Here is a 56,878-nt window from a genome sequence, read left to right on the forward strand (position 1 = left end):
TTCGTCGGTGGTGCGCACCACCACAGGAATAACCAGCAGCGCCAAGGTGAGCGCACCGGCCAGCGCGGAGAAGCCCACCTGGTGGTTGGTCATGGCGCTGACCGGGAGGATGAACGCGGTATAAACGAACAGACCCAGCACGATCGACGGCGCCGACAGCAGAATGTCGTTGATGAAGCGTACGACGGTGCCCAGCTTGGTGTGGCGGGCGAACTCAGCCAACCATACCCCAGCCATCAGGCCGATCGGCGTGCCGATGGCCAAGGCAATCAGCGACATCAGCGCGCTGCCGTAGAATGCGTTGGCCAAGCCACCCGGGCTCCCCGGCGAAGGGGTCATCTGCGTGAAGAGTGCGGTGCCCAGTGCACTGAACCCGTTGATCAGGGTAGTGGCGAGAATCCACACCAGCCATCCCAAGCCAAACAGTGTAGCGCTGCAGCTCAATACCATCGCCAGCTTGTTTTTGAAGCTGCGCATCCGGTAGAGGTTTTCGTTGGCAGAACTCACAGGCCCTCCTTGCGCGACAGGCGCATCAGCATCAGGCGGGCACAAGCCAGCACGATGAAAGTGACGACGAACAACAGGAAGCCCAGGCCTATCAGCGACGAGCGGTGCAGGTCGGTGTAGGCCTCGCTGAACTCGTTGGCGATCACCGAAGCGATGGAGCTGCTGGGCATCAGTAGCGAGGCGGACAGCTGATGCGCGTTGCCCAGCACGAAGGTCACCGCCATGGTTTCACCCAGCGCCCGGCCCAGCCCCAGGAAAATCCCCCTACCACCGCCGTGCGGGTGTAAGGCAGCACGATGTCCCACACCACTTCCCAGGTGGTGCCACCCAAGGCGTAGGCGGATTCCTTCAATGCCACCGGAACGGTACGGAACACTTCGTTCATCACGGAGGTAATGAATGGGATGATCATGATTGCCAACACGATGCCGGCGGTCAGCGTACCGATGCCCAGCGGCGGGCCCTGGAACAGCGCCCCGATGCCGGGAATGGCACCCAGGTTATCGTTGATCCAGGGGCTAAGGTGTTCGGCCATGAACGGGGCGAACACGAACAGCCCCCACATGCCGTAAATGATCGAAGGGATCCCCGCCAACAGCTCGATGGCAGAAGCGATCGGCATGCGCAGCCATGGCGGCGCAACTTCGGTCAGAAAGATCGCGATGCCGAAGCTCACCGGGACGGCGATCAGCAGCGCGAGGAAAGAAGTCACCAGGGTTCCATAAACAGGCACCACGGCGCCGAACTTGCCGGCGACGGCATCCCAGTCGGTGGTGGTCAGGAAATCCAGGCCAAAGGTTCGAAAAGCTTCACTGCCGCCCCACAGGGTCGAACCGGCGATGCAGGCCAACAGGAACAGCACCAGCATGGCGGCGCCGCGCACGGTGCGACGGAACCATAAATCGTGGCGTTGATCTTTGGCCGCGCGGGCTTCGCTTTCGCTTTGGCGGTCGGCGGTCATGTTGGTCAGCACTTGAGAATTGTCGGTCATCGGTAGGGCCACTCATGGCAAATCCCCCAGCCCGCGTGATGCCGGCTGAGGGATGGCTTCAGGTTGCGGTTACTTGGCGAACTCGGACTGCCAGTAGCCTTCGATGCGTTTCACCAAGCCGTCCGGCAGTGCTACGTAATCCAGCTCAGCCGCCTGGGCCTGGCCTTTGTCCAGGCTCCACTTGAAGAAGTCGAAAGCAGCCTTGCTCTGCTCGGCGTTTTTCGGCTGCTTGTACATGATCACCCAAGTAGTGGCGGCGATCGGCCAGGCGTTGTCACCCGGGGCATTGACCATCAGCAGGTTGAAGTCCTTGGCATTGGCCCAGTCAGCGGTATCGGCAGCGGCCTGGAAGGTTTTCATGTCAGGCGACACGAACTTGCCGGCAGCGTTCTTCAGCTGGGTGTGAGCCATGTTGTTGGTCTTGGCGTAGGCGTATTCCACGTAGCCGATGGAGCCTTTGATCTGCTTCACATAAGCCGCGACGCCCTCGTTGCCCTTGCCGCCCACGCCCACCGGCCACTGCACCGTGCTGCCCGCGCCGGCTTTCCACTCTGGGCTGGCCTTTTGCAGGTAGTTGGTGAAGTTGAAGGAAGTGCCCGAACCGTCCGAACGGTGTACCACGGTGATCTTGTCACCTGGCAGGTTCACGCCGCTGTTCAGCGCCGCGATGGCCGGGTCGTTCCAGGTGGTGATAGTGCCCTGGAAGATCTTGGCCAGGGTTTCGCCGTCCAGCTTCAGCTTGCCAGGTTCGATGCCTGCAACGTTGATGACCGGCACGATGCCGCCGATCACGACAGGGAACTGGCCCAGGCCACCGGCCTTCAGGTCGTCAGCGCTGAGCGGAGCGTCGGAGGCGCCGAAATCAACGGTTGCTGCCTTGATCTGCGCGATGCCACCGCCCGAACCGATCGACTGGTAGTTGATACGGTTGCCGCTGTTCTTTTGGTATTCCTGGCTCCACTTGGAAAGTACGGGGAACACGAAGCTCGAACCCGCGCCGGTAACGTCGGTCGCATGGGCAACACCAGAAAGGCACAGCGAAGCCAGCAAAATCGATAGGCGATTTTTGGTCAGCAGTTTCACGGCAACACCTCAGTTTGGCTCCATGGATTCATTCCATGGAAGTTTGCCGTGCTGATTTAATGCTTTGAATGTGACCTTTTGATGACAGTCTGTTTAAAACATGGCACTAGGACATTGCCCAGCCACAAAGGCATGGCCGGGCAAAATGGGCAGGGTCAGCGGATGCCGTCCTGGCGCAGGGCAGCAGGGGTGTAGTCGGACGAATTAGCGGTGTATTCAAAGTTGTAAGCGCGTTTTTCCTCGTTTTTCATACCCAGCGCCAGGTACCGGCCACTCTGCAGGTCGTAGAGGGTTTCGAGCGTGGTCCATGGCACTTGATAGTTGTAGTAAGTCTGCGCGTGGGCTTCTGCCACCCGCCACAACTGGCCACGGCCGTCATAGTGGTCGATCACCGCGGCCTGCCAGGTGTCTTCATCGAAATAGAAGTCGCGCTTGGCGTAAATATGCCGCTGCCCCTGCTTGAGGGTGGCTACCACGTGCCACACCCTGCGCAACTCGTAGCGGGTAAGGTCCTGGTTGATATGGCCGGGCTTGATGATGTCGGCGTACTTCAGCGAGGGCGAATCCAGCTTGTAGCTGTTCACCGGTATGTACATCTCCTGCTTGCCCACGAGCTTCCAGTCATAGCGGTCGGGCGCGCCGTTGAACATGTCCAGGTTGTCGGAGGTACGCATGCCGTCCGCCGCGGTGCCCGGGCCGTCGTAGGCCACCTGGGGCGCCTTGCGTACCCGGCGTTGGCCGGCGTTGTAGATCCACGCCTCGCGCGGCTCCTTGATCTGGTCCAGGGGCTCGTGCACCAGCAGCACCGTACCGGCAAGGCGCGCGGGCGCGGTCACGGCCTGCTTGAAGTAGAACAGGATGTTGCCGGGGTTGTTGGGGTCAAAGTCCTTCATCCGGTCCCGGAACACGAAGGAATCCTGGAAGTACACCAGGCTGTAGTCGCCGTTCTGCTGCGGTGTGGCCTGGGTGATGGTGCGGCTTACAGCCCCGCCGCGGTAGCGGGTAATGTGGTTCCACACTACTTCCAGCCCGCTTTGCGGGACCGGGAACGGAATGGCGGTCTTGAAGTTTTCCAGGCCATTGCCGTCGCTCACCAGTTTGGTCTGGATGGCGTTGTCCTTGATGGCAGCAAATACCGCGTCCGGCACGGTGGCGTTGCGGTGGCCCGGGTATACCGGCAAGCGGTACGTATCCGGGTAGCGCTTAATCATGGCCACCTGGCCGGGCGCGAGTTTGCTGGCGTATTTATCCACGTTCTTGCTGTCGATCACGAACAGCGGCTTTTCACTGCCGTAAGGGTCAGCCAGGAAACCTTTGGCGTCCACCGCGCCGGCATTTTTCGGCATCGCCGCCCAGGCCGGAATGGACCCGTCTGCGTTTGCGGCCTTCTCTGCCCCCATGGGCGTCAATGTTGTGCCCAGCTTCGCCGCCTCGGCGGGCGATACCGCCGCCCAGCCATGGCTGGCCCCTAGCAGCAGCCCGATTGCCGACCCCCAAACCACGTTCTTGATGTTGTTCATATGTGTAGTGTCCCGGTCAGAAATTCACGCCGAAGCTCATGGCCACGAAGTCACGGTCATCCACGGTGGTGTACTTGCCGTCGAAGAAGTTGGTGTAGTACAGGCTGGCCGTGTAGGTGTTGAGGTAGTCGGCGTCCAGGCCAACGCTGATTGCCTTGCGCCCTTCCTCGAAGTTGCCACCCGGGCCGGGCGAGTAACCATCCACGTCATGAGACCAGGCCAGGCTAGGCCTGAGGTTTACCCCGGCAATGGCATTGTTGAAGTCCCAGATGGCCCGCATGCGGTAGCCCCAGGAATCGGTGGTGGTAAAGCCGTCGTTCTCGCAATAGCGGCTCACGTTGTTCTGCGCGGCGCCCGCGAGGGTGCCGGCATTGAGCGTTTGGCACTGCCCGTTGGGCAGCGGCCCAGGGCCATAGCTGGGGTCCCGGCCATAGCGCAACTTGGAGGTGCTTTCCAGGCCGCCTACATGGGTCCAACCCACCTCCCCTACCACCGTGAGCCGGTCAGCCCACATCACCTGGTCGAAGAAATGAGTGAAGGTGGTCTGGAACTGGGTGATTTCCTTGCGCCGGTAACCGGGCTGGTCGGTGCCTGGCGAGCCCTGTACCTGCGAAACGTTGGGGTTGAGCGGGGATAGCCCCGAGTAGAGGATGTCGGTGGTGTTGATCTGCACCGGCGCGTTGGGCCGGTAGCTGAGTTCGCCGCTCCAGGTAGTGCCGGTGGGCAGCGTGGTAGAGAAGCTCAGGCCATAGAGGTGGATGTCCTCGGGGTACTCCACGTAATAGCTGCCGTTGCCTGCTACCACCACGGGTAGCAGCGTGGATGCCAGTGCTCGGGCGGTGGCCACGGGAATACCAGAGCTTGCCAACGAACTCACCAGGTTGGTAGCGCTGTAGGCGCTGGCCGACCCGCCGCGGCCGCTGAAGACCGGCAAGCGGCTGTGGTAGTTCATGTAATACGCGCCGAATTCGGTATCCAGCGGTTCAAAGTTGTAATGCATCGCCAGCCCGAACTGGCCGCTGTCGCGCGCATCACGGTCGGGGTCCCGGCTTACCACTACGCCCTCATTGCTGAAGGTCACGCCCTGCCTGCCCAGGCTGCTCAGTACGGCCGAACGGGCTGCGGCTGGCAGGCCTGCGCCGGCCAGCGCGCCGTTGAGCGCGTTGCTGGTGCGCAATACCGCCAGGTTGTTGCTGCAACCGTCGGCAATTACGTCAGGCTGGGAGAAGAACGTGCCGCAGTTGTCGACCACGGTCTGGTCCCACTCCAGCTGATAGAAGCCCTCGGCGGACAGATTGTCGGTAAGGTTTTGCGACAGGTAGAACATGTTGACCGGGATCAGGCCTTCCTTGATTTCGGAACCCGGCCGGCGGAAGGCGGACACATCCACCGGGTTGATGCTGTTGATGGAGTTGCCGATGAAGGTACTCTCGCCCCAGTTCACGACCTGCTTGCCGAAGCGCACGCTGCCTGGCAAGTCGCCAATGCTGTAATTGTGGTAGATGAACGCATCCAGCAACTGGGCCCCGGAGGACTTCGCCCCCTCCTTGCGGCCCGAATCGCTGATGTCCTTGAAGCGCCGATCCTCGTCTTTCAGCTCGAAGTCGTACCAGTACTTGCCACGCAGGAACACCCCGGTGTCGCCGTACTTGAGTTCCAGGTCGTGGACGCCCTTGAATATCTTCGAGAAGGTTTCGCCGCGCTTGAAGTTCAGGTGGCCGTCGTCCGAAGTTTGCGACAGGCCGTGGCCGCCGTTATTCACGCCGATGAGGTTCTTGTTCGGGCTGGCCGTGGACCAGCTCGAGCCGATGGACAGCGACGAATCGAACTGACCTTCGATTTCACCAATGTTGAAACTTACCGCAAGCACCGGGGTGGCGAAGGTAGAGGCCAGGCTGACCGCCAGTGGCAGCCTGCCCCTTTGCCAGAGGGAACGGATCGGGTTCATCGACACTACTCCATATACATTCTTGTTATTGGGAGCGGCCAGACGCGTGAGCGCTGGCGGCCGTGCGAACGGCACACGGCCTCAAAGCCGGGCAGCAGCGACCGGTTAATCGAATCGCGGGGGCATGGCCCGAAGTCGACTATAGCCAGCCCAGCGAGGGTGCTCTTGCGGTGATGTATCACAATATTTACCAGTGATGGCGAAATGGGTCACAACCGGCGCATCACGCAGCCTGCGGCGGCGCTTCCAAGAATGGCGCAAACGGTGCAATACGCAAGCCCGCCTGTGTGCGAAAGCGCTCTGCGGCGGGCATTGGAGAGGTGATAGCTAGAGCGGGATAATAGCCACGGCGCCGTCCTGCTGCCATTGCTTGATGTCGGCGCGGATACGCTTCTTGTCGAGTTTGCCGACGCTGGTCTTGGGAATTTCCGCGACCACTGCCATGTGCCCGGGAATCGCCCATTTGTTGATATGCCCTTGGGCGACGAACGGCAATAGGTGGCCTTTCAGGTCAGCCGCCAGGCCGGTCCCGTCCCGTGGCTGCTCAGCCCTTGCTACAAGAAGAGCAAAGGGGCGTTCCCCCCATTGCGCATCCGGCATGCCCACCACCGCCACCTCTCGCACCTCTGGGTGCAGGGCAATGAGCGCTTCGAGCTCCAGGGAAGAAATCCACTCGCCACCGGTCTTGATCACGTCCTTGATGCGGTCGCGGATATCAATGATGCCGTGATGGTCCAGCGTGGCAACGTCGCCGGTGTGCAGCCAGCCGCCTTCCCATAGCTCCCCGCCGCGCTCGGGCTCATTCAGGTAGCCCATGCTCAGCCAGGGCGCCCGGAGTACCAGTTCGCCCTGACTTTCGCCGTCGGCCGGCAGAAACGCGCCTTCGCTGTCTACCACCGCCGCTTCGACCAAGGGCACAGGTACACCCGCCTTTAGCCGGAAGTTGGCTCGCGCATCGTCGTCGGCGGCCATCAGTTCCTGGTCGAAATAGGCACAGGAAATCATCGGGCAGGTTTCGGACATGCCGTAGGCAGCGGTCAGCTGAATGCCCCGGGCCAATGCGGCGTCATACAGCGCGCGGTTCAGTGCGCTGCCGCCGATGATGATGCGCCAACCGGCAAAATCCTTGTCCCGGCCACGCTCGCAGTTGAGCAACATCTGCAGGATGGTGGGCACACAATGGGAAAAGGTCACTTTTTCCGTTTCCCACAGCCGCACCAGCATGTCCGGCTCATACCGCCCCGGGTACACCTGCTTGATGCCGAGCATGGTCGCAACGTAGGGCACGCCCCAGGCGTGCACATGGAACATCGGAGTGATCGGCATGTACACATCATCCGTACCCATCAGCCGCACACAATCCACGCTGCCCAGCAAGGTGGACATCGACAGCGTGTGCAGTACCAACTGGCGGTGGGTGAAGTACACACCCTTGGGGTTACCCGTTGTACCGGTGGTGTAGAAGGTGGTGGCGACCGAGTTTTCGTCGAAATCGGGGAAGTCATACACAGGGCTGGCCGCGGCGAGCAGTGTCTCGTATTCGCCCAGCGATGCGGGGAGCTCCGGCTGCTGTTCCGGAGTGTCGGTCAGCAGCACGGTATGCGCAACGGTAGTCAACTGCCCCACCAGGGCTTGATATAGCGGCGCGAAGTCCGCGTTCACCAGCACGTAGCGATCCTCGGCATGGTTCATGGTGTAGAGGATCTGTTCGGGTGACAGCCTTACGTTGATGGTATGCACCACGGCGCCGATCATGGGAATGGCAAACATGCACTCCAGGTAGCGATGGCTGTCCCAATCCATCACGGCCACGGTATCGCCGGGCTTTACGCCCGCGTTCGTGAGCACATTGGCCAGCCGCGCGATGCGCTCGTTCAAGGTTTTGTAGCTGTAGCGCAGCTGGTCGCGGTACACGATTTCTCGAGCTTGTTCGTAGCGGCTGCCCGACATCAACAAGCGCTTGATCAGCAAGGGGAACGCGTAGGCGCCTGAAGCGGGGGGAATGATCCGGGTCTGCATCATCGGGTTCCTTCTTGGCAAGCGGAGTGGCCAGCAAGAAGCCTAGCAGCATGCTCGCGGCCTGCCGGTTCGCTTTGCGGAACCGGTGCCGCGAAGGGGCTCACTTCATTTGAGTGAAGGCAATCTTTACTCCCAGGGCGATCAGCACCGCGCCCATGGCCCGGTCGAACCAGTGACCGATGCGGGCGAAGCCGGCGCGCACCCGGTCGTTGCTGAACAACCGGGCAACCAGGCAGAACCACACGGCCGTTGCGATTGCCAGGTAAACCCCGTAGCCAGCCTGCACAAGCAGGGGCGTATGGGGATTGATCACGACCGTGAACAGCGACAGGAAGAACAGCGTGGCCTTCGGGTTCAGGCCGTTGGTCATGAAACCGGCCACATAGGCATCCCGCGGCGAACGAACTTGCCGCTCTCTGTGCAGGTCATTGGGGCCTTCGCTGCCCGGCTTGGCCCGCAGCGCCTTGAAGCCGATGTACAGCAGGTAGGCCGCGGCCAGCCATTTCAGCACATTGAACAGCATGATCGACTGCGAAACGATCAACCCGATACCCAGCAACGAATACCCCACGTGCAGGAAGATCGCCGAGCCCACCCCCAGGGCTGTCCAGGTGCCCGCACGCCGACCATGGGTAACGCTTTCACGCACCACCACGGCGAAGTCCGGGCCGGGGCTCGCCACCGCCAACAGGTGAATTGCCGCCACCGCCAGAAACTCACTCCAATACATATCCAACCTCTAAAAGATGTAACAAACCGGTACAGCAGGTACCTTACCCCTTCGAATGCTACCCCGACAGATACAGTTGACCGCGAACAAGAGGGCCACATGACCACATCCCGCCGCGCCGTTTTTCTGGATTACAGCTCACTGGACCTGGGCGACCTGGACGCAACGCCCCTGCGCGAAGCCTTCGAGAGCCTGGAATTGCATGAGCGCACCGCCCCGGCTGACGTGGCCGGGCGGTTGGCGCTGGCGGAAGTGGCCATTACCAACAAGGTTGTGATCGACGCGGAGGTGATAGCCCGATGCCCGAATCTGAAGCTGATCCTGGTATCAGCCACCGGCACCAACAACGTGGACCTGGCCGCTGCGGCCCAGCGGGGTATCACAGTGTGCAACTGCCAAGGCTACGGCACACCCTCGGTGGCCCAGCACACGATCATGCTCCTGCTCGCCCTGGCCACTCGGCTTGCGGATTACCAGCGGGCCGTGGCCGAAGGGCGCTGGCAGCGCTCGCCGCAGTTTTGCCTGCTGGATTATCCGATCATGGAGCTGGAGGGCAAAACCCTGGGTTTGCTGGGCCACGGCGAGCTGGGCAGTGCCGTAGCGCGCCTTGCGCAGGCGTTCGGCATGCGCGTGCTGCTCGGGCAGTTGCCAGGCCGCCCCACGCAGCCTGGCCGGTTGCCACTGGAGGACCTGCTGCCCCAGGTGGATGCACTCACCCTGCACTGCCCGCTCACGGAACACACCCATAACCTGATCGGCGCGCCGCAGCTTGCCCTGCTCAAGCGTGGTGCGCTGCTGGTGAACACCGCACGCGGGGGCATCGTGAACGAGCAAGCACTGGTCGAAGCATTACGCAGCGGCCACCTGGGCGGTGCTGCCACTGACGTGCTCACGGTAGAGCCGCCGGCGCAGGGCAACCCGTTGCTGGCACAGGACATCCCACGGTTGATCGTCACACCTCATTGCGCCTGGGGCAGCCGTGAGGCCCGCCAGCGGATCATCGGGCAGATGAGCGAAAATGCACGCGGTTACTTTGCCGGCCAACCCTTGCGGGTAGTCGGCTGAACCGGCGGGTCTGGTAAACTCCGCGTTTTTTGCCAGGAGTTCGCCATGGACCCGCGCAGTGAAGTGTTGCTTCGCCAGGCCCATCTGTTCGAGGGCCGGTTGTTGTTGGCCGGTTTGCCTGCCGATGGGCTGTTAGGTGAATTGCCGAACGCTTGTGGCTGGAGCTGGAACGCCGCCGACCACACCATTCTGGCATCGCGCCACAGTGACCGGATGAGCTTCGGCGTGGCCCCGCCCGACGGTAACTTCGAGGCAGCCGTGCTGTTCTTGCCCAAGGCCCGGGACCTGGCCGCTTACGCCCTCGACGCGCTGGCCAACGGGCTGCACGGCCGTAGCCTGTTCCTGGTGGGCGAGAAACGCGGCGGTATCGAAGGTGCCGCACGGCAGCTGAGCACATATGGCCGGGCCCGCAAACTGGACAGCGCCCGCCATTGCCAGCTGTGGCAGGTGGATATCGAGCACGCGCCCGCCAAGCCAGACCTGCACAGCCTAGGCCAACGCTTCAGCCTGGACGTGGAAGGCGCGCTCCCACTGGAAGTGATCAGCCTGCCCGGGGTGTTCAGCCATGGCCGGCTGGACCGCGGCACACGCCTGCTGCTTGGCCATCTGGAGGGGCTCAAGCCCGCCCATCTGCTGGACTTCGGGTGTGGCGCAGGCGTACTCGGCGCCGTGCTCAAGCGCCGCTACCCACAGGCGGCGGTCACGCTGCTGGACGTGGACGCCTTTGCCATCGAGAGCGCCCGCCTGACCCTGGCCGCCAATGGCCTTGAGGGGCAACTGATTTGCGCAAACGGTATCGACGCCGCCCCGTCCGGGCTGAGCGCGATCATCAGCAACCCGCCCTTCCATACCGGTGTGCACACCGACTACCGCGCCAGTGAGGCCTTGTTGCAACGCGCCGTGCAGCATTTGCTTCCAGGCGGGGAAATCCGGCTTGTGGCCAACAGCTTCCTGCGTTACCAACCGTTGATCGAGGCACACCTGCGCGAATGCACGGTGTTGGCTGAAGGCGACGGGTTCAAGGTTTACCGCGCGATACGGTGATTCCGCGCTTGCGCTTGCTGGCCAGCGTAGGCAGAATCCGCTCCGTCCTAGGGGAGTAGTCTCCGCGAGCTCAGCTCACAGGCATGCGTCAACATACTTGGCCCTCAGGCCATGGCGCTGCGACCCCCGTGCCCACCTGCGGCACCGGCCGGTTTGACAAGACCTATGACACGTTCACCTCACCCGGGGCGGGAAGGTAGTACGTGTCATAGCCGTGTTGACCCGCCCCTGTAGGAAGCCTGATGCTCGAATCCCTGCTTGTCCCCACCGGTGTAGTGGCACTCGCCGAAATCGGTGACAAGACCCAACTGCTGGCGCTTATCCTCGCCGCACGTTTCCGCAAACCCTGGCCAATCATCGCCGGTATCGTTGCTGCCACCCTTGCCAACCATGCCGCCGCCGGTGCAGTGGGTGCCCTGGTCAGCAGTTACCTTTCCGAAACCATGCTGCACTGGATTCTCGCGGCCAGCTTCACGGCCACGGCGCTCTGGACGCTGGTTCCCGACAAGATCGATGACGAGGAAACCCGCACAGGCAAGGCCCATGGGGCATTCGTGACCACCCTTATCGCGTTCTTCATCGCGGAAATCGGCGACAAGACCCAAGTGGCCACGGTGATGCTGGCCGCCCAGTACCCTCATTTGCTGCTGGTTATCGTGGGCACCACCCTGGGCATGCTGGCGGCGAACGTGCCGGTGGTACTGGCGGGCAACTTCGCCGCCGACAAGCTGCCGCTTACTCTGATTCGCCGCCTGGCGGCGCTGTCGTTCTTCGTGCTGGCGGCCTTCGCTGTGTACGAGGCCATGAAGGTAAGTGGCTGGGTGGGCTAAGCCGCCCTGCCACCTACTGGGCTTAGCCCTTCTTCGCTGCCTGGTACAGCGGCTGTACCTTGGGGATGGCCGCTTCCAGGGCCGCGATACGGTTGGCGCTGGAGGGGTGAGTGCTGGTGAATTCCGGCGGTGCGCTCCCCGCCTCGGCCGCGGTCATCTTCTTCCATAGCGAAATGGACGCGTTTGGATCGAAGCCTGCCCTGGCGGCCAGTTCGAGGCCCAGCAGGTCCGCTTCGTTTTCATTGGCGCGGCTGTTGGGCAAGGTGAGGCTGTATTGCACCACGGTGTCGGCCAGGGCCAGGCTGTCCTGGCCCAGCCCCAGCAAGGCGCCCGCGCCGGTCCTGGCCATTTCGATCCCGTACGCCTTGGACATGGCTTCGCGGCCATGCTCGCGAAGGGCGTGGGCGATTTCATGGCCCATCACTGCGGCCAGCTCATCATCGGTAAGCTTCAGCGTGTCGATGATGCCGGTGTATACGATGATCTTGCCGCCCGGGCCACAGTTGGCGTTCAGCTCGTCGCTTTTGATCACGTTCACTTCCCAGCTCCACTGGGCCGAATCCGGGCGCAGCTTGGGCGCCTGGGCGATCAACCGGTCGGCGATGGCCTGCACCCGCTTCGCTTCGGCGCTGCCCTTTTCCAATACCCCTTTGCTGGACGCTTCGCTCAGGGTTTGCTGATACGACTGGGCGTACATCTGGTTGACCTGCGCCGTGGACAGCATGCTGAACATGTACTGCTTGCGCTCTACACCCACGGCATCGCCGCTGGTGGTATTGACGGCCTGGCAGGCGGTGAGCAACAGGCTGCAGCTCAAGGCCAAGGTGGCTAGTGGCTTGCCGTATGGCTTGCCGATCGGATGGCGCATCGAAGGCTCCCCTGTGATTGTCGCAGGCGAGCAATGCTATCAGCTATGTATCAACCCTGACATGATCAAGCGGGCGTAAGGCATTCAGGTGCATTGAGCGCGGGGTCGTTCACCAGGTTGGCCAATGGCCGCTCCATCAGGGCTGCGGGCGGCTGGGCCAATAGCGAGTGAAGCAGCGGCAGGGGCGTATCAAGATCGAGCCAGGCGGCCTGGCCCGCGGCGTCAAGGATCAGCGGCCTGCGCTGGTTGGCGGCCGCCTGAGTCACGATGGCCATGCTCAGCCATACCTGTTCCTGCACCGGGAAGGCTTCCCAGATGGCTGCGAAATACAGGAACGACCCCTGCGCGGGTGTAAGCCAGTAGGGCCGCTTGCGCACATCGCCGCGCCACTCGTAAAAGCCGTTGGCGGGGATCAGGCAACGGCGTGCCGCGAAGGCCTCACGAAACATCGGCTGTTCGGTGAGCGTTTCCGCCCGGGCATGATTAGGCGTACGGGACATGTCGGTCAGCCATGGCGGCGTAAGGCCCCAGCGTGCAGTGGCAAGCTCTCGACCGGCTTCGCCCTGGCGCTCGATCAGCACCCGCTGGCCAGGCGATATATTCCACTGCGCCCTTTGTTCCGAAGGAAAACCTGGCAACGCGGCAAAGGCCGAGCCCCAACGAAACAACGCATAACGACCACACATGGATAACTCCGGCTCAGCACAACAAACTACCCGGGTAACTGTCCGGCTCTTCAGCCGGTAGCACGAGGGCTGCATTGTACGCACCGATCAGCGCTCGTGCCTGCTCGGCCTGCCGGTCCTCGACCAACAGTGCCAACAGCCCGAGGGCGGGTAATTCACCTACACCCCCCACCAGATGGCGGCCGCTCAGATAGGCGTCTATACCCTCACTGGCGAGCATGCTCAACAGCATCTCCGCCTCCAGCAGGCTTTCGGGTTCGTAGATCCGCCGCATCATTCATTCTCGCCGCGTACTTCGAGCGACCAGTCCACGCCGTCGGTGTAAACGCTGAAGTTCAGCGGCCGGCAGCATACGGGGCAGTCCTCGATATAGTGTTGGTCGCCACCGGACAGGTCGAGCACGGCTTCCACCGGCTCCCCGCAGCATGGGCATTGATAACGCTCGGTTTCCAGCATCGGGCCACCTCTGCAAGTTATGCGTATAATGCTGCGTCTGTTTATAACCCTAGCCGTTTCCAACAAGAGAGCATATGGGCGAATTCGATACCATCCGGCCCTACGATGATTCCGAGGTAAAGGCCGTTCTCAAACGCCTGCTGGCGGACCCGGCCTTTCTCGACATCCTTACCCGTTTTCGCTTCCCGCGCTTCGCGGGGTCGCTCGGCTGGGCACTGCGCCCGCTGATCGCTCGCAAGTTGCGCAACGAGTTTGCCGGTATCGAGAGCGTTGCTGCCTTGCAGGACAAGGTAGAGGTATACGTCGATCACACCATCGAGCGGGCCACCGATGGCGTCACCTATACCGGGGTTGAACAGCTCAAGCGCGGCAGCGCCTACCTGTTGCTGGCCAACCACCGCGACATCGTGATGGACCCAGCCTTCGTCAACTATGCGGTATACCACGCCGGGTTGCCTACGCCGCGCATCGCCATCGGGGACAACCTGCTGCAAAAGCCGTTCGTCAGCGACCTCATGCGCCTGAACAAGAGCTTCATCGTGCATCGCTCGATCAGTGGGCGCCGTGAAAAGCTCGCGGCCTATCAGCTGCTGTCAGCGTATATCAACCATTCCATCCGCACCGATTGCCAATCCGTGTGGATCGCGCAGGCCGAGGGCCGCGCCAAGGACGGTGATGACCGTACGGATTCGGCCATCCTGAAAATGTTCCACATGAGCCGAAAGGACGAGCCGTTCGCGGACGTGGTTCGCTCGCTCAACCTTACACCCGTGTCGATCAGCTACGAATATGACCCGTGCGACCTGGCCAAGGCGCGCGAGCTGTATATCCGCGCAACCACCGGAGGCTACGTGAAAGCACCGGGCGAGGATGACGTCAGCATTGCGATGGGGATTACCGGCTACAAGGGCCGCGTGCACATCAATTTCTCTGCGCCCATCACCGAGCTCTTCGCGGATGCGAGGCAGTTGGCGACTGAAATCGACCGCTGCGTACTGGCGGGCTACCGCCTGTTCCCCGTGCATTACCTCGCCTACGCACAATGGGAAGGCGCCGATCCCGCCCTGGACGTGCCAACCGCCGCCAGCCTGTTCGCGGGAGAGGAGCTGGAAAAGGCACGGGCAGAATGGCAACGCCGGCTGGAAGCCTGCCCCGCCGAGCACCGGCCATGGCTGGTAGCCCAGTACGCCTGCCCCGTGCGCAACCAGTATCGTGTGAAGGCCGGCCTGCCACTCGACGCCTGATCTGTCATCACCCGGTCATACCGCTACGTCAGGCTGTGCGCCCACATTCCCCCGCACAGCTCGACGGAGCCCCCATGCTGCACGCGAACAATCAGGATCGCCTCTACCTCATCACCCCGAGCGACGAACAGGAAGCCCTGATCGACGGGCTGGCCGTCAATGTACAGGATCAGGGCTGGCTGGTGTATTGCGCGTTGGGTGGGCACCAGCACGCCCACTGGCCGGATATTGACCCGGCCACCGGGATCAGCGTGCTGGATTGGCGCATCGAAGCGGCGTGAAGCCGTTATTCCTGGCTTGAGCCTTAGCCCAAGCCGGTTCGGGGGCTGTGCCCCCTCCCTACAGAAGCCGTGCAGAGGGAAAATGCTGCTGCTTACTGCGACAGCTTCTGGCTGATGGTCGGGTCCTTGAACAGGCGGGTCAGGGCATCGCTGAGCACGTCGCTCACCAGCTTGGTGTTGGTTTCCTGGTTCGGCGCCATGCCGAAGCGCTGGTTCAGAGACGCGCTGTAGCGACCGGTATAGCGGCCACTGGCGTTTTGCACATCGGCGCGGAAGGTTGCGCTGATGGTCGCCTCGGTGACGTACATGTTGTCCTTGGGCGACTGGTATTTCAGGTCCGCCAGGGTCACGGTCAGCTGCGGCGCATTGTAGGCGCTGGCATTAGGGGTGAAGCCCAGCAGGCGCACGGCCGCTTCGGCCTGAGCCTGGAGCTTGGGCAACACATCGGCGCCGTTGACCGACACCGCACTGGTTTCCGGATACAGCCCACCCCGGGTGCCCAGCGTAGGCGAAGGGCGGCCGTCCACTACGCGCACCACCACAGCCTGCCCCTGCCCTACGGGGGCCAGTTGCTCGGTGAGCTTGGGTTGCGGGTTGAGTTGCTGAGGGCTGTTGGCACAGCCAGCCAGCGCCAGAGCGGACGCGGTGATCAAACCGAACAACAGGCGTGGCAACATTGGTGTTCTCCAGAAATAAAGACGAAGCGGCAGTATAACGGAACGCTAATGGCTACTCACCCGGCATGCAGGCCGTCTTATCAAACACTTCATAAAAGCCGCCCTGGGCGAATGTTGTTCGGACATCGCGCAAGAATTGCCGGTTCCAGGCGCTTTTTTCCCGGTTAGGCCGCTATAATCCCGCCCCGATTATAAGGATGTCTCCTGATCGGGCCTTGCAGCCTTGCCGACCTAACATGTCGCGCCCTGGCCGCGCCGACAGAGAGCCCTCCACCAGGCCAGCGGCGCGGTGTGCCTGCACCCCGTCGCCCGGCTCCGGGGCTTCGCCATCGGGCTTCGCGGCGAACCTCGCTTTGAGGTTTACGACTCCAAAAGAGCGTGAAAAACAACGGTTTTCACAACTTCACGAGAGTGTGGCGAGCAAAAGAATGAATAACAGTGCGTCAGCAAGCAAAGCCTTAACGTTCCCGTTCCAGTCCTCATACCGGCGTAGTACTTACCGGTGATCCTCTCCCGTCGTCGCCACCTCGACCATTGGTCTATTGCCCCTGAGCCGCACCCGTGCGTTCATGGAGCTACCATCGTCGACAGGTATGCGTCGGCGCGAGCGCAGAAAAATCGGCCATGGCGTCGCCTTCATGCCCCTGCTTTTGCCAATTGGCGGCCGCAGCGGAGCAACCGGGGTGTCTGGCTGTCTATTTGATGCAGAAGATTTTGGAGATGCGTTAATGGCGCAGAACGAAGCAGTCGACGTGGTCCTGGTCGGGGCCGGCATCATGAGTGCTACCTTGGCGGTATTGCTCAAGGAGCTCGACCCCACGCTCCGGCTGGAAGTGGTCGAGGCAATGGACTCGGGCGCGGCCGAGAGTTCCAACCCCTGGAACAACGCCGGCACCGGGCACGCGGGGCTCTGTGAGCTCAATTACACCCCGCAGGCCGCAGATGGCTCGATCGACATCAAGAAAGCGGTGCAGATCAACACCCAGTTCGAGGTGTCCAAGCAGTTCTGGGCCTACCTCGCCAGCAAGGGTGCGATCAGCGCTCCCCGGGCGTTCATCAGCCCGGTCCCGCACCTGAGTTATGTCGCGGAAAGCGGCATTCCATTCCTGAAGAAGCGTTTCGAGAGCCTGAAGCCCCACCACGCTTTCGCCGAAATGGAATACACCGAAGACCACGCCAAGCTGGTTGAGTGGATGCCATTGATGATGGATGGCCGCCCCGCTACCGAACGGCTGGCGGCTACACGCGTGGCCAAGGGTACGGACGTGAACTTCGGCGCCCTGACCAACCTGCTGCTAGGGCATTTGGCAAACTCCGCCGATGCTCAGGTGAAGTATTCCAAAAAGGTCACGGGCCTCAGCCGTCGCAGTGGCGGCTGGACGGTGGACGTGAAGGATGTACACAGCGGCCACACGCGCCAGATCGACGCCCGCTTCGTGTTCCTGGGTGCCGGCGGCGCGGCGCTGCCTCTGCTGCAGTTGTCTGGCATCGAGGAAAGCAAGGGCTTTGGCGGCTTCCCGGTAAGCGGCCAGTGGTTGCGCTGCGATAACCCGGAAATCGTCAACCGCCACCAGGCTAAGGTGTACAGCCAGGCCGCGGTGGGTTCGCCGCCGATGTCGGTTCCCCACCTGGATACGCGCGTGGTGGATGGCAAGAAGTCGTTGCTGTTCGGGCCGTACGCGGGCTTCACCACCAAGTTCCTCAAGCATGGCTCGTTGATGGACCTGCCCCTGTCGGTGCGCATGGGCAACATCGGCCCGATGCTGGCCGTCGCCCGCGACAACATGGACCTTACCCGCTACCTGGTAAGCGAAGTGATGCAGTCGATGGAGCAGCGTCTGGAATCCCTGCGCCGGTTCTATCCTGAAGCGCGTGCCGAGGATTGGCGGCTTGAGGTCGCGGGCCAGCGGGTGCAGATCATCAAGAAAGACCCGAAAAAAGGCGGCGTGCTGCAGTTCGGCACCGAACTGGTTTCGGCGAAGGATGGCTCGCTGGCCGCGTTGCTGGGTGCTTCGCCAGGCGCCTCGGTGACGGTATCGATCATGCTGGAGTTGATCGAGCGCTGCTTCCCGGAGCAGTACCGTTCCGAAGCCTGGACTACAAAGCTGAAGGAAATTTTCCCGGCTCGGGAAAAGGAACTCGCCAGTAACGCCGAGCTGTATCGCGAAGTGTTCGATCACAACAACGCGAAGCTGGAACTGGTGTCGGCCACTACGGCGAGCGGCGAGCGCTACGCCTGATCGCTGCGTGACCTACCCGTACCGCCCGGGCTTCAAGCCGGGCGGTACAGGCTACCCCCCCGCCTGTTCAGGCGTTGGCGGCTTTCTGAATGATCTCGATGTATTCCTGCGCGTTGCGCTGGTCGGCGATCTGCGCCACAAAATCCTGGCCATTGGCGTCCCGGGCATGGAGGTCGTAACCGGCCTCCACGAAAAAGCCCACGAAGCGCTCGAAGTCATCGACCCGAAGCCCGCGATAGGCTTTCACCAGCTTGTGCAACGAAGGCGGGGTATCGTCGGCAGGCTCCACACCGAGGAACAACTTGATCTGCTCATCGCCGATCTCGTCGCCAATCACCTGCTTCTTGTCTTTACGCATTGCCTGTTCACCTTGTGGATAAGCCGAGGGGCGCCAGTCTACTCCGCAGGCTTGTCACCACTCAACGCGCCTTCACACTCCCCGTATGCACATCCGCCCACACATGCCCGTTGGGGTAGGTGAGAAACTGCACGTACACCTGATCGTTACGCAGCATGTCCATCAGCACGCGGTACTGATTGAGCGGATACGTCAAGGTAAGGGTGGTGTTCTCTTCATCGAACACAGGCCGCTTGAGGCTCTTGCTCTCGGCGTCGAAGCTGATGATCACCTGGTTCAGCGAGGCGCCCTTGTTCAGGGGCTTGCCCTTGAGCCGGAGGGTGACCGGAGCGGTTACCGGGATCGGCTGTTGGTTGGACAGGCGCTGATTGCCCGCTACCAATGAATACTCGGTGATCTGGAGCAACTGCTGCTGCTCGGGATCGCCGTCGCGCAAGCCTTGCTCATCGGGGGGAAGGTATTGGCTGTGCTGGGGTGCCGCGGCGAGGGGCAGCGAGCAGGCAAGCAGCAAGAGGGCTGGGAGGGCAAGGCGCATGGCAGGCTCCAGAACGGGCCTGCCACTGTAACACCATCACTTGCCAACGGCGTGTGGCCGTCAGGCTTACAGGCCCTTCACCGCGTAGATGCCCGCCGCATTGCGCCAGTAACCTTTGTAGTCCATCCCGTAACCGAAGATGAAACGGTCGATGCACGGCAGCCCGACAAAATCGGCCTTCAGGTCGGGGCTGGCCTTGCGGTCGTGCTGCTTGTCGATCAATACGGCGGTGTGCACCGCTGTGGCGCCAGCGTGGCGACAGAAGTCGATGATCGCGCTCAGGGTGTGCCCTTCGTCGAGAATGTCATCGATGATCAACACGTCGCGGTCGATGAAGGAAATTTCCGGCTTGGCCTTCCAGAACAGGTCGCCGCCACGGGTTTCGTTACGATAACGCGTGGCATGCAGGTAGCTGGCTTCCAGCGGGAAGTTCAGATGCGTGAGCAGTTTGCCAGCGAAGATCAGACCGCCGTTCATCACGCAGAACACGACCGGGTTGCGGTCGGCCAGCTGTGCGCAGATCTGCTCGCCGACGCGGGCGATCGCAGCCTCCACCTCGGCATCGGTGTACAGGCAATCGGCCTCGCGCATCACTTGACGGATGTGCTCGAGATCAGCGGACATGGCGCTCTCCAGGGGGGTCCAGGTAAAAGGCGGCAAAGGTACGCATCCAGCCGGAACGAATCAAGCGTTTCTGGACTAACGTCCAGACATCGCGCTGTGGATAGATTAATCTACCGCGCATTTTTTCTGTCTGCCTCCGGAGATGTTTTCCTATGCCCATCCGCGAAATCCGCCATCCGTTGATCCGCCACAAGCTAGGCCTGATGCGCCGTGCCGATATCAGCACCAAGAATTTTCGCGAACTCGCACAGGAAGTAGGCGCGCTGCTGACCTATGAAGCCACCAAGGACCTGCCTTTGGAGAGCTACGAAATCGAAGGCTGGTGTGGCCCGGTGCAGGTTGAAAAGATCGCCGGCAAGAAAATCACCGTGGTGCCGATCCTCCGGGCCGGCATCGGCATGCTCGACGGCGTGCTCAGCCTGATCCCCGGCGCCAAGGTGAGCGCAGTGGGCGTGGCGCGCAATGAAGAGACACTGCAGGCCCATACTTACCTGGAGAAACTGGTCACCGGTATCGAGTCCCGCCTGGCGATGATCATCGACCCCATGCTGGCCACTGGTAGCTCGATGGTTGCCACCATCGACCTGCTGAAGAAAGCCGGTTGCCGGGATATCCGCGCCATGGTGCTGGTGGCTGCGCCTGAAGGCATTGCCGCTGTGGAAAAAGCGCACCCCGATGTGCAGATCTACACCGCCTCGATCGACCAGAAGTTGAACGAGCACGGCTACATCATTCCGGGCCTGGGCGACGCCGGTGACAAGATCTTCGGCACCAAGCAAAAGGACGCTTGAACATGCAGGATGAGTTCAACGATCCGCTATGGCGGCAGGTGCTGTCGGGCGCGCAGATGCTTTTCGTCGCCTTCGGCGCACTGGTGCTGATGCCGCTTATCACTGGCCTGGACCCTAACGTGGCGCTGTTTACCGCTGGCATGGGCACCCTGCTGTTCCAACTGGTCACCGGCCGCCAGGTGCCTGTGTTCCTTGCGTCGAGCTTTGCCTTCATCACCCCGATCATTCTCGCCAAGGGGCAATTTGGCCTAGCCGCGACCATGGGTGGGGTGATGGCTGCAGGCTTTGTGTACACCTTCCTTGGCCTGGCAGTGAAGATCAAAGGTACGGGCTTCATCGACCGCCTGCTGCCACCCGTGGTAATTGGCCCGGTGATCATCGCCATCGGCCTGGCCATGGCGCCGATCGCCGCCAACATGGCCATGGGCAAGGCAGGCGATGGCACCGAGCTGATCCCTTACGGCACCGCCATGTGGATTTCCATGCCGGCCTTGCTCACCACCTTGGTGGTGGCGGTCTTTGGCAAAGGCATCTTCCGCCTGGTGCCAATCATCGCCGGTGTACTGGTGGGCTTCGCGCTGGCCTTCTGGTTCGGTGTGGTGGATACCGCGCGCATCGCGGCCGCGCCGTGGTTCAGCCTGCCTCACTTCACCGCGCCGGAATTCAACCTGCAGGCGATTCTGTTCATCGTCCCGGTCGCGCTGGCGCCAGCGATCGAGCACATCGGCGGGGTGATTGCGGTGGGTAGCGTGACCGGCCGTGATTACCTGCGCACACCGGGGCTGCACCGCACCCTGTTGGGTGACGGTATTGCCACTACTGCGGCCGGCTTGTTCGGCGGCCCACCCAATACCACCTATGCGGAAGTCACCGGGGCGGTGATGCTGACGAAGAACTACAACCCCAAGATCATGACCTGGGCGGCGATCTTTGCGATCAGCCTGGCATTTGTGGGTAAGTTCGGTGCGCTGCTGGAAAGCATTCCAGTACCAGTGATGGGCGGCATTCTGTGCCTGCTGTTCGGCTCCATTGCCGCCGTAGGCATGAATACGCTGATTCGCCACCAGGTGGACCTGAGCGAGGCCCGCAACCTGGTAATCGTGTCGGTTACCCTGGTGTTCGGCATTGGCGGTGTGTTGATCGGCACCGGCCCTGGCCCAAGCGACTTTGGCCTCAAGGGCATCGCCCTGTGCGCGCTGGTGGCGATTGCCTTGAACCTGCTGCTGCCCAAGCGGCAGTAAGGCCGCCATCGAGCTTGTGTAAACCGGGCAGCTGCAGACGCTGCCCGGGAACAGGGTCACACCGCCAAGGTTTCACACAAGGCGGTAAGCGCATCGGCCCACTGGGGGTTGTCGTTCAGGCACGGTACCAGCACCAGTTCTTCCCCCCCCGCCTCGCGGAACTGCTCTGCGCCGCGTATGCCGATTTCCTCCAGTGTTTCGATGCAGTCGGCCACGAACGCGGGGCACATCACCAGCAAACGCTTTACGCCCTTGGCAGCCAGGGCGTCGAGGCGTGCCTCGGTGTAAGGCTCGATCCATTTGTTCTTGCCCAGGCGAGACTGGAACGACACCGACCATTTGTCGTCTGGCAGCCCCATTCGCGCCGCGAACGCCTGCGCGGTGTGGATGCACTGGCCGCGATAGCACACGGCCCGCTCGGCCGCCGACGCGTTCCGGCAGCAGTCGGCGTCCCGCAACGAGTGCTTGCTGCCCTTGGGCAACAGCTTGCGGATATGGCTTTCCGGAAGCCCATGGAAACTGAGTAGCAGGTGGTCGAAATCGTGCTCCAGCCACGGCTGGGCGCTCGCCGCCAGAGCTTCGATGTAACTGGCCTGATCGTAGAACGGGGGCAGCACCTTGAGCTTGAGGTTCAGGCCCTCCCCTTTCACCACTTCGCGGGCGCGCTCTACGGCCGTGGTAATGGTGCTGTCGGCGAATTGCGGATAAAGCGGCGCGAGGGTTACGGTTTCGACGCCGCGCTGCGCCAGGTTTCTGAGCATGCCATCGATCGAGGGCTCGCCGTAGCGCATGGCGATTTCCACCGGGCCATGCCTCCAGCGGGTAGCCACCTGAGCCTGCAATCGACGGGTCAACTCTACCAACGGCGAGCCCTGATCCCACCAGATCGAGCCATAGGCATGTGCGGACTGCTCCGGCCGCTTGACCAGGATAAGTGACACCAATAGCCGGCGCAGGGGCCAGGGAATATCGATCACATACGGGTCCATCAGAAACTGGTTGAGGTAGCGTCGCACCGCTTCCACATCCGGCGAGTCGGGCGAGCCCAGGTTGATAAGCAGCAAGGCGTGATTGGTCATGCAAGGTCCTGGTTCATGGGCGATGGAGCAGATCATCCAGCGCGCTTTGCACATCATGGAAAGCAAACGTGAAACCGGCTTCTTCGAGCCGCAGCGGCCTGGCCCGTTGCCCGCCCAGCAGTAACCCGGACAGTTCGCCAAGGCAGGCTCGCAGCGCCACCGCCGGCAGCGGCAACACAGCGGGGCGGTGCAGGGCCTTGCCTAGCCGCCGCGCAAACTCCCGATTGCGCACTGGCCGCGGGGCGCAGGCATTATAAGGACCACTGGCCGCTTCGTTGTTCAACAAAAAATCAATGAGCGCGATTTGGTCGGCGATGTGTACCCAGGGCATCCATTGGCGCCCGCTGCCTACCGGCCCGCCGAGGCCAAGGCGGAACGGTTTGAGCAAGTGCGCGAGCATGCCGCCCTCCGCGCTCAATACCAGCCCTGTACGCAGCAACACCACGCGCAACCCCAAGGCCTCGGCGCGCTGGGCGGTTTCTTCCCATGCGATGCACAGCTGGCTGGCAAAATCTTCGTTTACAGGGGGCGAGAACTCGTCCAGCTGGCGCTCACCACCGTCGCCATACCAGCCCACCGCAGAGCCGGAAATCAATACGCTGGGACGCTGCGGCTGCACATCGATCCACGCCAGCAATTGCTCAGTGAGTGCGATGCGGCTGGCCCACAATACGCTGCGACGGTGGCGGGTCCAGGGCCGCTGCGCAATAGGCGCGCCCGCAAGGTTGATCACCGCGTCCACCGGCTCGCTGCGCAGCTCTTCCAGCGCCCCTACACCCCTCGCGCCGGGCCCACATTGTCGGGGAACCCGCTCCGGATGGCGGCTCCACACCGTGATGCGGTGCCCTTGGCCAGCCCAGTGGCGGCACAAGCGGGACCCGATCAAGCCGGTACCGCCGGTCAGCAAGATATGCATGGCGCGTTTCTCCTTGAGGCCTACCCCAGCTGCGGCTGGTCTATTTTTGTTCGAGCAAGGCACTAATTACCCAGGTTGATCTCAGAATAACCATAGGACGATCAGAGAGAAGACTACCGACCAGTACTTATACTCGTTTTGGCGATTGTACAGGCTTTGACCTGCAAAGCCTGGCAATCGGAAACCAGTACAGAGGGCACTATGACCGTACCAATCGCAATCATCGGCGCTGGCATCGCCGGGCTTTCCGCGGCCGGGGCACTGGTGGCGGCCGGACAGCGCGTTCACGTCTTCGAAAAAAGCAAAGGCCCGGGCGGTCGCATGGCGAGCAAGCGCAGCGATGCCGGCTCGCTGGACCTGGGCGCCCAGTATTTCACCGCGCGCGATCGGCGCTTCGTTGCGCAGCTTCAACAATGGCAGGCTCAGGGCTGCGTGGGTGAATGGACGCCCACGCTGTATCAATCCCGCGGTGGCCAGTTGAGCCCGTCGCCCGATGAGCAGACCCGCTGGGTGGGAGTGCCGCGCATGAGCGCCTTGACCCGCGCGATGATCGACGACTTCCCTGCTGTCTACAGTTGCCGGGTGACCGAGGTCTTCCGCGGCAAGCATTACTGGCATTTGCTTGATGCAGAGGGCGCCAGCCACGGGCCGTTCAGCCATGTGGTATGCGCGGTTCCTGCGCCGCAGGCGGCGGCCCTGTTGTCTGCGGCGCCCAAGCTGGCGGCCGTTGCAGCGGGCGTGAAAATGGACCCTACCTGGGCGGTGGCGCTGGGCTTTGACATGCCTCTGGACACCCGGCTCCAAGGGTGCTTTGTGCAGGACAGTCCCTTGGACTGGCTGGCGCGTGATCGCAGCAAGCCAGGACGTGAAAGCGACCTCGATACCTGGGTATTACATGCCACCAGTGAGTGGAGCCGGCAGCACATCGACCTTAGTCGCGAAGCTGTGGTGGAGCACTTGCATGGCGCTTTTGCCGAGCTCATCGGCTGTGCGGTGCCGGCGCCGAGTTTCTCCTTGGCCCATAGATGGCTGTACGCGCGCCCCGCCAGCAGCCATGAATGGGGCGCGCTCGCCGATGCCGATCTGGGCCTGTATATCTGCGGCGACTGGTGCCTTTCCGGACGGGTGGAGGGTGCGTGGCTCAGCGGGCAGGAGGCCGCCAGGCGTTTGCTGGAGCACCTTGAATAACCTTGCCCATTGATAAGCGAAAGGCGCCCTCCATTGACATCTTTCCCGGGGAACCTATGATCAGGCTACTGTACAAAGTCAGTAGCCTGTATAACTTATTTCGAGGGTGCCATGCGGGGATCCGCCTCCACTGATTTTCCAGACTTGCCTGAGGGCTTTCGCCCCAAGCTTGGAATCAGCGCGTGCCTGCTCGGCGAAGAAGTCCGCTACAACGGCGGTCACAAGCTGTCGCGCTACTGCACTCAAGTGCTAGGCGAGTATGTCGATTTTGTCCCGGTCTGCCCGGAGGTTGCCGTGGGCTTGGGCACTCCTCGCGAGCCCATTCGCCTGGTAGGCAGTGCTGCCGCACCCAGGGCCGTCGGTACTGTCCATTCCGAACTGGATGTTACCGAGCCGCTCGCCCGCTACGGGGAACAGATGGCTGATGCCCTTGGGGAAATTTGCGGCTATATCTTCATGCACAAGTCCCCTTCCTGTGGGCTGGAGCGCGTAAAGGTGTACGGGGAGAGCGGCGTGCCGGTACCGGAAGGCGGGCGCGGCCTTTATGCCCAGGCTTTTTGCGCGAAACGCCCCGATTTGCCCGTGGAAGAAGACGGCCGCCTGTGCGACCCGGTATTACGGGAAAACTTCCTTGTACGGGTATACGCCTATGCTCATTGGCAATACCTGCTCGCGCAGGGCTTGACCAAGGGCCGGCTGCTCGCCTTCCATGCCCGCTACAAGTACCAACTGATGGCGAACCATCCGCAACAGTACAAGGCCCTTGGGCAGTTGCTGGGCCGCATGGGCCGTACCGACGTCGAACAGATCGCCGGGCGTTACTTCAGCGAGCTGATGAAGGCCCTGCAGCGCTGTGCAACCCGAGGCACGCATACCAATGTGCTTCAGCATATCGCCGGTTACTTGCGTACATCGCTTGATGGGGCTGGCCGGCAGGAAGTACAAGCACTGATCGATCAGTACCGTGAAGGTGTCGTTCCCCTGGTAGTACCCCTCACATTGCTCAAGCATCTGTTCCGGCTTCACCCACACCCCTATATTGCCGAGCAGGTTTACCTGCAACCGCACCCTGAAAAGTTGAGCCTGCGCAATGCGATCTGACCTATGAACGCGCTTCCGGAACCGCACCACGACGATGATCCGCTCGACGAATCACTGCCAGAAAACGCAGCTGCCCAAGGTTGGTTGCCCATTCGCGAAGTCGCCCGCCGAACCGGCGTGAACCCTGTCACCCTACGTGCGTGGGAGCGTCGCTATGGCCTGATCGTGCCGCAGCGAACCCCCAAGGGGCATCGGCTGTATTCCCCCGAGCATCTGGAGCGCATCCAGAAGGTCATTACCTGGTTGAACCGCGGGGTTTCGGTCAGCCAGGTCAAAGCGCTGCTGGACGCACCGGAACAGCGGTTGCAGGCGCCGGCCCTGAGCGACTGGCTGCCCTTGCGCGAAAGCCTGGCCCAGGCCATTGCAGAGCTGGCGGAGCGCCGCCTCGATGATCAAGTGAATCAGGCCATGGCGCTCTACCCGCCTTCAACGGTGTGCGAGCGCCTGCTGTTGCCGTTGCTGGGCGACCTCCATGTGCGCTGGCAGCAGCAGTTCGGCGCGCACTTGGAGCGGGCCTTTTTTCATGGCTGGTTGCGCAGCAAACTGGGCACTCGGCTCTACCACAATAATCGCCAGCTGCAGGGCCCGCCGTTGTTGCTGGTGAAGCACAGCGACGTGCCGTTCGACCCGGAGTTGTGGCTCACCGCCTGGCTTGCCAGCAGTGCGGATTGCCCGGTCGAAGTACTGGATTGGGCCCTGCCGGCCAGCGAGCTGCTACTCGCCGTGGAGCGCTTTTCGGCGCGGGGGCTGGTGCTGTATGCAAGCCGCCCGGTGCACCTGGATGCACTGGCCCGCCAATTGGCAAGCTGCCCCTGCCCGATCATGTTGGCCGGCCCTGCGGCGGTCATCCACGGCGAAGCCTTGCGCGAGCGCACAGACCTTGCCCGGCTGCTGCTGGCAGGTAACCCGGTAGCCGCGCATTCGGCCCTGCGCCAGAACCGCCTGATCTAGGCCTTCATCCAAGGATTTCCATGCCTCACCCTTCCCCGCGCCAGCTCGTGTGGCTGCGCACTGACCTGCGGACCGAAGACAACCCTGCATTGCTCGCGGCGTGCGAGCAGGGCCCTACCCTGGCAGTATTCATCTGCAGCCCGGGGCAATGGGCCGAACACGATGAAGCCGATTGCAAGGTGGATTTCTGGCTCCGCTCGCTGACCGCGCTGCAAAACCAACTCGCCGAGCTCAACATTCCCTTGCTGGTGCGCGAGACGTCTCACTGGGCCGACGTCCCCGACACCCTGCGGGCACTTTGCCAAGAACACGAGGTAAGTGCCGTTCACTGCAACGAGGAATATGGGGTGAACGAACGGCAGCGGGACCGGGCCACCCGCGAATGCCTGGAAGCCTGTGGGGTAAGCTTCAACAGCTACCTGGACCAGAGTCTGTTCGCCCCCGGTACGGTGATGACCCGCACGGGCGGCTACTACCAAGTGTTCGGCCAGTTCCGCCGCGCGTGCCTGGAACAGCTTCGCCTAGGCATGCCCTCGCCCGGTGGCGCACCCCGAAAACAACCAGCCTTGAACATTAAAGGTGATGTAATACCGACCAGGGTGAAGGGCTTCGAAGCGCCGGCCGAGCTCATTCGCCAACACTGGCCCGCTGGCGCCGCTGAAGCACGCCGCCGCCTCGATGTTTTCACCGATGAGGCCATCCACGACTACCACGTTGCCCGGGACCTGCCTTCACGGCCGGGTACCAGCGAGCTGTCCGCCTACCTCAACGCTGGCGTGATTTCGGTGCGCCAGTGCCTGCACGCCGCGCTGGTGAGCAACCAGGGGGAGCTGGACAGCGGTAGCGTCGGCGCCACTACGTGGATTGGCGAGCTGCTATGGCGGGAGTTCTACAAACACATCCTGGCGGGCTATCCGCGAGTGTCCCGCAATCGCGCGTTCCGCCCGCACACCGAGGCACTGCCGTGGCGCAATGCGCCTGAGGATTTCGCCGCTTGGCAGGAGGGCCGCACTGGTATTCCGATCATTGATGCCGCGATGCGACAGCTCAAGGCGCTAGGCTGGATGCACAACCGTCTGCGCATGATCACAGCCATGTTTTTAAGCAAGAACCTGCTGATCGACTGGCGGCTGGGGGAGAAGCATTTCATGCGCCACCTGGTTGATGGCGAGCTGGCCGCCAATAACGGGGGCTGGCAGTGGAGCGCCTCGACCGGGACGGATTCGGTGCCCTACTTCCGGGTGTTCAACCCTGTGAGCCAATCGGCGCGCTTCGATGCTCAAGGTGTGTTCATCAAGCACTGGGTGCCCGAACTCAGCCACTTGGGCCCGAAGGATATTCACAATCCCGCACGTGGGCGGGATCTGTTTGGGTCACTGGATTATCCACCGCCGCTGGTGGATTTGAGCGAGAGCCGAACTCGCGCCCTTGCTGCCTTCAAGAATCTGCCGCGGCGGGAATAACGGGTTGAATCAGATAGGCATACGGTAGTTGAGGGAGTAGGCCTCGATACCGTCGTTGGGCTCTTTGATGCCGGCGTTGGAGTAGTGAATCGCTCGAACGCTCACCTCATGACCACCGGCGAAGCGAACACCAAGGCCCAGGCGGTCTTCGAAGTTGAAGGCCGAGCCTAGCTTGTTGCCTTCGATCTGGGTTTGGGAGAACACTGACACACCGATGCCCGCTTCAACGAACGGCTTTACCGAGCCGTTGCCGAATTCGTATACGAACACAGGCGCGAATGACAGGCTGTTGTTGCCCGAATGCTCATCACCTTCCCAGTAGGTATAGGCGCCATCCCAGTAACCGGTCAGGTGGCCGACGTTGGTCTGGAACCAGGTCTTGTCCCAGTCCGATTGCACACCCAGGCGATATACCATGGTGGACTCGCCAGTCTGGCCTACGGAAAACGAAACCCCGGCCGCTTGAGCGGACAGGCTATGCCCCAGAACCACGGCTGCTACAGCGGCCAGACCCAACATTCTCTTCATGAGGACGTCCTTTGTTTTCATTAGTTGTGCGGTTAGCGAAACGCTGGCGTTAGAAATCATGCGTGCTTTGTAAGTTCAGGCTTACACACGCAATTTCACAACTTTTTCACGTTCCGAGAGATTCCACAACATCAGAATGCATTCCAAAGGCGTGTAGGACATTTCGAAAATGCTCGACGGATCCTGACGTCCAATACTGCGTCGCACCTGCTTGTCCCAGGTTAAGCAACCCCCCTTGTGTCAACAGCCGTTGCAGCTGCCGGGCTACCGCAGCGCCGGTGTCCACCAATGCGACGTCTGTTGGCAGCAGCTCATGCAGCAGCGGTTTGAGAAAGGGGTAATGCGTGCAACCCAGGATGAGCGTGTCGCAACCGGCATCGAGCATGGGCTGCAGGTAATGGCTCAATAACGCCCTCAAGTGCGGGCTATGAAGGTCGCCCATTTCAATCAGTTCAACCAGGCCTGGGCAGGGCTGAGTGACCACGGTAACGTCAGCGGCGAAGCGGTCGAGCAGGGCGGCGAAGCGTGCGCTTTGCAGTGTACCGGTAGTAGCGAGTACGCCCACGGTGCCGCTGCGAGTGGCCAGGGCGGCCGGTTTGACGGCGGGCTCCATGCCAATGATTGGCCAGCCAGGGTAATGCGCCCGCAAGTCTGCGGCCGCCGCTGCAGTCGCCGTGTTGCAGGCGATGACCAGCGCTTTGGCGCCCCGCCTGTGGAAGAATTCGGCGATGGCCACGCAACGCTCGCGAATATAGGCCGCCGGCTTTTCCCCATAGGGGGTATGGCCACAGTCGCCGGCATAGAGCAGCGTTTCGCCCGGCAAAAGCTTTTGGATTTCCCCCAGCACGGAGAGGCCGCCAACGCCGGAATCGAACACGCCCACTGGCGCGCTCGCCGGCTCACCCATGGCGCACCTTGCACACCGGGCAGTGGGGATCGCGCTTGAGCTTCAATTCGCGGAAGCGAGTGGCAAGCGCGTCAATCAACAGCAGGCGGCCGACCAGGGGTTCGCCGAAACCTGCGAGCAATTTGAGCGCTTCCAGCGCCTGCAAGCTACCTACCAGCCCTACCACCGGGCCGAGTACACCGGCCTCGCTGCAGGTGAGTTCGGCGTTACTGCCATGGCCATAAAGGCAGTGGTAGCACGGGCTGTTTTCCTGCCGTGGATCGAATACCGACAGTTGGCCTTCGAGGCGGATGGCCGCACCGCTGACCAGCGGCCGACCTTGGGCAAAACACTCGGCGTTGACGGCTTCGCGAGTGGCGAAGTTGTCTGAGCAATCGAGTACAAGGTCTACTGCGGCTACAGCCCCCGCCAAGGTGTCGGCATCCAGCGCTTGAGTGTGGCTGACCAGCAGTACAGAGGGGTTGATGGCGCGAAGGCGCGCAGCGGCCGATTCGACTTTCAACTGGCCGATGCTGTGGGTGTCATGGGCTACCTGACGCTGCAGGTTGGTAAGGTCCACCCGGTCGAAGTCCGCCAAGTGCAGCTCGCCCACGCCCGCCGCCGCCAGGTACAACGCCACCGGAGACCCCAGGCCTCCCAGGCCCACGATCAACACCCGGCCGGCCTTGAGCTTGAGTTGCCCGGCCACATCCACCTGGCTCAACAGCACCTGCCGGCTGTAACGCAGCAGCTCGTCGTCGCTCAGCACGGCAGCCGCCCGAGGGTGACCCGCTCATGGCCACCCAGATCTTCGCGGCTTTCGACCTGCTCGAAGCCCTGCTGGGCCATCAGCTCACGCACCCGGGGGGCCTGATCGTAGCCATGCTCGAGCAGCAGCCAGCCCGCCGACACCAGGTGCGAAGGGGCGTTGGCGATGATGTGCCGGATGTCGTCCAGCCCATCGCGGCCGGACACCAGCGCGCTTGAAGGCTCGAAGCGCACATCGCCCGCGCTCAGGTGAGGATCCTCGGAACAGATGTAAGGAGGGTTGCTGACGATAAGATCGAAACGTTCACCCTCCAGCGCGCTGAACCAGTGGCTGGCTCGAACGCTGACATTGGCCAGCCCGAGCCGCGCCCGGTTGCGCTCCGCCAGGGCTACTGCCTCCGGCACGCGATCCACCGCTACCATGTGCCAGCCGCTGCGCTCACGCCCCAGCGCCAGTGCGATGGCCCCGGTACCGGTGCCCAGATCCAGCGCTCGCCCCTGCCCAGCGGGCAGACACTGCAGCGCCAGCTCTACCAGCAGCTCGGTTTCCGGCCGTGGGATCAGGGTATGAGGCGCCACTTCCAGGTCCAGTGACCAGAAGCCTTGCTGGCCCAGGATATAGGCCACTGGCTCACCCTGACGGCGCCGCTCCAGGTAGCTGGCGAATACCTGTGCGGCTTCGGTGCCTACGATGCGCTCTGGCCACGTGCGCAGGTAGCTGCGGGTTTTCCCCAGCGCAGCCGCCAGCAGCAATTCGATGTCCAGGCGTGCTGTGGGCGATTCGGGGAGCTGCGCTTCACGCAGCAGGCTGGCAATGATGGTCATTCAGTCACCCAAGGCCGCGAGTTGGTCGGCCTGGTATTCGGCAAGCAGGGGCTCGATAACCGCCTCTACCCCGCCGGCGAGGATTTCATCCAGCGAATACAAGGTGAGGTTGACCCGATGGTCAGTCACCCGCCCCTGCGGGAAGTTGTAGGTACGGATGCGCTCGGAGCGGTCGCCCGAGCCCACCAGCAGCTTGCGCTCGGTGGCAATGGCATTCTGCGCGGCGCTGGTTTGTATGTCGTTGAGCTTGGCCGACAGCCAGCCCATCGCGCGGGCGCGGTTCTTGTGCTGCGAGCGCTCTTCCTGGCACTCGACCACGATGCCGGTAGGCAAGTGGGTGATACGGATGGCCGAGTCAGTCTTGTTGATGTGCTGCCCACCGGCGCCAGACGCCCGGTAGGTGTCTACCCGCAGGTCTGCAGGGTTGATCTCGATCGCCACCTGCTCGTCTGGCTCGGCCAGTACCGCCACCGTGCACGCAGAAGTGTGGATGCGCCCCTGGGATTCGGTCTCCGGCACGCGTTGAACGCGGTGAGCGCCAGACTCGAACTTGAGTTTGGCGTATACGTTGTCGCCTTCGACCCGAGCGATCACCTCTTTGTAGCCGCCGTGCTCGCCTTCGTTTTCGGACAGCACCTCCACGCGCCAGCCACGCTTCTCGGCGTAACGCGAATACATCCGGAACAGGTCGCCAGCAAAGATCGCAGCCTCGTCGCCGCCCGTGCCGGCGCGGATTTCCAGGAACACGTTGCGGCCGTCGTTCGGGTCCTTCGGCAACAGCATGCGCTGCAGGCTCAGTTCGAGCTCAGCCAGGCGCTGCTTGCCCTCGCGCACTTCTTCGGCGGCCATTTCGCGCAGGTCCGGGTCGCTATCCTTGAGCAGCGCCTGGGCGCCTTCGAGGTCTTCCTGAACCTTGCGCCATTCGCGGAAGGCGGCGACCACCGGCTCCAGTTCGGCGTATTCGCGGGAAAACGCGCGGAAACGGCCCTGATCGGAGATGATCTCGGCGTCGCCAAGCAGCGCGGTCACTTCCTCGTAGCGCTCTTGTAAGGTGTCCAGTTTGTTCAGCAGAGACGCTTTCATTGCGGGGGTTTATCCGTGGCGCCCTCGTTGAGGGCAAACAGTTCTTGAGCCATGGCCAACGCATCGAGGCGGCCTTCGGCGGAGAGTTTCTTGAGCTGCACGCTGGGCGCGTGCAACAGCTTGTTGGTAAGGCCACGCGCCAGTTGCATCAGCACGTCCTCGGCGTTGCCGCCGTTGGCCAACAAGCGCTGAGCCTTTTGCAGCTCTTCGTCACGCAGCCGCTCGCCCTGTTGCCGATAGGCCCGCAGTACGTCGACTGCCGCCAGCTCGCGCAGCCGCGCCATGAAGTCATTGACCCCGCCGGCGACCATTTCTTCGGCGGCCTGTGCTGCGCCCTGGCGGCTCTTGAGGTTTTCGGCGACCACTTCGTGCAAATCGTCGACGGTATAGAGGTACACGTCGTCCAGCTCGCCCACTTCGGGTTCGATGTCCCGAGGCACGGCGATGTCCACCATGAAGATGGGCTTGTGCCGGCGCTGTTTCAAGGCGCTTTCGACCGCGCCCTTGCCGAGAATGGGCAACTGGCTGGCCGTGGAACTGATGACGATATCGCTGTTGACCAGCTCTTGCGGGATATCGGCCAGCAGCACTGCATGGGCACCGAACTCCTCGGCCAGCACCTTGGCGCGCTCGAGGGTGCGGTTGGCCACCACGATGCGCTTGACCCCTTGCTCGTGAAGGTGCCGGGCTACCAGCGTGATGGTTTCGCCGGCGCCGATCAGCAGGGCCTGGCTGCGCTGCAGGTCGGAGAATATCTGCCGCGCCAGGCTGACAGCGGCAAAGGCTACCGACACTGGGTTCTCGCCAATGGCGGTATCGGTGCGCACCTGTTTGGCCGCGCTGAAAGTGGCCTGGAACAACCGCCCCAGCAGCGGGCCGACGGTGCCGGCTTCGCGGGCCACCGCGTAGGCGGATTTCATCTGCCCGAGAATCTGCGGCTCCCCCAGCACCAGCGAATCCAGCCCGGCGGCCACGCGCATCATGTGGCGAACGGCGTCGGCGTCTTCATGGACGTAGGCGCAGGCGCGCAGATCGGCAGCGCTCAGCTGGTGATAGTCCGCCAGCCATTCGAGCACGGTTTCGGCCTGCGCGCTCGATTGCTCTATATAAAGCTCACTGCGGTTGCAGGTGGAGAGGATTGCCGCTTCACGGGTACCGGTGCGCTGGCACAACTGCTGCAACGCTTCCACCAATTGCTCGGGGGTGAACGCCACGCGTTCGCGCACGTCTACCGAGGCGGTCTTGTGGTTGATACCGAGGGCGAGGAAGGCCATGCACTGTCGCTGAAGGAGATTCTGAGCCGGCAATTGTCCTACTTCATCAGGTTCAGAACAACCACCGGACTCTATTGTCCCAATAGACGGACGAGATAAACCCGCCCAGGTGGGTTTTGCCGTCCGGCTTGTGTCATCATGCCCTCCACCGCAGGTTAGCCGCTCGATTTCTCCTTTATGAAAAAATCCCCCGCGTTGCTTCTCGCCCTCGCCTTGCTCGGAGGCTGTCAGAATTGGGCAGCGACTCGCGACGCCGAGGCCCCCGCCGCCGCGCAGGCGCCCACGACCCCTCCGGCGCCGGCACCACCGGTGGTGTATGGCTCGTTCACCGAAGACACGCTTTATAGCCTGCTCACCGCCGAGCTTGCCGGCCAGCGCAATCGCTTCGACATTGCCCTGGACAACTACGTCAATCAGGCGAACAAAACCCAGGATCCTGGCGTGGCCGAGCGAGCGTTCCGCATCGCGGAGTACATGGGCGCGGACCAGTCCGCCCTGCAAACCTCGCTGATCTGGGCCCGCACGGCCCCGGACGATCTTGATGCCCAGCGGGCCGCGGCCATTGCACTGGCCCGCGCGGGGCGTTACGACGAGTCCATGACCTACATGGAAAAAGTGCTTCAGGGCAAGGGCGACACTCATTTCGATTTTCTGGCGTTGTCGGCAGCGGAAACCGACCCCGCCACCCGTGATGGCTTGCTGCACGGGTTCGAGCGGCTGCTGGCGAAATACCCCGGCAATGGCCAGTTGATCTTCGGCAAGGCACTGCTGCTGCAACAGGACGGCAAGGCGGAAGAGGCTCTGAGCTTGCTGGAAAAAAGCCCGGCGAAGGATGACGAGATCGCGCCCTTGCTGCTCCGGGCCAGGTTGCTGCAGAACCTGGACCGCGGTGACGAAGCCGTTCCACTGCTGGACAAAGCCGTGCGCAAGGCACCGGAAGATAAACGCCTGCGGTTGGCGCTGGCACGCACGCTGGTCGAGCAGAACCGTATCGATGACGCGAAGGTGCAATTCCAGGTACTGCTGCAGCAAAATCCAGACGATGACGAGCTGCGCTATTCCCTGGCCCTCGTGTGCCTGGAAGCCAAGGCCTGGGACGAGGCAGAGGGTTACCTCAATGACCTCGTGGAACGCGGCGCCCACGTGGATTCTGCCCACCTGAACCTGGGCCGGGTGGCCGAGGAGCGCAATGACCCGCAGCAAGCGCTCACTCAATACGCGCTGGTAGGTACAGGGACCGACTACCTTCCTGCCCAACTGCGCCAGGCGGACATCCTCATTGCCAACGGCCAAGCCCCCGAAGCCTCGCGCCGGCTGGCCGCCGCCCGTGCCGCCAACCCCGACTACGCCGCGCAGCTGTACCTGATAGAAGCCGAGACCCTGGCCGACAACGACAAGGTGGAGCCTGCCTGGACGGTGCTCGAGCGCGCGCTTGCGCAGTTCCCCGGCGACTCCAGCCTGTTGTATACGCGAGCGATGCTGGCGGAAAAACGCGGCGACCTGGCCCAGCTGGAACGCGACCTGCGGAACATCCTGCAGCGCGAACCAGACAACGCCATGGCGCTCAATGCGCTGGGCTATACCTTGTCGGACCATACCAATCGCTTTGCCGAAGCCAAGGCCCTTATCGAAAAAGCCCACCAACTGAACCCGGACGATCCGGCCGTGCTCGACAGCCTGGGCTGGATCAATTACCGGCTAGGCAACCTCGACGAGGCGGAACGCTTTCTGCGCCAGGCACTCGAGCGGTACCCCGATCACGAAGTGGCCGCGCACCTGGGCGAAGTACTGTGGGCGCGCGGCAAGCAACGCGAGGCGCGCCAGGTATGGGGTAATGCCCTGAAAGACCAGCCTGACAGCCCCATCCTGCGCAGCACGCTGCTGCGCCTCACCGGTTCCGAGAAGCTTTGACCCATGCTGTTGCGCCATTGCCTGACCTTCGTTCTCCTCGCCCTCCTCGCCGGCTGTGCCGGCCTTGGCCCCAAAGAAGCCGTGCAAGGCGAGGGTAACGCGCAAACCTGGAAAGACCACAAAGCCCAGATCGCCACCGTGGACGGCTGGGAGATCAACGGCAAGGTGGGTATACGCGCGCCAAGTGACTCCGGCAGCGGCACGCTCTACTGGCTGCAGCGCAACGACTACTACGACATCCGCCTGTCCGGCCCACTGGGTCGTGGCGCGGCGCGGCTGACCGGGCACCCGGGCGATGTAAGCCTGGAGGTCGCCAATCAGGGGCGCTATCAGGCCGCCTCTCCCGAAGACCTGCTGCAACAACAACTCGGCTGGCGCCTGCCGGTGGGCAACCTGGTGTACTGGGTACGAGGGCTGCCTGCACCCGAAGGCAAGAGCACCGTGGTGCTTGACGGTGACAGCCGGCTCGCCAGGCTTGAACAGGCCGGCTGGACGGTGGAATACACCCGTTACAGCCAGCAAGGCGCCTATTGGCTGCCAGAGCGGCTGAAGCTGCATGGGCAAGACCTGGACGTGACCCTGGTGATCAAGGACTGGCAACCGCGCCAGCTGGGCCGCTGAGATGGATCGGCCGCGCCTCACTCTACCTGCGCCCGCCAAGCTCAACCTGATGCTGCACATCCTGGGGCGCCGCGCCGACGGCTATCACGAACTGCAAACCCTGTTTCAGTTTCTCGACCATGGCGACGAGCTGGATTTCGCCTTGCGTGATGACGGCATCATCGCGTTGCACGGTGCCCTCGATGGCGTACCACACGACAGCAACCTGATCGTGAAGGCAGCCCGGCGGTTGCAAGCCGAGTCCGGAACCCGCCTGGGGGCGGACATCTGGCTGCACAAGGTGCTTCCCATGGGTGGCGGTATCGGTGGCGGCAGTTCGGACGCCGCGACCACCCTGCTCGCGCTCGATCATCTGTGGCAATTGCGCTGGGATGAGGATCGTCTCGCGGCTCTGGGCCTTGGCCTGGGCGCGGATGTACCCGTATTTGTGCGGGGGCGCGCCGCATTTGCAGAGGGTGTGGGCGAAAAACTTACCCCCGTGGAACCCCCGGAACCCTGGTATCTGGTACTCGTTCCGCAAGTATCTGTAAGTACAGCAGAAATTTTTTCAGATCCACTGTTGACACGTGACTCTCCCGCCATTAAAGTGCGCTCCGTTCTCGAGGGAAACAGTCGAAATGACTGCCAACCGGTGGTCGAGAGGCGTTACCCAGATGTTCGTAACGCTTTGAGTTTGCTAAGTAAATTTACTCAGGCTAAACTCACCGGAACTGGAAGTTGTGTGTTTGGGGCCTTCCCAAACAAAGCTGAAGCTGATAAAGTCTCGGCCCTTCTGACAGGTAACCTCACAGGGTTTGTAGCAAAGGGAAGCAACGTTTCGATGTTGCATCGCAAGCTAAAAATTCTGCTCTAGAGAATCGAGTGCTCGGCACTCGAATGATCCGCTACAGGGGCGTCGCCAAGCGGTAAGGCAGCAGGTTTTGATCCTGCCATGCGTTGGTTCGAATCCAGCCGCCCCTGCCATTTTCTATACTCATCCAGGTATACCCCAGCCGGCAGGTACTGCGCGTGTCCAAGATGATGGTCTTTACGGGGAATGCTAACCCCGATCTGGCTCGGCGTGTTGTACGTCAGCTGCATATTCCACTGGGTGATGTTTCTGTCGGGAAATTCTCCGACGGCGAAATCAGTGCTGAAATCAATGAAAACGTTCGCGGTAAAGACGTCTTCATCATTCAGCCAACCTGTGCTCCAACCAACGATAACCTGATGGAACTGGTCGTGATGGCAGATGCCTTCCGCCGTTCTTCTGCGTCGCGTATCACTGCGGTGATCCCCTACTTCGGCTATGCCCGCCAGGACCGTCGTCCTCGCTCGGCCCGGGTAGCGATCAGTGCCAAGGTGGTGGCCGACATGCTGACCGTGGTCGGGATCGACCGCGTGCTCACTGTCGACCTTCACGCCGACCAGATCCAGGGCTTCTTCGATATCCCCGTCGACAACATCTACGGCTCGCCCGTACTGGTCGATGACATCGAAGATCAACGTTTCGAAAACCTGATGATCGTGTCCCCGGACATCGGCGGCGTTGTGCGTGCTCGCGCAGTTGCCAAGTCGCTGGGCGTGGATCTGGGCATCATCGACAAGCGTCGCGAGAAAGCCAACCACTCCGAGGTGATGCACATCATCGGTGACGTGGAAGGCCGCACCTGCATCCTGGTCGATGACATGGTCGATACCGCCGGCACCCTGTGCCACGCGGCCAAGGCCCTGAAGGATCACGGCGCGGCCATGGTCTATGCCTACAGCACCCACCCGGTACTGTCCGGTCGCGCCATCGAGAACATCGAGAATTCCGTTCTGGACGAACTGGTGGTGACCAACACCATCCCGTTGTCCGCGGCGGCACAAGCTTGCTCGCGTATCCGTCAACTGGATATCGCACCTGTCGTTGCCGAAGCGATGCGTCGCATCAGCAATGAGGAATCGATCAGCGCGATGTTCCGCTAAGGCTTCGGCCGGCGAATATCGAACTGACGAACATGCCCCGCTCCGGCACCTGTCGAAGCGGGGCTTTTTTGCCCTCACCACCCCGCGCTGGTCGCAAGCGCCGGGCAGGATGAGAGCCCACTGGAGAAACAAGATGACCGAATTCACTCTTAACGCCGAATCGCGTTCCGACCTGGGGAAAGGTGCGAGCCGCCGCCTGCGTCGTCTCGCCTCGCTGGTTCCAGCCGTAGTGTACGGTGGCGAACAAGCACCTGAGTCCATCAGCCTGCTGGCCAAAGAAGTTGCCAAGCTGCTGGAAAACGAAGCGGCCTACGCTCACGTGATCGAGCTGACCGTTGATGGCACCAAGCAGAACGTCATCATCAAGGCCCTGCAGCGTCACCCAGCCAAAGGCCACGTACTGCACGCCGACTTCGTACGCGTGGTTGCAGGCCAGAAGCTGACCGCTACCGTACCGGTTCACTTCATGAACCAGGAAGCTGCAGTCAAGAAAGGCGGCGAAATCTCGCACGTTGTTTCCGAACTGGAAATCACCTGCCTGCCGAAAGACCTGCCTGAGTTCATCGAAGTCGACATGGCCAACGCCGAAGTCGGCACCATCATTCACCTGTCCGACCTCAAGGCGCCTGCTGGCGTTGAGTTCGTTGCACTGGCCCACGGTAACGACCTGGCTGTCGCCAACGTTCACGCGCCACGTGTACCGGTTGAAGATGCAGGTGAAGGCGCGGCTGAGTAATCAGTCGCCTTTGCCGGGCGCTGTGATAGCTGATATCGCGGCGCTCTGACGAAATATGGAAGCCTCTACGTGACCGCCATCCAGTTGATCGTCGGCCTTGGTAACCCCGGGGCCGAATACGAACAGACCCGGCATAACGCAGGGGCTTTTTTCGTTGAGCGCGTTGCGCGTGACCAGAATGTAACTCTGGTTCCCGACCGCAAGTTCTTTGGCCTTGCCGGGCGTTTCAGCCACAAGGGCCAGGACGTTCGTCTGCTGATCCCCACCACCTACATGAACCGTAGCGGGCAAGCTGTTGCCGCGCTGGCGGGTTTCTATCGCATCCCGCCGGAAGCGATACTGGTGGCGCATGATGAACTCGACATTCCTCCCGGCGTGGCCAAACTCAAACAGGGTGGCGGCCACGGCGGGCATAACGGCTTGCGCGACATTATCGCGCAGCTGGGTAACCAGAACGGCTTCCACCGCCTGCGGCTTGGCATCGGCCACCCGGGCGACGCCAGCAAGGTGTCGGGCTTCGTGCTCGGCCGCGCACCGCGCGCGGAGCAGGAAAAGCTCGACGCCAGTATCGATTTCGCCCTCGGCGTGTTGCCGGACATTCTCGCCGGGGATTGGCCCCGGGCGATGAGAGAACTGCACAGCCAAAAGGCCTGACTCCACGAAGAGGGTTGCACCATGGGTTTCAATTGCGGCATCGTCGGCCTGCCTAACGTCGGCAAATCGACCCTGTTCAACGCGCTGACCAAATCCGGTATTGCCGCGGAAAACTTCCCGTTCTGCACCATCGAACCGAACAGCGGCATCGTGCCAATGCCCGATGCGCGCCTCGATGCGTTGGCGGCCATCGTCAAGCCCGAGCGCGTGATCCCTACCACCATGGAATTCGTGGACATCGCGGGCCTGGTGGCCGGCGCGTCCAAAGGTGAAGGCCTGGGCAACAAGTTCCTGGCCAACATCCGTGAAACCGACGCCATCGCCCACGTGGTTCGCTGCTTCGAGGACGAGAACGTCATCCACGTTTCCAACAGCGTGGACCCGAAGCGCGATATCGAAATCATCGACCTGGAGCTGATCTTCGCCGACCTCGACAGCTGCGAGAAGCAACTGCAGAAGGTTGCACGCAACGCCAAGGGCGGTGACAAGGACGCACTGGCGCAGAAGGCTGTGCTGGAGCGGTTGATCCCCCACTTCACCGAAGGCAAGCCCGCGCGCAGCCTGATGAAGGCCTTGAGCACCGAAGAGAAGCAGCTGATCCGCGGTTTCCACCTGCTCACCAGCAAGCCGGTGATGTACATCGCCAACGTGGCTGAAGACGGCTTCGAGAACAACCCGCACCTGGACGTGGTCAAGGCCATCGCCGAGGAAGAAGGTGCGCTGGTGGTGCCGGTGTGCAACAAGATCGAGGCGGAAATCGCCGAGCTGGACGACGGCGAAGAAAAGGACATGTTCCTCGAATCCCTCGGCCTTGAAGAGCCTGGCCTGAACCGCGTGATCCGTGCCGGTTACTCGCTGCTCAACCTGCAAACCTACTTCACCGCTGGCGTGAAGGAAGTTCGTGCCTGGACCGTTCGCATCGGTGCTACCGCTCCACAGGCTGCGGCCGTGATCCACACCGACTTCGAGAAAGGCTTTATCCGCGCCGAAGTGGTCGCCTACGACGACTTCATCCAATACAAGGGTGAGAACGGCGCAAAGGACGCAGGCAAATGGCGTTTGGAAGGCAAAGAATACATCGTGAAAGACGGCGATGTGATGCATTTCCGGTTTAACGTCTGACCGACACTTGAATTATAAAAACCGCGCCTCTGCGCGGTTTTTATGGACGATCATTTGTCAATCACGCAGCTTTCGCAACATAACGACTGCCCGTTTTATCTCAGTATCGGACGTCTATTGAACCATTTTCAACATAATAGGCGTTCGTACCTTCACGGAAGCGAAGCCTGAAATTTGCCCGGAATGTTCTGTTTTCCGTATCCAGTGCAAATCCGCCCTCCGAATGTTCGTAAGCCTGGATAAGATTCCCGTTTAAATTGAAATACAGCTGCGTTTCGCGGCTATTGTCATCAGGGATTAAAAGCTTGATGCCCAGGATCTTGCCATCTTCCAGCTCCTCGTAACCGGTAATCGTATAGCCTTGTCCGGAATCCTGTCGGCTGAAGGTAACCGTTGTAGCATTGAAATGATCACGCCCATTAACCGAAGGAGTGATACTGTCAGCCTTGATAGAGCCTGAGGCGCTGGTTATTTTTCCATTTTCTTGAGTGGTCATTTTTGAGCCCTGTCTGTCGTTGTACGCAATTGATCAGTAAGTCTCGGTTCAAGCCCATCTTGGGTGGCTAGGCGCTCTGTTTCGAGTGCGGAACATCGAGCACCCGTAGCCAATTTAATCCTCGTTATGCCCAGCCACTAGCTGACAAACTGACAGGTAGCGCCCAGCTACCCCTGTCAGTTGGGTTAATGCTTAGTCGTCAAACTTTAAGCCCTTTGCTGCCACCAGCAGCGCCCAAGATACTCGAACGAACCCTGCACTCCTCCAACAGTCGGAACCTTGCAAGCCGCGCCTCGATAGTGGCTTCCAGGCTCATTTGCCACGGCAGCGTTCATGAACAAACCCCTTGGTTACCACTGACACGGGCCGGGCGCGCCTTACGGAATCCTTGAACAGCGGGCATGGCGGGCGGTTGCCGTGGGCCGAGCTGCCGCGGCGGATCGAGGGACTCGAGGGCCCTTTAACGTTCAAGGTGGAGATCGCTTCAAAGGCCTGTGCTATGAAGGCGAGCACCTTGCAGGCCATTGATAACGAGCTGGGCTGCAAAGGCTTCCACTACCGCTACAGTGGAGTGGAACAGGAAGAAGGCTGTTTTCTAACCTGCACGTTCTGGAGGGTCGAAGCTGATGCGACACAAGGGCGCCTTGAGCAAGCGACACAGGTGTTCACCGAGGCCGTGAAAGAGTTGGACCATGGCGTAGGGATCTACTCGGAAATGGTCGACCCCACTCGCGGGCTTACCTCGGCAACCCGCCTCAGGGCCTGACCCACCTGGCCCTGCTGGCAGCGGCGCGAGCGCTCGGCGGTATCGTTCCGGACCGTTGAGCCGCGCCCGCGCCCATACCTGCGGTTACTCTGTCGGCGATTCGGTGTTGATATACGCCGGTGCTTCGGCGAGGGGGAACTGCCGTTGCTGATCACCGGTGGCGGCGCGCTTAGGGGCCAAGGGCTCAAGCTTCTGAGGCTGGCCGGTAGTCAGGGCCCGCTCGATAGCCTCCACTACTCGCACATCGCGCCAGCCTTCATCTCCATCCGGCTCCGGCGTTTGCCCGTTGAGAATGCAATCGGAGAAGTACGCCGTCTCGCCGGCAAACTGGTCCACCACCGGATGTACGTGCTCCTGCGTATTGCCGTCGATGGCCGCGCGATAGCGGATGCTTACACCTTCGCCATAGCCGAAACACGGAGAGGCCTCGATCTCGCCCTTGCTGCCCAGGAACTGAAAACGCTCCGCGCTGGGAAGGTTGCAGCTGACAGTAAACTGCGCAAGCCGTTCCTCGGGAAAACGCAGTGATACTGTTACCGTATCCCACGTATTTATTTCATCGCCCGGCGTTTTTACGCCCACTGCGCTGACCTCGATGGGCTCTGCCCCGAACAGCTGACGCACCATGTTGAGCGGATAGGGCCCCATGTCGAATACCGGCCCGGCGGCGAAGCCATTGTGCAGCCGGTGGTTACTGCGCTTGACGGTCTGCGTGAAGGTAGAGGTGAACAACCGGGGTTCGCCGAATTCGCCAGCGTGTACCCGCTCGATCATCTCCAGGGTCCCGGGCTCGCAATGCAGGCGGTAGGCGATCATCAACTTGGCCCCAGACTGTTGCGCGGCGGCAATCATCGCCTTGCAGTCTTCCTCATTGGTAGCCATGGGTTTTTCGAGCAATACATGAATACCCGCCTCCAGCGCCGGGACCACGAATTCGCGGTGGCGGAAGTTCGGGGTGGCAACGTACACCGCGTCCACTTCGCCAGAGGCCAGCAGTGCGGGGTATTCGTCATAGCTGTAGCTTTTGAGCGAATATTGTTTGGCCAGGCGGTCGGCTTTTACCGGGTCGCCGGTGACCAGGGCGGTCATCACCGAATTGTCGGTCTGGCCGACGCCGGGCATGAACGCGCCCTGTGAAATCGAACCTCCCGCTACCACGCCGTAGCGGATCTTGCCGTGTGAATCGGGCATTCAAGGTCTCCTTGCTGATTGATCGATACCTTTCACCTGAGCCCCCTGTGGGAACGGAAGTTCAGTTCAATCGCTTGGCTTAGAACGGCACTTTCACGGCCACGGTCGCTGCCGAGTCGTCGTAATCGCTACGGCTTTGCGCGGAGTAGTTGACCGTGAGCTCGGCCCCGTTCGCGGTAAGCGGCGTGACCAGGCTCAAGCCACCACGCACCAGCCAAGGGCTGGCTTCGCTGCCGCGTGTTTCGAACCGCTGCCCCGGCGCGCCGGCAAAGCTTGCGGTCACACCGTTGGCGTCGTTGATGAGGTCTACCCCCACGCCGAGATTCACCTGAAGCCGGCTCCCCCCTGGGCTGAACTCATGCTCCAGCCGGCCATCCAGCCCGGCGATCAGCTGGTCCGTCTGGCGGCCGTCCACGGACAGCAACAGCGGCGCGATGCTGCTGGAGCCTTGCTCGCGATAGCCCTGGTCTCGTATGTGGTTGTAGTCCAGCCGCGCCGACGGCACGAAACGGGTTGCCTCGCTTAACCTGTAGGCATGGCCCAGGCTGGCGCCCACGGTGGCGAACAAGCTGTTGTATTCGCCTTTTGCCTTGCCGCTCACCCCTGACAGCGCCAGGCTGCGCTCGCCCGCAACGCGATTGTGACCCGCGCCGGCGTAAACCATGAATTCCGTATCCGGGGCGAGCGTATAGGCGCTGTACCCCGTGAACTGCCAGAGGTCGAGCCGGCTGTTCTGGCCGTTACCCAGCGCGTCGCCTTGGGTATCGCCATCGGCATAGGCGAATGCCAGGCCCACGCGCTGGGTACTGGAGGTACGGGTATCCATGCCGATCACCTGGCCGCTCGCGCCGCTGCTGCCGCGGGCGCCGCTGGCCAGCGAAGTGAAGGGTTTTGACCAGAGTGTGGGCGCCATTCTCAGGCTTGGCAGCTCCGAGGTCACCGGCACCAGTCGATCCTGCAATGCCTGGGATATTTCGCCCAATGCAGCCTGGCTTGCCCGTAGGCTGGCATTGCCCAACGGTAGGGTCTGGCTCAAGGCGTTGGCCACCTGGGCCGTGCTGGTCGCCGAAACGAAATAGGGCGCCAGGCTACTCGACGAACCCTTGGCAAACTCGGCATCCAATACGCCCGCTACTCCGGCTGCGGAAGCGAGGCCGCTGCTGGCGACCGCCGCGCGGGCCCCGGTGGCGGACTTGGCCGCCAAGGTAAGGTCCACGGTGTTACCGTCTTTCACCGCGCCGAAATCGAACAGCGCCGAGTTGCCGGTTACCGCAAAGGTGCCATCGGACTTCAGCGTACCGGCGCTGAGCACGTCCTGAAGCTGGCTGACGCGGAAGGGCTGGCTGGCATTGGCAACGTCCACGTCAATAAGGGCGCGGCTCGGCAACGTAGCAGTGCCGGTCACCACCAATTTGCCGTAGTGCGTCTGGTCCAGCACCTCGGTGCGCAACACCGCCCCATTGCGCTGGCTGTAGTCCCCGGTGATGGTTGCTGGCGTGGCGCTGCGGCTGGTGGATGCGCTCAGTACCAGGGTGCCGCGGTTGATGAAGCTGTCTACATTCCAGCGATCCCGGGCGCGCAAGCTATAGGTAGCGTCGCTGTAAAGGGTGGCGGTGGTGTTCGGCGCGTACACATTCCCGGCAAAGCGCGCGGTGTCGTTGCCAGCGATGTACAGGTTGTTCAACGTACTGGCTGGGTCGACATAAAGGGAATACTCGCTACCGGAGATCAGCCCGGCATTCACCAGGCCGCCTGTAAGCTCGCTGTCCCCCTGCACCGACACGCCGCGCTCGCGGCCCTTGAGGGTGCCGGTGTTGGTCACGCTCGCCAGCGTACTGTCCGTGACATTCAGCGCCCGGGCGCCGGTGATGCTGCCACGGTTGACCAGGCGGCCGCTGAGCGTGGAGTTGCTGATGTCGAGGGCGTAACTGGTACCCGCGCCGATGATCTTGCCGGCATTGGTGAACTCACCGCCCACCGTGCTCCCGCTGACACTCAGGCCGCTCCAGGCAGTGTCACCGCCCTGTGTGCCAATGGTCCCATAGTTGGCGAAGCGGCCCTTGAGGGTACTGCCGGAAATGCTGGTCTGCGAAAGGTACGTCAGGATGCTGCCCTGGTTGATCATGTCGCCGCCAATGGTGCTGCCGCTGATCGCCGCGCCCGAGCCGCCCACGATGCTGCCTCGGTTCACCACATCGTCACCCACGACGGTATTCAACAGGGTGAAGGGGTCGATGCCGCCGGAAATGTCACCATCGTTGACAACCCGCCCGCCGACCGTGGAATTGACCAATACCAGGCCACGATCGCTGCCGGTGATGCTCCCCCAGGTTTGCAGGTCCCGGCCGATGGTAGCGAATTGAAGATACGCCCCGTTCTCGCCTTTGATCTCGCCGGCGTTGATCAAGCTGCCGCCGATGTCTGTGCCGTTGATGTAGATAGCGTCCATCTCGGCCTGAAGGCTGCCGCTGTTGATCAGGTCGCCACCGATGCTCCCGCCGGCAAGTCGCAACGTATCGCCATCGCTTTCAAATTCACTGTCGGTGGTGATAGCCCCGGTGTTGGCCAAGTCGCCACCAATGCGTATGTCCGTAAGTACCAGCCCGTTGCGGCCCTCGATCGAGCCAGTGGTAAGCAAGTCGCCGCCGATAATGGTGCCACGCTCGCTGACGATGGCCGTGCCTTGGGACCCGGCATACAGCGAGCCCAGGTTCACCAGGCTGCCGCTGATGGTGGTGTCGGTGACGATAAGCGCGGCGTACCCCGTGTTGTTGGTCGTAATCTCACCGCGGTTGATGAAGTTGCCGTTGACCGTGTTACGCAAGAAGTCCAGCGCGCCGGTGCCGCTGTCGATCGTGCCGGAGTTTTCGAAGCCGCCCATTACCGTGTCCTGAATGAACACATTGGAGCCGCCATAGATCCGGCCCGTGTTGAGCAACCCACCCTTGATCGTGCTGCCGCTGATGCCGAAGCCGGTAATGCCCGAGCCGATAGAGCCATGGTTGGCGAAGCGGCCCTCTATGGTGGTGCCATAGATTCGGCTGCCTTGGTCGGAGGCGTAGATAGACCCATAGTTGATGAAGTCGCCGCCGATGGTGCTGCCGGTGATGATCATCGGTGTAGTTGTACCGCGGATATCGCCGGAGTTGATGAGGCTGCCGCCCAGCTTGCTGTTCTCGATATGCAGCGCGGTCGAGCCGGTGGCGATGCTGCCGCTGTTGCGCAGGTCGCCAGTGATTTCGCTGCCGCTGATCAACAGGCCGTTACGCCCGTAGGCCCCGTTACGTTCGGCGGCGAGCAATCCGCTGTTGCTGAGGTTGCCGATCACCGTACTGTTGACCAGGCTCAACGCGGCGGCCTGGGTGGAGGTGATGGTGCCGGCGTTCAGCACATTACCGGTGAAGGTGCTTCCCGACAGGCTGATACCCTCGTTCATGCCCTCGATCACCCCCGTTGCGGTGTTCTGGAGCTTTCCAGAAAACACCGTATTGAAGATGACAATGCCCTCTTCCCCAGCCAGCGTGCCGCTGTTGAAAATCTGGTTACGGCCGGGTACTGCGTGTTGCACCACTACCGCCGCCACATCGGCCACCTTGATACCGCCGTCGGCGGTCACCGTGAGCGACTCGTTGCGGCCGAGACTGCACGGCTCGGTTACACGTGTACTCAAGGTGGTGGTGCCACTGCCGCAACTGCCTGCGGCAGCGGCGGCGCCATCGGCAGCCATGAAACTCAGCGCGGCAACGATCGCGAGGCTGAGGCGATGGGGTTGAAACGCGGACGAGTGGAAAACGGCTTTGTGAGAGGAGGTCGACTGCTGAGACTGACCAGGGCTGCGGCTATCCATGGGGCTACCCTGCCTGCTGAGGTATGGAAGCGAAGGTATAGGCAGGGGATTGGATTGTGTCAAAAAACTCAGGAAGTGGTGCAATCCGGATATATTTGAAAGCCCCCGGAACCACCGTAAAATCTACTCACTCTCGTGTGTGAGAATTGATACCGTACGCATCGCTACCTCCGTATGCTGTCGCTGCAACTGTAGCTATCTGAGGAGTCTGTACAAGCTCAGTTGCCGTTTCGCTCACCGACCATCGCCCGCGCCTATCACCTCCAGATCAAACACCACCCCGCCCTGCCCTTGCGAAGCGCTCAGCGCAAACCCTACCTTGATGCACAGCGGGTTATCGTCATGCAGTTGCCCGGCGTGGGCCGCGAGCGATACGAGAAAGCGCTGCCAGCGTGCACGCTCGTAGGCCTGGTAAGCCTGGCGCGGATGGATGGCCAGGCGGGCAAGTTCCACTTCGATTCCGCCAGGCGGGGCCAGCCATACCGCCAGACCTGCCGGCCCGGTAGTGGGTGGAGTGAAAGCCTGCACCACCACAACCAGCCGTGTATCGCCGTTGCGCAGGCTTTGCAACGTTTCTATTGGATAGCGCCGGCAGATCAACCCAGGCGCAGCGAGTGTGGCTGTGGCGGCCTGGGCTGAAGCGCCGCCCAGGCCGGCCAGCAACAGCAATGCCCGGCTAAACGAAAACAATTTCCACCGACCCCGGTGTTACCGTGCCCACCTGCGAAGCGGCCACGCCTGGAGCGGGCACGGGCACGATCTGCACTGTGACCTGGTCCCCGGTCAGCAGGCCAGCCTGGGCCAACCGCCGCACGGTTGCCGTAAGGTTGACCTGTGTCGACAGCGCCCCGCCATGCCCGGCATGCCCCGCCATCGTATGGCGCAGGAACGACACCGTCCGCACGAAGTGCGGGTCGCTGTCCGGCACGTCCAGGCTGGCTTCCATCAGGTTGATGAACACGCGGAAGGTGTTCACGTTCTCGCCCATCACAATGTCGCGTAGCACCGCGAATACCTCACGGTTATTGGGTGGGGTGTCGGTACCAGCGATCACCGCATCCAGTGTGGAACCCGGCGCGGTCAAGGGCACATCCAATGGGTCGTTCAGCTTCGCGATCCCGGGTTTGGTCTTCTTTACGCGTTTCAGGTTCGAGGGCTGGCTGGGGTCAAGCAATGCGGCCACGTTGCGGTCGCGAATACTTAACAATGCGGCGGCGGCGATGGCTTCGTTGGTAACAGCGCTTTTTGCCTTGGTGGTAGGCAGGCTGTCATAGGTGTAGCCCATGCTGATCGTGGAGCGCATGTTCTTTACTACGCGGCTGTAGAACGTGCCCTGCGGGTTGATGTAATGCTTGAGGAAATTCATGTTCAGCCACAGCGGGTCGGTGCTGTTCTGCCGGCCGAGCGTGTTCCACCACAGCCAGATCCGGTCGATGTTGCCGTGGTGCATCATGAACAACGGGTCCAATGGCGAATTGGGGTTGGGCATGTAGCCGCCGATGTTGTCATGCACATTGTTGTGCGGCGTACTTTCCAGAATGCCCTGCACGCCGCCACCGGCCGGCACCCATGACGGGTCGGTACTGTTTTGCGCCGGGTTGCGGCTGGTGCCGAACGCCTCGAACACGGTTTCGGCATAGATGCTCTGCATTACCCCCGGGCCGGTGAGCGAGTCGGTCAGTGCATAAGGGCCGGTCAATGTATTGCGGGTGGGTACATACAGTGGGTTGGGCTGGCCGTTGTAGAGCGGGTCGGTGAAGGCAGCCGGAATTGTGCGCAGGGCTGTCCAGTCCCAGTAGGGCATGGCGAAATTGGCGTTGCCGGTGAGCGAGGCCGCCGCCCGTTCGTACATTTCCAGATAACCCCTGTGCCATGGCAGGAAATACCAGCTGCCGTGAGGGCACAGGTTGAAAGCGTTGTTGTTGCCATGCTGGTTGGCAAAGGCAATCCAGCTCACCCGGTTAGTCTCGGGCCTGGCTTTCATCATGCCCACGAAGTCGCGGTAGCACGCCAGGTCGGGGTCGTTCGGCGCCATGTTGTTCACATTGCGGCGCACCCTCACCGTTGCCGCCGCCAATTGGCGCATACCGGGCACGATGCCACCGAATACGCACACCGCGCCGGCACCAAGGGAAAGTTTGAGAAGAGTACGGCGAGTAGTAGCCATGAGCTAGCTTCCTTGTTGAGTCGGTTGAACAACCGGACCCTCGAATTCGCGACGCGCCACAGCTGAAGGCTTACGCCTGAAATGTCCTGGCCAACCGTATAGCCCAACGGCGGGAAGTGGGCAAGGACGGTGGTCGGCGGCGTGTGGATAACGCTATTCCGTCATTTTTCCACCGCCACGCGCCCTTGTTTTCCTGATCAGCTATGCAACAAATACCGCTGATAGAATTCCAGCGTTGCCAGATTCTTTTCCTTGGCTTCGAACATGATGTCGAAACGGTCAAGGAACTGCAGCGCGTACTCATTGGTTTTGTGGTTCCACATGCGGGCACTGTGTGCGTACAGATCGCGCTTGTTGACCTTCTCCAGCAAGGCGGGTATTTCCAACGGATCATCCGGCCCGAAACCTAGCGCCTGCAGATGCTCGGGCGGTTGCGAGTAATGCATGGCCGGGCGCACGCCGCGCCAGCTGTCGATGATGCGGTTTACCCTGGGGTCATCGGGAGGGATGTACGCCTCTTCATTGATCCAGCAGTGATGAATGTCGAGCACTACCGGTGCCAGGTCAGCGATGGCGAGGCAGTCGTTCACGCCATAGGTTTTCTCTTCGTTTTCGAAGGTAATGGTATTGCGTGCAACCTCCGACAGCCGGGGCCACACCGCCCGCACCCCTTCCACACCCAGGCGGCCGGCAATGTGCACGTTGCACTTGAAGTCCTGAAAGCGCTGGCCATAACCCATCATGCGGATCATGTCGGCGTGGTACTCGAACTCTGCCAGGCTGTTTTCCACCACCTCGGGCCGGTCGGAACCCAGCACGCAGTATTGCCCGGGGTGGAATGACAGCCTGATGTTTGCGCCGCGCGCGTAGTCGCCAATTTCCATAAAGCGCTGCTGCAGATGCGCTTGCAGGGCTGGGTCCTGATAAAACGCCGTTACGCTGGGGTGGCTATACAACGGCAACAGGTCGCTGCTCAGGCGCAACATTCGCAGGGCCGGCGGTAATTCAGCTACATAGGCCAGCAGCCGAAGCTGTGCGTCGAGGTTGTGCTCGATCAGCTGGCGCAGTTTTTCCGCGGCCGCTTCCACCGTGGCGCTGCTGATCCAGCGCAATGTGGTGGTTCGAGGGTTGAACGCTTTCTCGATCGCTTCCAGTTCCTTTATCGCCAGGCTGCGGTGCGAATGGCGATACATACAGGCAAAGCCCAGCCGTGCCTCGCTCATGAGTCACCCCACCACAGTGGATGGAACGGCCCCTGGGCGCCGAACACGGGGTCTGACGCGGGATAGGTAGCGTCGGCGATATTGCGCTCCTGTTCAGGGGTTGGGGCTTCACGGCAAATGTCGAAGGTAGCCCCCGCCGGATAGGCGCCCACCACAAGAAAGTCCTTGCTGGCGCTAAGCTGGCAGTGCCCGGTACCGGCGGGCAACAAAACCACATCACCCGCCCGCACCTCGGTTTCATAGCCATTCGGGCCACCGAGCACCAACCGCGCTTGGCCACCGGCGACGCCAAGCACCTCATGGGCCGTGGAGTGGTAGTGATGGTAGGTGAACACGCCGTCGCGCCACTGCGCGGGCCAGTGATTCACCTCGAACAGTTGTTCAAAGGCCCCTGCGGGGTCGCTGATCTGGGACAGCACCTGCCGGTAGACGATTACCGGTAGGCGCAGATTGTTGGGGACCCAGTCATTACGTTCCAGCCGCACCGCCTCGACCACGGCCAGCTTGCCATCGGCAAGCATGGGCAGGTTGCCCACGGTGAGCGGAACGTCCAGTGGATGTATGAAGGCCTGATGGGGATGGGCCATGGCGTTCTCCTGTCACGGGTGATTACGTGTGGACAGCAGAACGCCGCAGCCTATCAATCAACCCGCCGCCCGTTGCAGCTCCAGCAGGATTTCCAGCGGGTGGCGCAGCTCACGCCCGGCCAGGCGTTTGGTCTGGCTGCGGCAGGAATACCCGGTCGCCAACGCCTCGCCGTTGTCATCGGACGAAGGTGCCACCTGCCCTGCCCAGGACTGGTCGAAGATGGTCCGCGACGTCTCCTGGTTACGCGCTTCGTGGCCATAGGTGCCGGACATGCCGCAGCAACCGGTGGCCTGAGTGGCCAAGGTAAGGCCCACGCGGCTGAACAGCATCTCCCACTGTTTGGTACTGGCCGGTGCGTTGGTTTTTTCCGTGCAGTGGGCGAGCAGCCGGTAAGGCTTCGCAACGCTTGCCTTGAGCGTTTCCGGCAGCGCATCGAGCAGCCACTCCTGAGGCAGGTCCACTTTCGGCAGCTGCGCAATGCCCGGAACCTTGGCGTATTCCTGGCGATACACCAGCGTCATGGCCGGGTCCAGCCCGACCATGCGCACGCCGAACGCGCTCAGTGCCTGCAGTTGGCTGGCGTTGCGAATGGCCGCCTTGTTGAAGGCACCGAGGAAGCCCTGCACGTGCAACGGCTTGCCGTTGGCAAAGAACGGCGCCAGATACACCTGATAGCCCAGGCGCGAGACCAGCTCGATCAGGTTGGCCAGCAACGGGGTTTCGAAATACCGGGTGAACGCATCCTGCACCAGGATCACACTGCGCGCCCGCTGCGCCTCGGTCAGCCCGATCAGTTTCGCCGGGGTAGCCGGCTGTACGTCCCAGCGGCGCAGGCTGGCGTGGAAGTTGAAGCGGCTGAGCAGCGGGCTGTCGACCATGCCCACGCGGCGCGCCAGCACACCCTTGACCACGGGTGCGTTCATGAGGCCGTTGTACAGCCCCGGTACTCTCGCCAGGTATGGAATGGTGAACTCCAGCGAACCAATGAGGTAATCCCGCGCCGGGCGCAGGTAGCGGGTGTGATAGAGCTCGAGGAAGCGCGAGCGGAATTCCGGCACGTTCACTTTCACCGGGCACTGCCCCGCACAGGATTTGCACGCCAGGCAACCGGCCATTGCGTCGTATACCTCGTGGGAAAAGTCCTGCTGGCCGGCCTTGCTGTCCCGGCTGTTGCGCCATCGCTGCGGCAGGGTTTGCCAGAAGCCTGGCTGGCGACGGGCCGGTGACAACACGTCCACCCCGGCCTCGCCTTGCAGCCGTAGCCATTCGCGCACCAGCGAAGCCCTGCCCTTCGGGGACTGGGAGCGCTGGCGGGTGGCTTTCCAGGATGGGCACATGGCGTCGTTGGGGTCGTAGTTGTAGCAGGCGCCGTTACCGTTGCAATGCATGGCGGTGCCGTAGCTCTGCCATACCCGCTCGTCAATGCTGCGGTCCAGATCGCCCCGCAACGTTACCTCATCCACCTTCAACAAGGGTTCGGCGCTGTCGAGCGGCGTGCAGATTTTCCCCGGGTTCAGCTGATTGTACGGATCGAAGGCTGTTTTCAGGGCCTGCAACGAAGGATAAAGCTCGCCAAAGAACGCCGGTACGTACTCCGAGCGCACGCCTTTGCCGTGTTCACCCCACAGCAGCCCGCCATATTTTTGCGTAAGCGCGGCGACCGCATCGGAAATAGGCCGTACCAGCGCGGCCTGGGCCGGGTCCTTCATGTCCAGCGCAGGGCGAACGTGCAGTACACCGGCATCCACATGGCCGAACATACCGTAAGTGAGGCCATAGCCATCGAGCAGGGCGCGGAATTCGGCGATGTAATCCGCCAACTGCTCCGGAGGCACGGCGGTATCTTCCACGAAGGGCTGCGGGCGTATCTCACCGTCCACGTTCCCCAGCAGGCCTACCGAGCGTTTGCGCATGGTATACACGCGGTTCACCGCTTCGTTACCGGCGGCCAGCGTATGGCCAAGCCGTTCTACGCCCAGGTCCGCTTGCAAGTGCGCAACGAACGCCGCTACCCGCGCCTCGACTTCCGCAGGCTCGTCGCCACTGAATTCCACCAGGTTGATGCCCAGCGTGGGGCGGTCCGGGTCAGCCGGGAAGTACTCCGCCACGCTATGCCACACGATGTCTTTCATCGCCAGTAGCAACACGCGCGAATCCACGGTTTCGATCGACAGCGGCTTGTGCTTGATCAACGCGCGGGCATCACGCAGGGCGTCCATGAAGCTGCCGTAGCGTACGTTCACCAGCACCGAGTATTTGGGGATGGGCAGTACGTTGAGCTTGGCTTCCACCACAAAGCCCAGCGAGCCCTCGGCGCCGCACAAAACGCTGTTGAGGTTGAAGCGGCCGTCCGCTTCGCGCAGATGCGCCAGGTCGTAGCCGGTGAGGCAGCGGTTGAGCTTGGGGAACACTGCTTCGATAAGCGCGGCCTTGGTGGCGTTGATTTCTCGGGCGGTGCGGTACACCTCGCCAACCCGGCCTTCGCGGGCACACTGGCGCTCCAGTTCTGCCTCGTCGATGGGCAGGCTGTGTACCGCTTCGCCACCCAGCAGGCGCGAATGCAGCTCCAGCACGTGGTCGCGGGTTTTGCCGTAGGTGCAGCTGCCCTGGCCGCTGGCATCGGTGTTGATCATGCCGCCGATGGTGGCGCGGTTGGAGGTGGACAGCTCGGGCGCGAAGAACAGCCCATGAGGCTTGAGCGCGGCGTTGAGCTGGTCCTTCACCACGCCCGCCTCCACACGCACCCAGCGGTTCTGGACGTCGATTTCCAGAATGCGGTTCATGTGCCGCGAAAGGTCGACCACGATGCCGTCAGTGAGTGACTGCCCATTGGTGCCAGTACCGCCACCGCGCGGGGTGAGCTTGATCTGCCGATAGGCCGGCTCGGCCATCAACCGGGCAACCCGTGCCACATCGTCGGCGTTGCGGGGGAACACGGCGGCCTGGGGCAGCCGCTGATAAATCGAGTTATCGGTGGCCAGCACGGTACGGCTGGCGTAGTCGGCGCTGATTTCGCCCTGGAAGCCGCTGGCGCGCAGGGCCTGGAGAAAATCACGGTAGTCGGCCTTCGCAGGGGCCGGGTGCAGCTGGGCGATCATGGTCGCTGCCTCGTTATAAGCTGGCTTGCGCTTATTGAATGGATGCGCAAGCCTAGGGATACGGAGTTGTGCCATGTTCGCCGGGCCGGGCGTTAAGCACAAACGGATAATCCTGCACCTATCGATGACTTTTGCGAATGAATCACCGCCGCCTTACCCCGTCCATGTCCCTTTTGCTGGCCTTCGAAGCCGCCGCTCGGCACGAGAGCTACACCCGCGCTGCCCAGGAGTTGTCCCTGACGCAAAGCGCGGTCAGCCGACAGGTGCAGGCCCTGGAGCAGTTGCTGGGGCTCACCTTGTTCCGCCGTGAAGGCCGCCAGGTGCAGCTCACCGACGTTGGCCGCTTGTATCAGCGCGAGCTGAGCGAGGCCTTGGGGCAGATTCGCAGCGCAACCTTGCAGGCATTAGCCTTTCAATCCGGCACCGGCACGCTGCGCCTGGCCACGCTACCTACGTTCGGCTCCAAATGGTTGCTGCCACGCCTTCAGGATTTTTACCGGGCCCATCCGGGCATGATGGTTCACATTCACTCACGCATCGAGGCCATCGACTTTGCCACCAGCGAGATCGACGCGGCAATCAGCGTAGGCAGCGGAGAGTTGCCAGGGCTGATCAGCCACCGGCTGCAGGCCGAGCAACTGGTGGTGATTCTGGGGGTGGAAGGCGCGCAGGCCTTGGGCGAGCTGACGCCTGAGCGCATCAGCGGCCAAGCCTTGTTGACCGTGGCCACCAACCCGCACGCGTGGGCGGAGTGGTTCAGCCACCACGGCCTGCCGCACCGAAGCATGCGGCTGGGGCCGAGCTTCGAACTCACCTCGCACCTGATTCAGGCCGTACGCGCCGGCATCGGCGTGGGCCTGGTGCCCCGTGTGCTGGTGGAAGAAGAACTGGCGAAGGGCGAGCTCACAAGCGTGGGCAAGCCGGTGGCCAGCAAGCGCAGTTACTACCTGGTGTACCCGCAGCGCAACGAGGCGTTGCCCTCGCTGCGCGCCTTTCGACAGTGGTTGCTGGGGCAGATCTGAGTCTCAGCTTCTGGCCTGGGTGGAGGGCAGCAATACGGTGAGGATGCCCAGCAGTGGTAGGTACGAACACAGCGTGTACACGTACTCAATGCCATGCACGTCGGCCAGTTGGCCCAGCAAGGCCGCGCCGATACCGCCGAAACCAAACATCAGGCCGAAGAACACACCGGCGATCATGCCAACGTTGCCAGGGAGCAATTCCTGGGCGTACACCACGATGGCGGAAAATGCAGACGCCAGGATGAAGCCGATCACCACGCTCAGCACGCTGGTCCAGAACAGGTCCACGTAGGGCAGCATCAGCGTGAAGGGTGCCGCGCCCAGGATGGAAAACCAGATCACCGTCTTGCGCCCGATGCGGTCGCCGATCGGCCCGCCAAAGAAGGTGCCCGCCGCCACCGCGCCGAGGAACAGGAACAGGTGCAGTTGTGAACTGGCCACCGACAGGTCGAACTTTTCGATCAGGTAAAAGGTGAAATAGCTGGTAAAGCTGGCCATGTAGAAATACTTGGAGAACACCAGCAGCGCCAGCACGGCCAGCGCGCCGGTGATGCGCCCGCGGGACAGGCCATGTGATGCGACCTTGCCGCGTTTGGCTGCGAAGGTATTGAGATGGCCTCGATACCAGCGGCTCAGCCCATACAGCACGCCGATGGCCGCCACCGCAAACACGGCGAACCACGCCACGTTGGCTTGACCGAAGGGGATCACAATGGCCGCTGCCAGCAGGGGGCCGAACGCAGAGCCGGTATTGCCGCCGACCTGGAACGTGGACTGTGCCAACCCGAAGCGCCCGCCAGACGCCAGCCTTGCCACGCGGGAGGTTTCCGGGTGGAAGGTCGAGGAGCCAATGCCGATCAACGCGGAGGCCAAAAGGATCATCTCGAAACTGCCCACCATGGACAGCATCAACACGCCAATCAACGTACAGACCATGCCGGCAGGCAGCAGGAACGGTTTGGGATGGCGGTCAGTATAGAAGCCGATCCAGGGCTGCAGCAGCGAAGCCGTGATCTGGAACGTGAGCGTAATCAACCCTACCTGGGTAAAGCTCAACCCATAGTTGGCCTTGAGCATGGGGTAGATCGACGGCAGCACGGCCTGGATCAGGTCGTTGATCAAATGAGCCAGCGCACAGGCGGCGATGACTTTCATCACCAGTGGGCTGGTGGCCGGTGTTGCGGGAGAGGGGGTTACCGCACTAGCACTGGTAGACGCGAGAGCCATGGATCACCTGAGGTCAAAGGGCGCATTGTTCAGGTGCGCCACTGTGACATCTTGCAACACATTCTTCCAGCTGCCGGCCCTAGGCAGTAGCAAAGTTGGCGGTAGTCGCCCGCAGCGCCGTGCTGCCTCGGTTCAGCCGGTCGGCGGCGCCATTGACCTCACGGGCACCGTCGAGCAGGCGCAACGCGGCTTGATCCACCTGCTGGATATTGCCGCTCACTTCATCGGCCGTTGCCGCCTGCTGCTCCACGGCCGTCGCAATATGGGCCAGGGTGTCGTTCACGGCTTGCACGGCCCCTGCGATCTCACCCAGGCTGGCACCCAGCCCTGTGACCGCAGCGGCATCCCCTTCCGCTTGGGCGCAGGCAGCCTGCATCAATTCCACCGCCTGCTGAACGGTTGCGCGCAGGCTGTCCACGGTCGCGGCGATCTGCGCAGTGGACGCCTGAGTACGCTGAG

Annotated in this window: 53 protein-coding genes, 1 tRNA gene and 1 pseudogene (2 of these 55 cut by a window edge); 22 read left to right on the plus strand and 33 right to left on the minus strand. The window is 62.0% G+C overall.

All coding sequences use genetic code 11. The annotated features are described in order from the left end of the window. The 7 genes and pseudogenes from pstA to LG385_RS17305 all read right to left on the minus strand — a co-directional run. A protein-coding gene (gene pstA, locus LG385_RS17275; protein ID WP_225776273.1) for a phosphate ABC transporter permease PstA crosses the window boundary here: on the minus strand, positions 1–477 show its 5' portion. The gene continues 369 nt to the left of window position 1, outside the view; only the first 477 of its 846 coding nucleotides appear in the window; the start codon lies at positions 475–477; its stop codon lies off the left edge, out of view. Positions 478–503: 26 nt separating this feature from the next. Then, positions 504–1,498 (minus strand): annotated as a pseudogene (pstC, locus tag LG385_RS17280) (phosphate ABC transporter permease subunit PstC). A 69-nt stretch (positions 1,499–1,567) separates the two neighbouring features. Next, on the minus strand, positions 1,568–2,581 hold the full coding sequence (gene pstS, locus LG385_RS17285) for a phosphate ABC transporter substrate-binding protein PstS (protein ID WP_225775254.1): 1,014 nt from the start codon (positions 2,579–2,581) through the stop codon (positions 1,568–1,570). Between the two features lie 155 nt (positions 2,582–2,736). Beyond that, positions 2,737–4,101 carry a DUF1329 domain-containing protein gene (locus tag LG385_RS17290; protein WP_225775255.1) on the minus strand — a complete coding sequence of 455 codons (1,365 nt, stop codon included), beginning with the start codon at positions 4,099–4,101 and terminating at the stop codon, positions 2,737–2,739. A 16-nt stretch (positions 4,102–4,117) separates the two neighbouring features. Then, on the minus strand, positions 4,118–6,049 hold the full coding sequence (locus LG385_RS17295; protein WP_225775256.1) for a DUF1302 domain-containing protein: 1,932 nt from the start codon (positions 6,047–6,049) through the stop codon (positions 4,118–4,120). A gap of 327 nt (positions 6,050–6,376) precedes the next feature. Beyond that, complete coding sequence (locus LG385_RS17300) at positions 6,377–8,071, minus strand: fatty acid--CoA ligase (protein WP_225775257.1); 1,695 nt, start codon at positions 8,069–8,071, stop codon at positions 6,377–6,379. 97 nt (positions 8,072–8,168) lie between these two features. Continuing rightward, positions 8,169–8,798: a LysE family translocator gene (locus LG385_RS17305; protein WP_225775258.1), complete on the minus strand. Its 630-nt coding sequence runs from the start codon at positions 8,796–8,798 to the stop codon at positions 8,169–8,171. Positions 8,799–8,897: 99 nt separating this feature from the next. Between LG385_RS17305 and LG385_RS17310 the strand changes: the two genes are divergently transcribed. From LG385_RS17310 to LG385_RS17320, 3 genes are all read left to right on the plus strand, one after another. Next, positions 8,898–9,863, plus strand: coding sequence for a 2-hydroxyacid dehydrogenase (locus LG385_RS17310; protein WP_225775259.1), 966 nt, complete (start codon positions 8,898–8,900; stop codon positions 9,861–9,863). Positions 9,864–9,908: 45 nt separating this feature from the next. Beyond that, entirely contained in the window at positions 9,909–10,907 is a 999-nt protein-coding gene (locus LG385_RS17315; protein ID WP_225775260.1) for a class I SAM-dependent methyltransferase, read from the plus strand. A 242-nt stretch (positions 10,908–11,149) separates the two neighbouring features. Further along, the gene (locus tag LG385_RS17320) at positions 11,150–11,737 is read left to right on the plus strand and encodes a TMEM165/GDT1 family protein (protein WP_181117028.1); all 588 of its coding nucleotides are present in this window, start codon (positions 11,150–11,152) and stop codon (positions 11,735–11,737) included. 22 nt (positions 11,738–11,759) lie between these two features. On the opposite strand, the gene LG385_RS17325 is transcribed toward LG385_RS17320, so the two are convergent. From LG385_RS17325 to LG385_RS17340, 4 genes are all read right to left on the minus strand, one after another. Then, positions 11,760–12,605: a M48 family metallopeptidase gene (locus tag LG385_RS17325; protein WP_225775261.1), complete on the minus strand. Its 846-nt coding sequence runs from the start codon at positions 12,603–12,605 to the stop codon at positions 11,760–11,762. A gap of 65 nt (positions 12,606–12,670) precedes the next feature. Then, positions 12,671–13,291, minus strand: coding sequence for an SOS response-associated peptidase (locus LG385_RS17330; protein ID WP_225775262.1), 621 nt, complete (start codon positions 13,289–13,291; stop codon positions 12,671–12,673). Between the two features lie 13 nt (positions 13,292–13,304). Next, a complete protein-coding gene (locus LG385_RS17335; RefSeq protein WP_225776274.1) occupies positions 13,305–13,565 on the minus strand; it encodes a putative signal transducing protein in 261 nt (86 codons plus the stop codon). After that, the gene (locus LG385_RS17340; protein ID WP_181117025.1) at positions 13,565–13,747 is read right to left on the minus strand and encodes a CPXCG motif-containing cysteine-rich protein; all 183 of its coding nucleotides are present in this window, start codon (positions 13,745–13,747) and stop codon (positions 13,565–13,567) included. Before LG385_RS17340 ends, LG385_RS17335 begins: the two co-directional genes overlap by 1 nt. 74 nt (positions 13,748–13,821) lie before the next feature. Here LG385_RS17340 and LG385_RS17345 point away from each other — a divergent pair, with 74 nt between their 5' ends. Continuing rightward, the gene (locus tag LG385_RS17345; RefSeq protein WP_225775263.1) at positions 13,822–14,991 is read left to right on the plus strand and encodes a 1-acyl-sn-glycerol-3-phosphate acyltransferase; all 1,170 of its coding nucleotides are present in this window, start codon (positions 13,822–13,824) and stop codon (positions 14,989–14,991) included. Positions 14,992–15,065: 74 nt separating this feature from the next. Continuing rightward, positions 15,066–15,272 carry a hypothetical protein gene (locus LG385_RS17350; RefSeq protein ID WP_225775264.1) on the plus strand — a complete coding sequence of 69 codons (207 nt, stop codon included), beginning with the start codon at positions 15,066–15,068 and terminating at the stop codon, positions 15,270–15,272. A 92-nt stretch (positions 15,273–15,364) separates the two neighbouring features. Here the strand turns inward: LG385_RS17350 and LG385_RS17355 are convergent, their stop codons facing one another. Then, the gene (locus LG385_RS17355; protein ID WP_225775265.1) at positions 15,365–15,949 is read right to left on the minus strand and encodes a YajG family lipoprotein; all 585 of its coding nucleotides are present in this window, start codon (positions 15,947–15,949) and stop codon (positions 15,365–15,367) included. Between the two features lie 728 nt (positions 15,950–16,677). On the opposite strand from LG385_RS17355, the gene mqo reads away from it, so the two are divergent. Next, positions 16,678–18,189, plus strand: coding sequence for a malate dehydrogenase (quinone) (gene mqo / locus LG385_RS17360; RefSeq protein ID WP_225775266.1), 1,512 nt, complete (start codon positions 16,678–16,680; stop codon positions 18,187–18,189). A gap of 67 nt (positions 18,190–18,256) precedes the next feature. Here mqo and LG385_RS17365 read toward each other — a convergent pair whose 3' ends face one another. The 3 genes from LG385_RS17365 to LG385_RS17375 all read right to left on the minus strand — a co-directional run bounded on the left by LG385_RS17365 (position 18,257) and on the right by LG385_RS17375 (position 19,706). Then, positions 18,257–18,547, minus strand: coding sequence for a PA4642 family protein (locus LG385_RS17365; protein ID WP_181121759.1), 291 nt, complete (start codon positions 18,545–18,547; stop codon positions 18,257–18,259). 61 nt (positions 18,548–18,608) lie between these two features. Further along, positions 18,609–19,082: a hypothetical protein gene (locus LG385_RS17370; RefSeq protein ID WP_181117019.1), complete on the minus strand. Its 474-nt coding sequence runs from the start codon at positions 19,080–19,082 to the stop codon at positions 18,609–18,611. A gap of 66 nt (positions 19,083–19,148) precedes the next feature. Further along, entirely contained in the window at positions 19,149–19,706 is a 558-nt protein-coding gene (locus LG385_RS17375; RefSeq protein WP_181117018.1) for a hypoxanthine-guanine phosphoribosyltransferase, read from the minus strand. A 152-nt stretch (positions 19,707–19,858) separates the two neighbouring features. Here LG385_RS17375 and upp point away from each other — a divergent pair, with 152 nt between their 5' ends. Continuing rightward, positions 19,859–20,497 (plus strand): uracil phosphoribosyltransferase, encoded by a 639-nt coding sequence (gene upp / locus LG385_RS17380; protein WP_181117017.1) that lies wholly within the window; start codon positions 19,859–19,861, stop codon positions 20,495–20,497. 2 nt (positions 20,498–20,499) lie between these two features. Further along, entirely contained in the window at positions 20,500–21,738 is a 1,239-nt protein-coding gene (locus tag LG385_RS17385) for a uracil-xanthine permease family protein (RefSeq protein WP_225775267.1), read from the plus strand. Positions 21,739–21,794: 56 nt separating this feature from the next. Here LG385_RS17385 and hemH read toward each other — a convergent pair whose 3' ends face one another. Together hemH and LG385_RS17395 are read right to left on the minus strand one after the other, a co-directional pair. Then, positions 21,795–22,817 (minus strand): ferrochelatase, encoded by a 1,023-nt coding sequence (hemH, locus tag LG385_RS17390; RefSeq protein WP_225775268.1) that lies wholly within the window; start codon positions 22,815–22,817, stop codon positions 21,795–21,797. A 13-nt stretch (positions 22,818–22,830) separates the two neighbouring features. Beyond that, positions 22,831–23,733 (minus strand): TIGR01777 family oxidoreductase, encoded by a 903-nt coding sequence (locus tag LG385_RS17395; protein WP_225775269.1) that lies wholly within the window; start codon positions 23,731–23,733, stop codon positions 22,831–22,833. Between the two features lie 201 nt (positions 23,734–23,934). On the opposite strand from LG385_RS17395, the gene LG385_RS17400 reads away from it, so the two are divergent. From LG385_RS17400 to phrB, 4 genes are all read left to right on the plus strand, one after another. Beyond that, a complete protein-coding gene (locus tag LG385_RS17400; protein WP_225775270.1) occupies positions 23,935–24,921 on the plus strand; it encodes an NAD(P)/FAD-dependent oxidoreductase in 987 nt (328 codons plus the stop codon). A gap of 111 nt (positions 24,922–25,032) precedes the next feature. Next, the gene (locus tag LG385_RS17405; RefSeq protein WP_413247334.1) at positions 25,033–26,022 is read left to right on the plus strand and encodes a YbgA family protein; all 990 of its coding nucleotides are present in this window, start codon (positions 25,033–25,035) and stop codon (positions 26,020–26,022) included. A gap of 3 nt (positions 26,023–26,025) precedes the next feature. Next, complete coding sequence (locus LG385_RS17410) at positions 26,026–26,973, plus strand: MerR family transcriptional regulator (RefSeq protein WP_225775271.1); 948 nt, start codon at positions 26,026–26,028, stop codon at positions 26,971–26,973. 20 nt (positions 26,974–26,993) lie between these two features. Beyond that, complete coding sequence (gene phrB / locus LG385_RS17415) at positions 26,994–28,436, plus strand: deoxyribodipyrimidine photo-lyase (protein ID WP_225775272.1); 1,443 nt, start codon at positions 26,994–26,996, stop codon at positions 28,434–28,436. Positions 28,437–28,445: 9 nt separating this feature from the next. Here phrB and LG385_RS17420 read toward each other — a convergent pair whose 3' ends face one another. From LG385_RS17420 to hemA, 6 genes are all read right to left on the minus strand, one after another. Beyond that, a complete protein-coding gene (locus tag LG385_RS17420; RefSeq protein WP_225775273.1) occupies positions 28,446–28,964 on the minus strand; it encodes an acyloxyacyl hydrolase in 519 nt (172 codons plus the stop codon). 106 nt (positions 28,965–29,070) lie between these two features. After that, positions 29,071–29,871 (minus strand): glutamate racemase, encoded by an 801-nt coding sequence (gene murI, locus LG385_RS17425; RefSeq protein WP_225775274.1) that lies wholly within the window; start codon positions 29,869–29,871, stop codon positions 29,071–29,073. Then, a complete protein-coding gene (locus tag LG385_RS17430) occupies positions 29,864–30,619 on the minus strand; it encodes a molybdopterin-synthase adenylyltransferase MoeB (RefSeq protein ID WP_225775275.1) in 756 nt (251 codons plus the stop codon). The genes murI and LG385_RS17430 overlap by 8 nt, the downstream gene beginning before the upstream one ends. Then, positions 30,613–31,443: a peptide chain release factor N(5)-glutamine methyltransferase gene (gene prmC / locus LG385_RS17435; protein WP_225775276.1), complete on the minus strand. Its 831-nt coding sequence runs from the start codon at positions 31,441–31,443 to the stop codon at positions 30,613–30,615. The genes LG385_RS17430 and prmC overlap by 7 nt, the downstream gene beginning before the upstream one ends. Then, a complete protein-coding gene (gene prfA / locus LG385_RS17440) occupies positions 31,444–32,526 on the minus strand; it encodes a peptide chain release factor 1 (protein WP_181117006.1) in 1,083 nt (360 codons plus the stop codon). Further along, a complete protein-coding gene (hemA, locus tag LG385_RS17445) occupies positions 32,523–33,800 on the minus strand; it encodes a glutamyl-tRNA reductase (protein ID WP_225775277.1) in 1,278 nt (425 codons plus the stop codon). The genes prfA and hemA overlap by 4 nt, the downstream gene beginning before the upstream one ends. 177 nt (positions 33,801–33,977) lie before the next feature. Here hemA and LG385_RS17450 point away from each other — a divergent pair, with 177 nt between their 5' ends. The 8 genes from LG385_RS17450 to ychF all read left to right on the plus strand — a co-directional run bounded on the left by LG385_RS17450 (position 33,978) and on the right by ychF (position 40,794). Continuing rightward, positions 33,978–35,711 carry a tetratricopeptide repeat protein gene (locus LG385_RS17450; protein WP_225775278.1) on the plus strand — a complete coding sequence of 578 codons (1,734 nt, stop codon included), beginning with the start codon at positions 33,978–33,980 and terminating at the stop codon, positions 35,709–35,711. A gap of 3 nt (positions 35,712–35,714) precedes the next feature. Continuing rightward, positions 35,715–36,332: a lipoprotein insertase outer membrane protein LolB gene (gene lolB, locus LG385_RS17455; protein ID WP_225775279.1), complete on the plus strand. Its 618-nt coding sequence runs from the start codon at positions 35,715–35,717 to the stop codon at positions 36,330–36,332. A 1-nt stretch (position 36,333) separates the two neighbouring features. Beyond that, entirely contained in the window at positions 36,334–37,185 is an 852-nt protein-coding gene (gene ispE / locus LG385_RS17460) for a 4-(cytidine 5'-diphospho)-2-C-methyl-D-erythritol kinase (protein WP_225775280.1), read from the plus strand. Between the two features lie 35 nt (positions 37,186–37,220). Continuing rightward, positions 37,221–37,295 (plus strand) — tRNA-Gln (locus tag LG385_RS17465). 45 nt (positions 37,296–37,340) lie between these two features. Further along, the gene (locus LG385_RS17470) at positions 37,341–38,282 is read left to right on the plus strand and encodes a ribose-phosphate pyrophosphokinase (protein WP_181117001.1); all 942 of its coding nucleotides are present in this window, start codon (positions 37,341–37,343) and stop codon (positions 38,280–38,282) included. A 133-nt stretch (positions 38,283–38,415) separates the two neighbouring features. Continuing rightward, positions 38,416–39,018, plus strand: coding sequence for a 50S ribosomal protein L25/general stress protein Ctc (locus tag LG385_RS17475; RefSeq protein WP_181117000.1), 603 nt, complete (start codon positions 38,416–38,418; stop codon positions 39,016–39,018). Between the two features lie 69 nt (positions 39,019–39,087). After that, positions 39,088–39,672, plus strand: coding sequence for an aminoacyl-tRNA hydrolase (gene pth, locus LG385_RS17480; RefSeq protein WP_225775281.1), 585 nt, complete (start codon positions 39,088–39,090; stop codon positions 39,670–39,672). A 21-nt stretch (positions 39,673–39,693) separates the two neighbouring features. Next, positions 39,694–40,794 (plus strand): redox-regulated ATPase YchF, encoded by a 1,101-nt coding sequence (ychF, locus tag LG385_RS17485; protein ID WP_225775282.1) that lies wholly within the window; start codon positions 39,694–39,696, stop codon positions 40,792–40,794. Between the two features lie 100 nt (positions 40,795–40,894). Here the strand turns inward: ychF and LG385_RS17490 are convergent, their stop codons facing one another. Next, entirely contained in the window at positions 40,895–41,290 is a 396-nt protein-coding gene (locus tag LG385_RS17490) for a hypothetical protein (RefSeq protein ID WP_225775283.1), read from the minus strand. A gap of 499 nt (positions 41,291–41,789) precedes the next feature. On the opposite strand from LG385_RS17490, the gene LG385_RS17495 reads away from it, so the two are divergent. Continuing rightward, positions 41,790–42,056, plus strand: coding sequence for a hypothetical protein (locus LG385_RS17495; RefSeq protein WP_225775284.1), 267 nt, complete (start codon positions 41,790–41,792; stop codon positions 42,054–42,056). An 84-nt stretch (positions 42,057–42,140) separates the two neighbouring features. On the opposite strand, the gene LG385_RS17500 is transcribed toward LG385_RS17495, so the two are convergent. The 7 genes from LG385_RS17500 to LG385_RS17530 all read right to left on the minus strand — a co-directional run bounded on the left by LG385_RS17500 (position 42,141) and on the right by LG385_RS17530 (position 54,170). Next, positions 42,141–43,247 (minus strand): Gfo/Idh/MocA family protein, encoded by a 1,107-nt coding sequence (locus tag LG385_RS17500; RefSeq protein ID WP_225775285.1) that lies wholly within the window; start codon positions 43,245–43,247, stop codon positions 42,141–42,143. Between the two features lie 79 nt (positions 43,248–43,326). Then, entirely contained in the window at positions 43,327–47,094 is a 3,768-nt protein-coding gene (locus LG385_RS17505) for an autotransporter outer membrane beta-barrel domain-containing protein (protein ID WP_225775286.1), read from the minus strand. A gap of 234 nt (positions 47,095–47,328) precedes the next feature. Continuing rightward, positions 47,329–47,784 (minus strand): hypothetical protein, encoded by a 456-nt coding sequence (locus LG385_RS17510; protein WP_225775287.1) that lies wholly within the window; start codon positions 47,782–47,784, stop codon positions 47,329–47,331. Further along, positions 47,771–49,261 (minus strand): tyrosinase family protein, encoded by a 1,491-nt coding sequence (locus tag LG385_RS17515; RefSeq protein ID WP_225775288.1) that lies wholly within the window; start codon positions 49,259–49,261, stop codon positions 47,771–47,773. The genes LG385_RS17510 and LG385_RS17515 overlap by 14 nt, the downstream gene beginning before the upstream one ends. A 197-nt stretch (positions 49,262–49,458) precedes the next feature. Continuing rightward, positions 49,459–50,484, minus strand: a complete 1,026-nt coding sequence (gene uvsE, locus LG385_RS17520) for a UV DNA damage repair endonuclease UvsE (RefSeq protein ID WP_225775289.1) — start codon at positions 50,482–50,484, stop codon at positions 49,459–49,461. After that, a complete protein-coding gene (locus tag LG385_RS17525) occupies positions 50,481–51,071 on the minus strand; it encodes a cupin domain-containing protein (protein ID WP_413247335.1) in 591 nt (196 codons plus the stop codon). The genes uvsE and LG385_RS17525 overlap by 4 nt, the downstream gene beginning before the upstream one ends. Positions 51,072–51,128: 57 nt before the next feature. Further along, the gene (locus LG385_RS17530; RefSeq protein WP_225775290.1) at positions 51,129–54,170 is read right to left on the minus strand and encodes an FAD-binding and (Fe-S)-binding domain-containing protein; all 3,042 of its coding nucleotides are present in this window, start codon (positions 54,168–54,170) and stop codon (positions 51,129–51,131) included. Between the two features lie 137 nt (positions 54,171–54,307). On the opposite strand from LG385_RS17530, the gene LG385_RS17535 reads away from it, so the two are divergent. Beyond that, complete coding sequence (locus LG385_RS17535; RefSeq protein WP_225775291.1) at positions 54,308–55,192, plus strand: LysR substrate-binding domain-containing protein; 885 nt, start codon at positions 54,308–54,310, stop codon at positions 55,190–55,192. A 3-nt stretch (positions 55,193–55,195) separates the two neighbouring features. Here LG385_RS17535 and LG385_RS17540 read toward each other — a convergent pair whose 3' ends face one another. Both LG385_RS17540 and LG385_RS17545 read right to left on the minus strand, forming a co-directional pair. Next, positions 55,196–56,419 carry an MFS transporter gene (locus LG385_RS17540; RefSeq protein WP_225775292.1) on the minus strand — a complete coding sequence of 408 codons (1,224 nt, stop codon included), beginning with the start codon at positions 56,417–56,419 and terminating at the stop codon, positions 55,196–55,198. 79 nt (positions 56,420–56,498) lie between these two features. Next, positions 56,499–56,878, minus strand: partial view of a methyl-accepting chemotaxis protein gene (locus tag LG385_RS17545; RefSeq protein ID WP_225775293.1) — the 3' portion only. Its footprint extends 1,675 nt past the window's final position; 380 of the gene's 2,055 nt are visible here — the last part of the coding sequence; its start codon lies off the right edge, out of view; its stop codon occupies positions 56,499–56,501.

The organism is Pseudomonas sp. Marseille-Q5115 (assembly GCF_916618905.1).
Classification (GTDB): Bacteria; Pseudomonadota; Gammaproteobacteria; order Pseudomonadales; family Pseudomonadaceae; genus Aquipseudomonas; species Aquipseudomonas japonica_A.

Bases quoted from the DNA above. Each gene is read 5' to 3' on its own strand.
- LG385_RS17365 (WP_181121759.1), bottom strand. From the start codon at position 18,547: ATGCGTAAAGACAAGAAGCAGGTGATTGGCGACGAGATCGGCGATGAG.
- LG385_RS17420 (WP_225775273.1), bottom strand. From the start codon at position 28,964: ATGAAGAGAATGTTGGGTCTGGCCGCTGTAGCAGCCGTGGTTCTGGGG.
- LG385_RS17405 (WP_413247334.1), top strand. From the start codon at position 25,033: ATGCGGGGATCCGCCTCCACTGATTTTCCAGACTTGCCTGAGGGCTTT.
- hemH (WP_225775268.1), bottom strand. From the start codon at position 22,817: ATGACCAATCACGCCTTGCTGCTTATCAACCTGGGCTCGCCCGACTCG.
- LG385_RS17300 (WP_225775257.1), bottom strand. From the start codon at position 8,071: ATGATGCAGACCCGGATCATTCCCCCCGCTTCAGGCGCCTACGCGTTC.
- LG385_RS17345 (WP_225775263.1), top strand. From the start codon at position 13,822: ATGGGCGAATTCGATACCATCCGGCCCTACGATGATTCCGAGGTAAAG.
- LG385_RS17355 (WP_225775265.1), bottom strand. From the start codon at position 15,949: ATGTTGCCACGCCTGTTGTTCGGTTTGATCACCGCGTCCGCTCTGGCG.
- mqo (WP_225775266.1), top strand. From the start codon at position 16,678: ATGGCGCAGAACGAAGCAGTCGACGTGGTCCTGGTCGGGGCCGGCATC.
- uvsE (WP_225775289.1), bottom strand. From the start codon at position 50,484: ATGAGCGAGGCACGGCTGGGCTTTGCCTGTATGTATCGCCATTCGCAC.
- LG385_RS17310 (WP_225775259.1), top strand. From the start codon at position 8,898: ATGACCACATCCCGCCGCGCCGTTTTTCTGGATTACAGCTCACTGGAC.
- LG385_RS17475 (WP_181117000.1), top strand. From the start codon at position 38,416: ATGACCGAATTCACTCTTAACGCCGAATCGCGTTCCGACCTGGGGAAA.
- LG385_RS17515 (WP_225775288.1), bottom strand. From the start codon at position 49,261: ATGGCTACTACTCGCCGTACTCTTCTCAAACTTTCCCTTGGTGCCGGC.
- LG385_RS17350 (WP_225775264.1), top strand. From the start codon at position 15,066: ATGCTGCACGCGAACAATCAGGATCGCCTCTACCTCATCACCCCGAGC.
- LG385_RS17330 (WP_225775262.1), bottom strand. From the start codon at position 13,291: ATGTGTGGTCGTTATGCGTTGTTTCGTTGGGGCTCGGCCTTTGCCGCG.
- ispE (WP_225775280.1), top strand. From the start codon at position 36,334: ATGGATCGGCCGCGCCTCACTCTACCTGCGCCCGCCAAGCTCAACCTG.
- LG385_RS17325 (WP_225775261.1), bottom strand. From the start codon at position 12,605: ATGCGCCATCCGATCGGCAAGCCATACGGCAAGCCACTAGCCACCTTG.
- prmC (WP_225775276.1), bottom strand. From the start codon at position 31,443: ATGACCATCATTGCCAGCCTGCTGCGTGAAGCGCAGCTCCCCGAATCG.
- lolB (WP_225775279.1), top strand. From the start codon at position 35,715: ATGCTGTTGCGCCATTGCCTGACCTTCGTTCTCCTCGCCCTCCTCGCC.
- LG385_RS17395 (WP_225775269.1), bottom strand. From the start codon at position 23,733: ATGCATATCTTGCTGACCGGCGGTACCGGCTTGATCGGGTCCCGCTTG.
- prfA (WP_181117006.1), bottom strand. From the start codon at position 32,526: ATGAAAGCGTCTCTGCTGAACAAACTGGACACCTTACAAGAGCGCTAC.
- phrB (WP_225775272.1), top strand. From the start codon at position 26,994: ATGCCTCACCCTTCCCCGCGCCAGCTCGTGTGGCTGCGCACTGACCTG.
- LG385_RS17410 (WP_225775271.1), top strand. From the start codon at position 26,026: ATGAACGCGCTTCCGGAACCGCACCACGACGATGATCCGCTCGACGAA.
- LG385_RS17295 (WP_225775256.1), bottom strand. From the start codon at position 6,049: ATGAACCCGATCCGTTCCCTCTGGCAAAGGGGCAGGCTGCCACTGGCG.
- LG385_RS17400 (WP_225775270.1), top strand. From the start codon at position 23,935: ATGACCGTACCAATCGCAATCATCGGCGCTGGCATCGCCGGGCTTTCC.
- upp (WP_181117017.1), top strand. From the start codon at position 19,859: ATGCCCATCCGCGAAATCCGCCATCCGTTGATCCGCCACAAGCTAGGC.
- LG385_RS17535 (WP_225775291.1), top strand. From the start codon at position 54,308: ATGAATCACCGCCGCCTTACCCCGTCCATGTCCCTTTTGCTGGCCTTC.
- LG385_RS17490 (WP_225775283.1), bottom strand. From the start codon at position 41,290: ATGACCACTCAAGAAAATGGAAAAATAACCAGCGCCTCAGGCTCTATC.
- LG385_RS17530 (WP_225775290.1), bottom strand. From the start codon at position 54,170: ATGATCGCCCAGCTGCACCCGGCCCCTGCGAAGGCCGACTACCGTGAT.
- LG385_RS17375 (WP_181117018.1), bottom strand. From the start codon at position 19,706: ATGTCCGCTGATCTCGAGCACATCCGTCAAGTGATGCGCGAGGCCGAT.
- LG385_RS17495 (WP_225775284.1), top strand. From the start codon at position 41,790: ATGAAGGCGAGCACCTTGCAGGCCATTGATAACGAGCTGGGCTGCAAA.
- LG385_RS17315 (WP_225775260.1), top strand. From the start codon at position 9,909: ATGGACCCGCGCAGTGAAGTGTTGCTTCGCCAGGCCCATCTGTTCGAG.
- LG385_RS17320 (WP_181117028.1), top strand. From the start codon at position 11,150: ATGCTCGAATCCCTGCTTGTCCCCACCGGTGTAGTGGCACTCGCCGAA.
- LG385_RS17305 (WP_225775258.1), bottom strand. From the start codon at position 8,798: ATGTATTGGAGTGAGTTTCTGGCGGTGGCGGCAATTCACCTGTTGGCG.
- LG385_RS17500 (WP_225775285.1), bottom strand. From the start codon at position 43,247: ATGCCCGATTCACACGGCAAGATCCGCTACGGCGTGGTAGCGGGAGGT.
- LG385_RS17450 (WP_225775278.1), top strand. From the start codon at position 33,978: ATGAAAAAATCCCCCGCGTTGCTTCTCGCCCTCGCCTTGCTCGGAGGC.
- murI (WP_225775274.1), bottom strand. From the start codon at position 29,871: ATGGGTGAGCCGGCGAGCGCGCCAGTGGGCGTGTTCGATTCCGGCGTT.
- LG385_RS17540 (WP_225775292.1), bottom strand. From the start codon at position 56,419: ATGGCTCTCGCGTCTACCAGTGCTAGTGCGGTAACCCCCTCTCCCGCA.
- LG385_RS17335 (WP_225776274.1), bottom strand. From the start codon at position 13,565: ATGCGGCGGATCTACGAACCCGAAAGCCTGCTGGAGGCGGAGATGCTG.
- LG385_RS17385 (WP_225775267.1), top strand. From the start codon at position 20,500: ATGCAGGATGAGTTCAACGATCCGCTATGGCGGCAGGTGCTGTCGGGC.
- LG385_RS17340 (WP_181117025.1), bottom strand. From the start codon at position 13,747: ATGCTGGAAACCGAGCGTTATCAATGCCCATGCTGCGGGGAGCCGGTG.
- hemA (WP_225775277.1), bottom strand. From the start codon at position 33,800: ATGGCCTTCCTCGCCCTCGGTATCAACCACAAGACCGCCTCGGTAGAC.
- LG385_RS17525 (WP_413247335.1), bottom strand. From the start codon at position 51,071: ATGGCCCATCCCCATCAGGCCTTCATACATCCACTGGACGTTCCGCTC.
- LG385_RS17290 (WP_225775255.1), bottom strand. From the start codon at position 4,101: ATGAACAACATCAAGAACGTGGTTTGGGGGTCGGCAATCGGGCTGCTG.
- LG385_RS17505 (WP_225775286.1), bottom strand. From the start codon at position 47,094: ATGGATAGCCGCAGCCCTGGTCAGTCTCAGCAGTCGACCTCCTCTCAC.
- ychF (WP_225775282.1), top strand. From the start codon at position 39,694: ATGGGTTTCAATTGCGGCATCGTCGGCCTGCCTAACGTCGGCAAATCG.
- LG385_RS17370 (WP_181117019.1), bottom strand. From the start codon at position 19,082: ATGCGCCTTGCCCTCCCAGCCCTCTTGCTGCTTGCCTGCTCGCTGCCC.